We start from the raw sequence: 54,977 nt of genomic DNA on the forward strand, positions 1-54,977 counted from the left end.
CCGGGGAGCCCGCGTCGGTGTAGCTTTTCAGGCGTTTGAAGTCGGTCAGCACCTTGCGGAAGGCGGGCGAGTTGATGGCGGCGGCATCGCGGTCTTTGAAGAACTTCAGGTACAGCTCGGGTCCACCGGCCTGGGCCAGCCAGCTGGAGAAGGTGATGTTTTCCTGCCAGCCCTGGCCACCCAGCGCCAGCGGCACCAGGCCTGCGGCCTTGAGCTTGTCCAGCGCGGCAAACAGTTCGTCGGGGGTCTTGGGTTCGCTGGTGATGCCCGCCTTGGCAAATGCGGGCTTGGAATACCAGAACCAGCTGGGCATGTGGATGTTGACCGGGGCGGCGTAGTAGTGGCCATTCACCTTGATGCTGGTGATGATGGGCGCGGGCAGCATGGTGTCCCATTTTTCCTTGGCAGCCACGGCATCGATGTCGTTGAGCATGCCCTCTTTGATGATGTCCAGGTACTGCTGCGAAGTGTTGAACATGGCCGCCGTGGGCGGGTTGCCGCCGACGATGCGGTTGATGGCCGCTGCACGGGCCTGCTCACCCCCCGCAACGGCCGAGTCCACCCACTGGCCACCCGCTTTGTTGAACGCCGTGGCCAGTTCCTGCACCGCTGCCGATTCGCCCCCCGAGGTCCACCAGTGCATGACTTCCGCTTTGGTCTGCGCCTGTGCGCCGGTAGCGGCCATGAGGCCGATACCGGCCAGCGCTGCAATGGCCAGGGCCACCGAGGTACGAACTTGTGTTTGCATGTTGTCTCCAGTTTTTATTGAAAGAGGGCTCACTGCCCAGGGGAAAAAGGGCAGAACCGGCACACACGGTGCCGATCCTGCCAGGGAAATCTAGCGTGTTAACGCTGAGAGCGTTCCTTACGCTGCTGCAAGAAGGCTTGCACCGCCAGCGAACTGTGTTTGGGCGTGCGTACCTGGGTGGTGTAGTCCACATGGGTGATGCCAAAGCGGCGCTCGTAGCCGTAGGCCCATTCAAAATTGTCCATCAGCGACCAGATGAAGTAGCCGCGCACGTCCACCCCGGCCTTGATGGCGGTGTCCACGGCCATCAAATGCCGCTCCAGGAAGCGGATGCGCTGGGGGTCGGCCACGCCGCCGTCGGCTCCCACACTGTCGTCGTTGGCCATGCCGTTTTCGGTGATGTAGACCGGTGGCATGTCTTTGTAGCGGGCGTTGAAGTCCACCAGCAGGTCGGTCAGGCCCTGGGGATATACCTCCCAGCCCATCTGCGTGCGTTCCACCTGGTTGGATTGGGCGGAGTGGGGGGCTTCCTGGTAGCCACCCTTGCCGTCCGATTCGACCTCGGTGCGGAAGTAGTAGTTGATGCCCAGGAAATCCATCTTGGTGGAGATGATCTCCATATCGCCCGCCAGCACCAGCGGCTCGGTGCCTGGCCACAGGCGGAACAGGTCGGCCGGATAGGTGCCCAGCAGCAGTGGGTCGAACACCCAGTGGTTTTGCTGCACATAGGCCAGATACGAAGCGTCCTGGTCTGCGGCGCTGCCGGTGTGCGGGCCAAACACGCCGGTGTTGCAGACGATGCCGCGCATCGCCTTGGGGTCGTTGGCTTTGATTTTGGCCAGCGCCAGACCGTGGCCCAGCAGCAGGTGGTGCAGGGCCTGCGTGGTCTGGCGCAGGTCGGTCACGCCGGGGGCGTGGCGGCCGATGCCGTAGCCCAGGTAGGCTGAGCACCAGGGTTCGTTCAGCGTGGCCCAGGCGGTGACCTTGCCCGCCAGCTCGCGGCTCATCAGGTCGGCATAGTCGGCAAAAGCGTAGGCGGTTTCGCGGCTGGCCCAGCCGCCCCGGTCTTGCAGGTGCTGGGGCAGATCCCAGTGGTACAGGGTGACGTAGGTTTGCACGCCATTGGCGATGAGCGCGTCCAGCAGTTTTTTGTAGAAGTGGATGCCTTTGGCGTTGGGGTTGCCCTTTTCGTCCATCACGCGCGGCCAGGCGATCGACAAGCGGTAGGCATCTACGCCCAGCCCGGCAATCATGTCTACATCGGCCTCCCAGCGGTGGTAGTGGTCGCAGGCCACGTCGCCGTGGTCGCCGTGCAGCACGCGGCCGGGCTCGTCACAGTAGGTGTCCCAGATGGACTGCAGGCGGCCATCCTCGTCGGCAGCGCCTTCGATCTGGTAGGAGGCCGTGGCCACGCCCATCAGGAATTCAGGCTGGGCAATGGCCGAGGTGGCGGGGATGTTCAGGGCAGGAATATTCAGGGCGGGGACAGCGGGCATGGTGTTCCAGAAAATGCAGCAGGGTGGGTAAGAACGTTTTCGATGTGGCGATGTTAGGGACGACGGGCGCTGCGGTATGTAGGGAAAGTTTGACACCCGTACTATGGGTATCCCTGAGTGCGAGCCGATGCGGCACACTTGCACACCATGCACGACACCCCCCCACTTCTGACCGACCGCCTGGGTGCCGACGGCCTGCCGGGCGTGCCCGGCTACAGCGAGCAAAAGCTGCAAAACGACCCCCGCTTCGGCCAGGGCGCGGTGTGGCGCTGGCTCAGCGAGGCCGACCTGCTGGACCAGCGTGGCGAGGCCCAGGCCGAATCGGTGCTGGTCTCCAACAGCCACCGCGTGTGGCAACTGCTGCGCGAGATGCCGGTGGGCCTGGTGCTGTACGACGCCGACTTCAACGTGGTCTACCAGAACCGCGCCAGCGAGTTGATGACCGGTTTTGGTGCCGACGAAGCCGTGGGCCGCTCCCCGGTAGGCCTGTGGATACTGCCCGACCAGGTGGTCAACCTGAACCACACTCTGCACCGCATGCGCACTGAACGCATATCGCTGCACGGGCGCGGCGTGCAACTGCGCCGCGATGGCCATGTGGCCTGGGTGCAGTGGTACACCACGCCGCTGTTCGAGGGCGACGTATTCATCGGCTACCTGGGCACCCACACCGACATCAGCGAAGAGCTGCGCGCCCACACCGCCGTGCGCGCTGCCAAGCAGCAGGTTGATCTGCTGGTGGACGCGGCGGTAGACATCGCCATGCTGCAGCTCTCGCCACTGGGCCGGGTGCAAAGCTGGAACCGCAATGTGCAGACCCTGTTTGGCTTGCCCGCGCTAGAGGTGCTGGGCCAGGACCTGGCGCAGGTGCTGGACCTGCCCGCGCATTGGCCGGCATTGCTGGACGGTGCGGCGGGCGGTGCGCGCATGGAATTTGAAGGCTGGCTGCCGCGCCAGCCCGAGGGGCGTTTCTGGGGCAACCTGCTGCTGTATCCGCGGACCGATGAAGTCAATACCGTGGTGGCCGTGGTGTTGGTGGCCCGCGACCTGAGCGACCGCCGCCTGGCCGAGCAAAAAATCCGCGACAGCGAAGCCCTGCTGTCGGCCATTGTCTCCACCACCAGCGACGCGATTTTGGGCCTGGACGCGCAAGCCTGCGTGGTCTTCAGCAACCCCGCTGCCCAGCGCATCTTTGGCCGCAGCGCCATTCAGCTGCTGGGCCTGCCGTTGGCGGATGTGCTGCCCCATTCGGACCTGCCCGGCCTGATCGGCGCGGTGCGCACCCTGTCGGGCAAGCGCCACGACGGGGCCGCGCTGCACCTGGAGGCTTCGGCCAGCGAAACCCGCGTCAACGGCGACATCCTCGTCACCCTGACCGCCCGCGACGTAACCGAGCGGGTCGAATCCGAGCAGGCCCTGCGGCACTACCGCGAGCAGCTCTCGGCCCTGTCGCGCCAGCTGATGGAGGCCGAGCAGCAAACCAACCAGCGCCTGGCCCAGTTGCTGCACGACCAGCTCGGACAGACCCTCACCACCCTGCGCATCTCGGTCGATGCCCTGCGCGCCCAGCTGCCGCCCAGCGCCACGCCGGCCATCGACAAAAGCTGGACCCGCGTGTCCGGCATGATCGACCGCGGCATGCGCGAGGTGCGCCAGGTGCTGGTCGAGCTGCGCCCGCCGCTGCTGCAAGAACATGGCCTGGGCGTGGCGCTGGACAACGAAGTCCAGGCCGAAGCCGCCAACCACAGCGCGGTGGCCCTGCGCCTGCACATCCCCCCCGCCATGGCCGACCGCCGCTGGAACCCCGAGGTCGAATACGCCGTCTTCATGGTGGCCCGCGAAGCCATCGGCAACGCCCTGTGCCATGCCCGCTGCCAAAGCCTCACCGTGGGCATCGAACCGCTGGGCACGCTGGGCCTGCGCCTGATGGTGCAAGACGACGGCATCGGCCTGGGCCCCATCGGCCAGGCCCTGAAACCCGGCCACCTGGGCCTGGTGGGCATGCGCGAGCGCTCCCAGGCCATCGGTGCCCATTTGAGTGCCCGCACCGCCGACAACGAGCGCGGCACCGTCATCGAACTGAGCTATTCCCCATGACTGACAGCGTTTACCTGGTCGATGACCACGCCATCCTGCGCGAGGGCCTGCGGGCGCTGCTGGAGCCGTCTGGTTTTAACGTGGTGGGCGAAAGCGGCGACCTGCCCACTGCCTTGCACGACATCGTCCGTGCCCCACCCGACTGCGTGCTGCTGGATCTGTCGCTGGGCGAGCGCTCTGGCCACGAGCTGCTGGCCGAGCTGCAGCGCCGCAAAATCCCCAGCCGCGTCGTCGTGCTGAGCATGATGGCCCAGCCCCGCCAGGTGATGGATGCCGTGCGCATGGGGGCCATGGGCTACGTGCTCAAGGGCGCGTCCGGGGCCGAGGTCATCACCGCCCTGCGCCAGGCTTGCTGCGGCCAGCACTACTGGAGCGTCGCCATCGAGCGCGTGGCCCAGGAAGCCCTGCTGCCCGCCGACCCCGGCGCCCCGCTGGAGCCGCTGCACACCCTGTCGCAGCGCGAGCGCCAGGTGCTGAACCTGGTGGTGCGCGGGCAGGCTAGCAGCAGCATCGCCCACACCTTGAACTTGTCCGCCAAGACGGTGGAGACCTACCGATCGCGCGTGATGGGCAAGCTGGGGGTGAGCGACATCACCGGGCTGGTGCGGCTGGCGGTGAAGGAGGGCTTGTTGGATGGAGAGTGAGGGGGATTTAAATAAAAGTGCCGCTGGCGCACGTGCTGCCTGCGGGAGTAGCTATTTATTTTGTAGTGCGTGAGTTATTTGCTAGCTAGGTTTAGCGACCTTTTAAACCTAACCGTTCAACAAATCCATCGGGGGCTGGTATTTGAGGACGCTTATCAACGTGTGTTAAGTACTGTGACGAGTCTGGCCCCCAATCGAAGTACAAACCAGTTCCTGGCACTTCTAATGCTGCGGCGACTTCATGTTTGATTTCGAGGGATTGGGCGAACAGCAATCTCTTTTCTTGATCGCCAAGGAGATGTGCGAAGACTTTCAATCGATATGTACCTTCTGAAAAATTGAAATTGCTGCCATCTTTCGGCGTTAGAAAGTGGTGGTTTGTCGCGATGCCTGTTTCTCCAATGAATAAGCCACTGCCTCGAACCAACTTTTCATCTCCATAAACCCAAATATTGAAGTTCTGATGGGTCTCGTTGCGAGATAGGGTTGCGTGCATGCTTTCAATGACGCGGCCACGTTTTGATGTGGAGAAAAGCAGACTACGCAAAAAGATCTTTGGCGGAGACGCTTTGCCACCTAAACGGGGTGCGTCGGGTCCAAAAAATATGACTGTTGGCTGCGTCATTTTGACGGTGCCGCGTCGTAACAGAGTAAGCCAAGCTGTTGTGGCTGATATTGCTAATGCAAGGATTGCAACGGAGACTGCGATTGGGTCGGCCATAAGGTTCAAATCAAGATTTACAGACGCCTATGGCTACAAAGACCACACCAAGTCGGGGATGAGTAGTGAAAGTTTGAAAGTCACTATAGCCTAGAGAAACCGTCGTATTGGGTGCCAATGCGGTAGTGAGCGGCGTGTATGCCGCTAGCCGGGTATGCGCCCGGCGGCGCAGTAACTTTTCTTTTGCGCAAAAGAAAAGCGCCCCCATTGTCTGCGCCCTCCGCTTGCGCTACGGGAGCCTGCGGTGCTTCGCTTTGGTCGGGGTCTGGCTAAACTCGCCTTCGGCTCAAACAACGCCAGCCCTGATCCGCCCAAAGCTGCGCTCCTCGGCGCATACAGAGGGGGGCCCCGGGGATCGAGATCGGTGGCGCTGCGCGCCACGTCGCGCCTAGGGCGCGACGTGTGCCCCTCCCCCCCAGTCTTACCCCTGGGGGCGAGGGGCAATGTCAGATCTGGTCAATAAAAGTTGGCAGGGGGGCGGCTGGGGGTGAAGGAGGGGTTGTTGGATGGAGAGTGAGGAGAATTTGAGTAAAAAGTGCCGCTGGCGTAGGTTCTGCCTGGAGGAGTAGCTATTTATTTTGTAGTGTTCGGAGCAATTTTTACCAGCAACAGATGAAGTGCCCAACCTGAAAAGGCAGGGGAGAATGCAGGCATATTCCTTCCAGCCTAGCGCTCCAACCGTTGTGTCCTTATCCAAAATAAATCCTCGCCAGCGGGGTCTTCTCAGGCTCCATGGATGGTTGTTGATGCTTTGGGTTTCGGCCATTGGCTTCCTCACCAGTGCCGCGATTTTGCATATCGGCCATGTGCATTCCATGGCCGTACGTTATGCGGCGGGCGCTGGCGCAGTCTATTTTGTGGGCTTTGTGTTGGGTGGCTGGTGGTATGCGCGCTGGTGGAATATGCGGCGAGGGTCGGCTGCCGAGGTACCTTCACACGCGACAGCCGAAGAACAGGTTCAGTACGACCAGGAAATGGAGAGCGCGAGAAAGAAGCTGGGGCATTTTGACGGGCTGGGTGACTTGATTAGCGTGGGGGATGACCCTTTGAGTGCTCTGCTGTTCGTGATCTGGTTGATTGGAGCGGTATTGTTGGTGGCGCTATTCATGGGCTACCTGCCTTGGCTGACGACGGATTTGCTGGCAGGGTATCTGGCTGAAATTGTTCTTGAATTTGTGATTGGTGGTTTGTTGGTGCGCCGCATTTTGAGGCCCAGGCGGCTCGACCAGTATTGGCGTTTTATGGTTCGCAGAACCTGGGTCTTTGGTCTGCTAATGGTGGTTGCGTTTTTTGCCATTGGTTCTGCCATCCAGTACATAAATCCTTCGGCAAAAACCTTGTTTCAGGCATTTCGGTGATCTGTTGAATCGGGTGTACTGCCGGGCGGGGATGGTAGTGGCACCAACCCATCTTAAAGATTTAAGCTATTTAGGCCTCTAGCCTATATTTCACCTGCACATACAGCTCTTATTTAAATAGCAATAGGGCTGAGCGGGGCTGGCCAGAAAATGTCGGTTTCCACCGACACCGTAAGCCCTTGATTCCATGGACTTCCCCGCAACCAGGCCGTGGACTTGTCGGTGATTCCCGACAGACTGCCATCCCGCGTACCCGCCAGAGCGTTGATTCCATTGGATATTTTTATTGGCACATATCTTGTGAAGTATCTCCGGTCTGTTGCAGACAGTGCTACCCGGTATTTGACTCTCACTACAGGTGTCTTCCATGTCCATTCTTCTCATGCTGGTGCTGGTGCCCTTGGCTTTGATCTTGGTGTTGGTGATCGCGGGGGTGGCATCGGCACCGCCAGCGTCTTCGGACACAGCGGGCACGTCGTACCGCACGCTGAAGCCGTTCACACGGCCACGGCGTGCGTCTGACGCACAGGCACCGTCCGACGGCGACACGTCCTCCGTAGCGGCGGCAGGTTTCCAGTAGACCATGGCGACGCTGTTGGGGCAGCAACTGGCGCAGCAGGTCGCCGAGCGTACGGCCGAGTTGCAAGAGGTGATCACCCAGCTGCGCGCGCGCCAGCAGCAGCTGGAAATTCTGGCCCACCACGACACCCTGACCGGGCTGGCCAACCGCAAGCTGCTGCAAGATCGCTTCCAGGGCGCCGCAGAGCGGGCACAGCGCAGCGGCGTGTACTGCGGGTTGCTGATGCTGGACCTGGATGGCTTCAAGGCCATCAACGACCGCTACGGCCATGCCGCGGGCGACACGGTGCTGGTCGAGGTGGCGCGGCGGCTGGTGGCGGCGATGCGGGCCAGCGACACGGTGGCGCGCCTGGGCGGTGACGAGTTTGTGGTGCTGATCGAGTCGGCGCAGGGCGCGCGCGAGGTGCTGCAGATGTGCCGCAAGCTGCTGTCCACCCTGCGCGAGCCGGTGCATCTGGACTCGGGTACGACGCTGTCGGTAGGCGCCAGCATCGGGCAGGCCATGTACCCGGACGATGGACTGGATTTGCCGCACCTGCTGCACGCTGCCGACCAGGCGATGTACGCCTGCAAGGCGACCGGTATGCTCCAGTGCGGCATGCCGCACAACAGGCCTGCGCAGTTGTTGCCGGTACCCCCACAGGCCGCGTTGCCGCCCATAATGGGTGCCCACCTCGCCCATGAACCCGCCCTTGAGCCTGCCGATGTGCCCCCACACGGCGGCCCATCCCACACCATGGTTTCTGAAGCCGACCTGCACGCCCAGATACAGCAACTGCAACAGCAGTACCAAGCCCTGCAAGCGGACTATCAGAACCTGCAGGCGGAAAAAATCCAGCAGCACATTGCTGCCGATCTGTGGCTGGCGCAGCGCACCCGTGAGCTACAGGCCGAAGCGCTGGAGCAAAAAAAGGCCGAAACCCTGCAGAGGGTGTTCTACCGCATTGCCGAGCGTGCGGCAGCCGATCTGTCGTTCTACGACTTTTTGCAAACCGTGCACGGCCTGCTGGGCGAGCTGCTGTATGCCAAGAATTGCTATGTGTGCCTGTACGACGCGGCCAAGCACGTGCTCAATTTCCCGTATTACGTGGACGAGCGCGATGGCGATGTGATGCAGTGCAACGATGTGCCCTACCGCAAGGGCTTGTCGGAATACGTGCTGCGCACCGGGCGGCCGCAACTCATTGACCATGCGCGGTTTCTGGTACTCCAAGCGGCGGGCGATATCACCGAAGCCAGCGGCGACCTGAGCTTTACCAGCTGGCTGGGCGTACCCATGTACATCCAGGGCGTGGTCAGCGGCCTGCTGGTGGTGCAGGGCTACGCGCCGGGCATCGGCTACAGCGCGTCGGACGTGGATATTTTGTCTTTTGTGGCCAACCACGTCAGCAGTGCCATCGAGCGCCACCAGGCGCTGGACGAGGTGCGCAAATCCGAGACGCGCTACCGTACTGTGATCGAAAACGTGGGCGTGGGCGTGGTGGTGGTGCAAGACCGGCGCATGGTGTTTGCCAACCCCAGCCTGGTGCGCATCGTCGGCCATTCGTTGGAATTTTTGTTGTCCAGCCCCTTTACCGCGACCGTGCACCCGGACGATGTGGCGGTCATGCTGGACCGCCACGAGCGCCGGCTGCGCGGCGAGGACGTCGAGTCGTTCTACAGCCTGCGCATCGTCACGCAGCAGGGCGAAGAGCGTTCGCTGGAGCTGTCGGCCGTGAAGATCGAATGGGGCAAGCGCGATGCCACCTTGCTGTTTGTGGTGGATGCTACCGCCCGTGTGCATGCCGAGCACACCCAGCGGCTGACGCTGCACAAACAGTCGGAGCTCAACGACATGAAGTCGCGCTTCATCTCCATGGCCTCGCACGAGTTCCGTACCCCGCTGGCCATCATTTTGTCGTCGGCCGAGCTGCTCAAATACTACGGCGACCGCCTGCCTGAGGCTGAAAAAGCCGAAGTCATCCACACCATCGAAGGCGGCGTGCAGCGCATGACGCGCATGCTGGACCGGGTGTTGCTGCTGGGCAAGGCCGAGGCGCAGATGCTGGAATTCCAGCCCCAGCCGTTGGACTTGGCGGGGCTGTGCCTCAGCCTGGTGGAAGATGCCCGTATCCAGCAGCCCGAGACCCGCTGTGCATGGCAGACCGACTTTGCCGACATGCCCGCCAGCGGCGTGTTTGACGAGAAACTGCTGCGCCATATTTTTGGCAACCTGCTGTCCAACGCCCTCAAATATTCGCCGCAGGGGGGCACCGTGGGCTTTCGGGTGTTCCCGGTGGACGGGGGCCTGGTGTTTGAAGTATCCGACCAGGGCATCGGCATCCCGGAGGGCGAGCGGGCGCATTTGTTCGAGCCGTTTCACCGCGCGTCCAATGTCGGCGATATCCAGGGCACCGGCCTGGGGCTGTCCATCGTCAAGAACGCGGTGGACCTGCACGGCGGCAGCATCGAGGTGCGCAGCCTGCTGCCGCAGGGCACCTGCTTTTCTGTCCGCATCTAGCGCCGCTTTCTCCCGGCGGCGCACGCTTATAAAATACGTCGACCCAGGCAGTACACGCTTCGTTACGCCACACCTGCCCGGGCAGGCTGGTTTCACGATCCGTTGGCATACCGGGAACAGACATGGCGCGTATTTTGGTGATCGAAGACGAAGCTCCGATCCGTGCAAACCTGCTGCGTTTCATCCGGCTGGAAGGCCATGAGGGCATCGGCGCGGCCAACGGCCAACAGGGCCTGCAAGCGGCGCAAGACAGTCTGCCCGCGCTGATTTTGTGCGATGTGATGATGTCCCCGATGAACGGCATGGAGGTGCTGGCCGCGCTCCAGCACCACACGGGATTGCAACGCGTTCCCTTCATCTTTTTATCGGCTAGCGCAGAACCCGAGCGCCTGGAAGAAGCTCTGCGCTTGGGTGCCAGCGGCTATGTGACCAAGCCGTTCAACTTTGCACAATTGCGCGCGGTGCTGCAGCAATACGTGCCAGCCACCCCCGCCGACTGACCGCATGGCCCGCATCTTGATCGTGGACGACGACCCCGCGCTGCTGCGCCTGCTGGCGCTGCGCCTGCACTACGAAGGCCATACCGCCATCGAAGCCGCCAGCGGAGCCGCCGCGCTGGCCAAGCTGGAGCATGCGCTTCCGCACACCATGATCACCGACCTGCAGATGCCGGGCATGGACGGCCTGCAGCTGTTCGAGGCCGTGCACCGCCGCTACCCGCTGCTGCCGGTGCTGATGCTGACCGCCAACGGCACCATTGCCCATGCCGTCAAGGCCATGCAGCGCGGCGTGTTTGGCTACATCACCAAACCGTTTGAGGGTGCAGATCTGATGCGCGAAGTCGACCGCGCGCTGGCCGTGTCATCTGCCCTGGGGGCCGACATGCCCAGCGAAGACGGCGGCGAAACCTGGCGCGAAGCCATCGTCACCCGCAGCCCGTTGATGGAGAAGCTGCTGGCCGAGGCCCGACTGATGGCCCAAAGCGATGCCTCGGTGCTGATCTACGGCGAAAGCGGTACCGGCAAAGAACTGCTGGCCCGGGCCTTGCACGCCTCCAGCCCCCGCGGTGCCGGGCCGCTGGTGGCGGTGAACTGCGGGGCCATCCCCGAAAACCTGGTCGAATCCGAGCTGTTTGGCCACGTCAAGGGCGCATTTACCGGTGCCGTGCGCGACAGCGTCGGCCTGTTCACCAGCGCCCACCGGGGCACGATTTTTCTCGACGAAATTGCCGACCTGCCCCTGACCATGCAGGTCAAACTGCTGCGCGTGCTGCAAGAGCGCGAGGTGCGGCCGGTGGGGGCCGCCAAGTCGCACAAGGTGGACGTGCGGGTGATTTCGGCCTCTAACCGCCTGCTGTCCGACGAGGTGGCGGCAGGGCGCTTTCGCGAAGACCTGTTTTACCGCCTGAATGTGGTTGGTCTGACCCTGCCGCCCCTGGCCGAGCGCCGCGAAGACGTGGTGCTGCTGGCCAACCACTTTATGCGCAGCCTGGCGCAGCGCTACGCCAAGTCCATCACCGCGTTTGCACCCGGGGGGCTGGAGCAGCTCAGCAAGGCCGCCTGGCCCGGCAATGTGCGGCAGCTGCAGAACGTGGTGGAGAAATGCGTGGTGCTGTGCACCGGCTCCCTCATCGCCGCCAGCCTGGTGCAAAGCGCGTTGAGCAGCCAGGGCAACGAGCTGCTGCCGCTGGACGAGGCGCGCAAAGAATTTGAGCGCGGCTACCTGTCGCAGCTGCTCAAAATCACCAACGGCAGCGTCGCCCAGGCCGCCAAATTGGCCCACCGCAACCGTACCGATTTCTACGCGCTGCTAGCCCGCCACGGCATCGACGCGGCCCACTTCAAGGCCTGATGCGGGTTTCGGCGCAGCCCGGTGGTGTAAAAAATAGAGGTTAAAAATAGTCTTTGGCGCAGATAAAACCTGCGATGGCAGCTATTTATTTTGTAGCAAGAAACAATTTAAAACCTGGAACTGTCTTCTACCTGCCGCACTCCCACGTTGAACATTGAGTTTGATAAATCACAACGAGAGCGCTGCATGCCCCACCCCTTGGTTCCTTTTTCTCGATTTTTGTCCCGTGCCGGTTCTTGCTCCGCGGCGGCCCTGCTGGCACTGGCCTGCGGGTTGGGCGCTGGCGTGGCCCAGGCGCAAGACATGTACATCAACGGCACGGTCGGCGGCGCCATTGCGCCCGGCGTGTATGGCCAGATCAACTTTGGCTCGCGGCCACCGCCGCCGGTTTTGTATGCCCAGCCCATGCTGGTCCAGCGTGGCCCCATCGCCGAGCCGCCGCTGTACCTGTATGTGCCACCGGGCCACTCCAAAAACTGGCGCCGCTACTGCGGGCGCTACAACGCCTGTGGTCGGCCGGTGTACTTTGTGCAGGTCAACGAGCGCAACCGCTGGTGGGCACCGCCACACGGTGGCCCGCGCCCCGAGCACGACCGGCGTGACGGCCCACGCCAAGGCCGTGGCCACGATGACCACGGCCGCGGCAATGACCGTAACGACCATGGTCGCGATGACCGTGGCTCCGGACGCGGTGGTCCGGGCCACCGCCAGTTTGACAACTAAAACAGGCTCTAGCGCAGGTAATACCTGCACGAGTCGCTAGTGATTCTATAGCGTCTGGCTGCCAGGCAAACGAAAACCCCGCCAGCACTACCTTGCCGTGGGCGGTGCCGCTTTTGAGCGGGGCTTCGGGGTGGCTCAAGGGTGAATTGGTGTGGTATCCGATGGTTTTCGTACAGGGTCCGTGTGAAGACGATCCGACTTTAGAGCGACAAGCGTATTGATAAGGTGGCTTTGGACGGAGGCACTTTCAAACGAAAATTGAAAATGTGGCCTACCTGCAGGCGCTCATCTGCACCGCCCGTGGCGGCACCCCGGCGGCTGCCAGCGCCACCCTCAAGCGGCTGGAAATCCAGCTGGGCTCGCGTTTGTTTGGACGCCCAACCCGGGCCCTGGGGCTCACCCCCAGGGCCAGGCCCTATTTCCCTCCTGGGGCACCGAACCCTATCCGCTGCACGCCCTGCTGCCCAGCGGCCGCTTTGTGCCCAGCCGGGTGCGGACGCTGGTGGAGTTTTTGGCGCTCAGGTTCGCGCGCTTGTTAGAGCCTGCGGGCTGATCAGGTCCCGACCTGCACCGACTGTCCGGTGGCATAAAACTGCCCACCGGCCACGTAGTGCAGGGTCCGCAGCGTGTCGGGTGCGGCATCGAAGTGCCAGCGGCCATCGCTGAACACGCGTTCGTCGGCCCAGGCAGCCACCACTTCGGCGATGAACAGGTCGTACTGGCCCTGGTTGTGCGGCTCGGGCAGCACCCGGCACTCCAGCCAGGCTACGCAGCCTTGCACCAGCGGCGCGGCGATCTGGCTGGCGGCAATGGTGGTGATGCCGTGCTGCGCCAGTTTGCCCGGCACGGTACGGGGGCTGTCGGTTCCTACTGCCAGGGTAAGCGCTGCCATGGCCACGCAGGGGATGTTCAGGGCAAACACTCCGCTGGCCTCCACCAGTAGCCGCGTCAGGGTGGCCTTGTCGATTACCACCATCACCTTGGGCGGGTCGAAGTCCAGCGGCATGGCCCAGGCCGCGGCCATCACATTGACATTGCCGCTGTGGGCCGATGACACCAGCACGACGGGGCCGTGGTTCATCAGCCGGTAGGCTTTGGCGAGGGGTACGGGAATGCAATGGGACAGGGCGGGTAAAGTCATGGCGGCACTTTATCCCAGAGGCTTTGAGGCCGCTTGGGCGCGGGCCAGCAGCCGCTGCAGGTTTTGGCGAAAATCTCGTAAATCACCCACCAGGAGCCAATATGCAACGCCAAGAATTTACCGATACTCTGGCCCTGGAAGGCTTCGACACGCCGGTCACCGTGGCCCGCGAACCCAATGGCAACACGGATGTGCACACCCATGCATTCGAGGCCAAGGCCTTGGTGCTCCAGGGTGGGCTGACCATTACCGTGGCCGGTGTGGAGCAGGTTTATTCGGCGGGCCAGGTGTTCCATCTGTCTGCGCTGACGCCGCACTCCGAGCACTACGGGCCTGAGGGGGTAGAGTACCTGGTAGGCCGGAAATAAGCCGGTCTCTTTTTTAAGCTGTTAATCCAAGGAAACCATGAAAAAGTCTGCCACCGCTTCCGCCAAATCTGCACCCAGCATCAACATCGGCATTGGTGACAAAGACCGCGCGGCCATCGCCAAAGGGCTGAGCCGCCTGCTGGCCGACACCTACACGCTGTACCTCACCACCCACAATTTCCACTGGAACGTGACCGGCCCGATGTTCAACACCCTGCACCAGATGTTCATGGTGCAGTACACCGAGCTGTGGGCGGCGGTAGACCCGGTGGCCGAACGCATCCGCTCGCTGGGCCATGCCGCGCCGGGCTCGTATGCGCAGTTCAGCCAGCTGGCCTCGGTGCCCGATGCACCCGCCACTCCGCCCAAGGCACTGGAGATGGTGCGCATCCTGGTGCAGGGCCACGAGGCCGTGGCGCGCACCGCCCGCGAACTGTTCCCGGTGGCCGACAAAGCCAACGACCAGCCCACCGCCGACTTGCTGACCCAGCGCCTTACGGTGCACGAGCAAACCGCGTGGATGCTGCGCTCGCTACTGGAAGAGTAATTTGCTATTAAAAAAAGAGCTACTGGCGCATGTTTTATATGCGCCAGTAGCTCTTTTATGGCTGAAAACTTCAGGCGTAGGTATTGAGTTGGGTGCCCAGGCTACCACTAGTAGCCAGCGCGGGTGCCGCTGCAGGCTGGGGGATGGATTCGATCAGCGCCTGGGCCGCCACGGCCTGTGCGTCCAGGGCTTTTTTCAGCACCCGGATATTCAGGCTGTCGGACGTTGGGGCTTGAGCAGCCGCGGTGGCGGACTGCACGGCGGCGGTGCTGGCGATATTCATGGCGAGTCTCCTGACGATATAAGTATATCGGCAGGGTGGCCTGTGACTTGAGCGGTTTAATGTGAAAGTTAGTGCAACAGCCGCACGGCTGCAATGGCCACCCAGCCCAGCACAAAGTTCAGCACCACCAGGGTGTGGATTTTTCCAGCAGCCTTGGCCGCTAACGGCCATTCGGCTGCCGCCACCGCGCGTTTGAACTGGGCGAATCCGGCAAACTGGATGTGCCCAAACGCCAGCACCATCACCACGCCCAGGCCGGCCATCACCGCCCAGCCCAGCGGCACGCTGCCACCCCCGGATGTGGCCGCTTTCATGCCGCTGCCGAACATATGCCCACCCGTGGCCAGCAGCAGCACGATGGCGCCCAGCACCAGCCGGAAAAACCGCTGCCATACCTGCACCATCAGCCGGGCACGGGGCTGCGCCTCCAGCGCCAGCAAGGCGGCAGGCCGCAGCGCAAACAGCATGCATGTCATGCCACCCATCCAGACGATGGCGGCGGCGAGGTGGAGGAGTTTGAGAATGTCGTACATGAAGCTTTCGGTGGGTTATTTGGTGCGCGCCGGACCGGGCGGCTTGGGGGCTGACAGCAGGGCCTGCAGTGGCTGGTATGCGCCCGATGGCAAGACCACCCGGGTCAGGGGAACGTCGACTTTTTCAGCGGGCACTACGCCGTCTTTTTCTTTCAGCCGGACGAACAGGCCTTTTCTGCTGATATGCACATGGCTTACCGTATGGCGTTCGCCCTGGTATTGCACATCGGTACCCGGTTTGTAGAGCGCAATCCACATCGCTGGTGTGGCATCTTCTTCCGGCGCGGCTTCTGTGGGCGACGCCATCGCGGGCGTGGCGATGCTGGGCAGGGCGGGGGTTACCGCTGTGCTGGCCACGCCTGCGGCAGGCGCAGCCGCCGTGGGGGGTGTGTCGAACAGGGAGTCAAAATCGTCGCTCAACTGCGGCTTTCTTTCACGGGTCGGTACGGTATCGGGCGGGTGGGATGTCGCCAGCAGGCCGGGTGCGTGCGCTATAAAATTAATAGCAAATTACGCAGGCAGCACATGCGCTAGCGTTGAATTTAACACGCAAACGATTTGGCTGCCTGGCGTGCGGGGTTAAACTGCCCACCCCCTTCTTGTCGTCCTGCCCGACGTGCCCCCATGCCATTTGCCTCCCTGGGACTTGCTCCCGCCTTGCTGCGCGCCGTGCGCGAACAGGGCTTTACCGCGCCTACCGCCATCCAGACCTCGGCCATTCCGGCCATCGTGCGCGGGGCGGATGTGTGGGCCGCAGCCCCCACCGGCTCGGGCAAAACCGCCGCCTTCGCCTTGCCCCTGCTGCAGCGCCTGATGGACGCGCCGCGCCAAGACGGCAAGCGCCGCCCCCGCGTGCTGGTGCTGGTGCCCACACGCGAACTGGCGGCCCAGGTGGCCGAGGTGTTCCGTGGCCTGGCCCAGCACCTGCCACAGCCGTTAAAAATTGCGGTGGTCTTTGGTGGCGTGTCCATCAACCCGCAGATGATGGGGCTGCGCGGCGGGGCCGACATCGTGGTCGCCACGCCGGGCCGTTTGCTCGATCTGGTGGGCCACAACGCCCTGCAACTGTCTAACGTGGCGGCGCTGGTGCTGGACGAGGCCGACCGCCTGCTCGACCTGGGCTTTGCCGAAGAGCTGGCCCGCGTGCTCACGCTGCTGCCCGCCCAGCGCCAGAACCTGTTGTTCTCGGCCACCTTCCCGCCCGCCATCGACGCCCTGGCCGTCCAGCTCCTGCGCGACCCGGTGCGCATCGAGATGGCCGCCCTACCCACGATTCACACTACCCACACCGCCGCGCCCGCCATTGCCCAGCGCGCCATCGCCGTGGATGCCAGCCGCCGCACCCAGTTGCTGCGCCACCTGGTGCAGACGAACAGCTGGCAGCGCGTGCTGGTGTTTGTGGCTACCAAGTTCTCCGCCGAGATCGTGGCTGACAAGCTGCGCAAGGCCGACATCTGGGCCGAACCCTTCCACGGCCAGCTCAGCCAGGGCAAACGCACCCAGGTGCTGGACGACTTCAAGGCCGGGCGTGTGCACGTGGTGGTGGCCACCGACCTGGCCGCGCGCGGCATCGACGTGGCCGAATTGCCGGTAGTCGTCAATTACGACCTGCCGCGCTCTGCCGTCGATTACGTGCACCGCATCGGCCGCACCGGCCGCGCCGGGCAAAGCGGCGAGGCGTTTAGCTTCATTACCGCCGACACCGAAGCCCACTTCGCCCTTATCGAAAAGCGCCAGGGCCTGAGCCTGCCGCGCGAAGAAGTGGTGGGATTTGAGCCGGTAGAACTGGCCGTACCGTCCCTGCCCGCGCAGACCAACGGCGGCATCAAAGGCAAACGGCCCAGCAAGAAGGACAAGCTGCGGGCTGCTGCGGCGGGTTGATCTGCTCTAAATTTAGAAAAAATAGGCCTCTAGCGTAGATTCTGCTTGCGCTAGTAGCTATTAAAAGAAGAGCATTTCAACGCTGCTGCGTTTTGTCTTAATCGGCAGCGATTTCTACGCTGTCTTCGTCTTCCATTGTTTCACTGTCCATCACCGCAATCTCGGCGTACTGCACGCCGTTGAGCTGGTGGCGGTAGGCTGTGTAGGCGTGGCGGGCCGCAGCCTCGTCGTCGCCTTCGTCATCGGCCGTGGCGGCCTGCAAATGCAGCTTGGCCGCCGCCGCAAAGTGGTGCGCCGCCATGCGGTGGTGGTCGCCTACGGTTTCAAACTCTTCGTCGAAAATCTCGGTCGGTAGTTCGATGGCGGGCGTGCTGTTGGAAGTCATAAAAGTCTCGCAAAGGTGGCAACGGCGACATGCCGCTGCGCCAGCATCGGTGTACGGCATGAAGACTTGATGACAGAGGGCACTTTTGCCAGCTTGATCTTTGTCGCAGGTGAAACCATAATGGTTCCATTTTGGTTGGATCCGCTATGTCCACGACCTTGACGTTAAAAAACATCCCCGATGCCCTGTATGGCCGCCTCAAACAGGCTGCAGATGCCCACCGCCGGAGCTTGAATAGTGAGGTACTCGTGTGCCTGGAGGCCATTTTGCTGCCACAGAAATCACCCGTGGAAGAGCGCCTGACCCGCGCCCGGCAGTTGCGCCAGGCCTTGCCCACAGGCGCGTTCACCGCCGCAGACATTGCCCAACTGCGCGAAGAGGGCCGTGCGTGATCGTTGTCGATACCAATATTCTGGCCTATCTTTACCTGCCAGGTGACTTTACCGAGCAGGCGGAAGACCTCTTGCGCCAGGATGCCGATTGGGTCGCCCCCGCTCTGTGGCGCAGCGAATTTCGCAACATCCTGGCAGGCTATCTGCGGCGCGGCACGCTGACGTTTGAGCAAGCCTATGCGATCCAGCGTGAGGCCGAGGCCTTGTTGCGCGGACAGGAGTACGAGCTGGATTCGTATGCGGTTTTGGATTTGGTGCGCAGCAGTGAGTGCTCAGCCTATGACTGCGAGTTCGTGGCGCTGGCGGTGCAGCTAGGGGTACGGCTTGCAACTATGGACAAGAAGGTGCTGCGGAATTTTCCGGGGTATACGTTTTCGCTAGGTGCGCACTGAGAAAGAATGGCGAGTGCTCTCCTTTTTTATTCTAAAAAAGAGAGCTTCTCACGCTCTTGGAATAAGCACAGGAGCCTGTTTTAATGCCTGAAAAAATAGGCTAAAACTTCAAATTAAGGCCGGAACGGGTGCGGCGGCTCCCGTTCCGCCCATGCTCAAACAGGCCTCAACATCCACTCATGCGCCGGGTCGTTCTTGAAGACCCAGAAGCGGTTGGGCCCGGCCATCACGTTCAGGTAGTACAGGTCGTAGCCGTGCGGTGCGGTGACCGGGTGGTAGCCGCGCGGGACCATCACCACGTCGTGGTTCTCCACGGCGCAGGCTTCATCCAGGCTGCGGTCGTCGGTGTAGACGCGTTGGAAGGCGAAGCCCTGCGGTGGGTTCAGGCGGTGGTAGTAGGTTTCTTCCAATAGCGTCTCGACCGGCGGCTGCTCGATGTCGTGCTTGTGCGGGGGGTAGCTGCTGGAGTGGCTGGCCGGGGTGAGCACTTCGACCACCAGCAGGTGCGCGGCGGTCGGGTCGTCGTGGGGCAGCACGTCGCAGACGTAGCGGGTGTTGGTGCCTTGGCCGCGCACGCTGCGGCGCATGCTGGCCGGGTCGATGACGCGCACAGCGTGGGGCGTGTCGCCTGCGGGGGCGGTGCACAGGCCCAGCTCGGCATCGGTGTCGGCCCGCACCACCACGGTCTTTCCGCCGGGCACATAGACCGCAGCGGGCGAGACCTCTTCGAACACGCTGGTACGGGTGCCCAGTTTCTCGTAGGTTTGGCCGTCTACCGTGACGGTGACGGTGCCGGTGAGCACCACCAGGCAGAGTTCGCGGGTGCTGGTGTTCACCGTTTCGGTTTCGCCGGCGGCCAGGCGCACGGCGCGGAAGCCCACGTGGGTCCAGCCTGCGCGCTCGGGGGTGACGTTGACGATTTCGCGGCCCGTTGGGGCGGCTTTGGCGAGGAGGGGGCTGACCATCTCAGCCGCCGATCTTGTCTACCAGGCCGCGCAGGGTGTCATAGCCCTTTTTCGCGTACTCGTAGCTGGGGGCGACGGCCGGATCTTGCTCGGCTTCCACCACCAGCCAGCCCTCAAAACCGGCGTTTTTCAGTGTGGTCAGCACGGCTTCGTAGTCCAGGCCGCCATCGCCGGGCACAGTGAAGGTGCCGTTGATCACGCCGTTCAGAAAGCTCCAGCCGTCGTTGCGGGCCTGGGCGATCACCGGGACGCGCACGTCCTTGCAATGCACATGCACCACGCGTTCCACGTGTTTCTTAAGCAGCGCGACAGGGTCGGCGGCACCGCCGAAGTAGGCGTGGCCGGTGTCGAACAGCAGGAAGACCTTGGTCGGGTCGGTCAGCGCCATCAGCTTGTCCACGTCGGCGGGCGACTCCACGTAGGCACCCATGTGGTGGTGGTAGGCCAACTTGATGCCGTAGGTTTTGACCAGGTGCTCGCCAAACGCGTTCAGGCGGTCGGCATAAGCCTTCCACTGGGCTTCGCCAGCGAAGCGGGGGCGCTTGGAGACGGGGGTGTCGATCTGGCCCTGGATGGTGTCGGCGCATTCGCCATAGACCACTACCTTGACTCCGTTGTATTGCAGCTTGGCCATGTGGGCCTTGCAGCGTTCGATTTCGGCTTCCACCGAGTCGTTGCCTAAAAAGCCCGAATACCAGCCGGACACGCAAACCAGGCCGAACTCGTCCAGCTTGGCTTTCAGGCCAGGGCCGTCCTTGGGGAATTTGTTGCCCAGCTCGAAGCCTTCGTAGCCGATTTCCTTGCCTTCGCTCAGGGCCGTTTCCAGCAGGGTTTCGCCGCCCAGCGAGGGCAGGTCGTCGTTCATCCAGGACAGGGGGTTGATGCCGATGCGTACGTTCCAGGTCATGTTGCTTCTCTTTAGTTAAATGCGTTGTTCAAGTTTGGCGGCGGTGTAGCGTGTGTGCGCTTCATTCACTTCTGCGCGCTCGGAGACAGCGGGAATCGCCACTTCCCACCAGCAGCCGCCTTCGGCCGTGGTGCGGTGGTGGGTGGTGTCGATCACCACCACCTGCGTTTTGGTGGCGGCGCGGGCTGCCACCATGGCGGTCTTCAGCTCAGCCAAGTCTTTGACGTGCACGGCATCCGCGCCCATGCTGCGGCCATGCATGGCAAAGTCGATCTGGCTGCTGCTGCCGCCCTCGGGAATGCAGTCATCCAGCATGTTGTTGAAGCTGGGTATGCCGCTGGCGCGCTGCAGGCGGTCGATGCAGCCGTAGCCCCGGTTGTCCAGAATCACCACAATCAGCTTTTTGCCCAGCAGCACCGAAGTGGCTAGCTCAGAGTTCATCATCATGTAAGAGCCGTCGCCCACAATGACGATGACTTCCTGGTCGGGCCGGGCCATCTTGGCACCCAAGGCCCCGGCCACTTCGTAGCCCATGCACGAATAGCCATATTCCACGTGGTAGTTGCCGGGCCGGGTGGCGCGCCAGAGCTTGTGCAGTTCGGCGGGCAGGGTACCTGCGGCGCAGACCACCACGTCGCGCACATCGCTGTTGTCTACCGAATCGCGCACGGTGCCGATGACCTCTGCGTCGTAGGGCAGCACGTCTCTGGGGATGGCGGTGGTGAGTTCAGTGACGCGGGCCACCCAGCCTGCAGCCAGGGTGCGGGCGCGGGTGGTCCAGGCAGGTGCTGCTTTCCAGTCGCCTGCGGCAGCGCTGAGCTGGGCCAGGCCCACGCGGGCATCGGCCACCAGGGCGGCACCATTCCATTTGGTGGCATCAAAGCTTTGCACATTCAGGCAAAGCAGTTTTGCTTTGGCAAACAGGGCGTGCGAGCCGGTGGTGAAGTCTTGCAGGCGGGTGCCCACCGCCAGCACCAAGTCTGCTTCGCGGGCCATTTCGTTGGCGGCGGGGCCGCCGTCTACGCCAATGCCGCCCAGGTTCAGCGGGTGGTCCCAGGGCAGGCTGCTCTTGCCGCCATGCGATTCGACCACCGGGATGCCGTATTTCTCGGCAAAGGCCCGCAGCGCGTCCCAGGCCTGGCTGTACAGCACGCCGCCACCGGCCACGATGAGGGGTTGTTTGGCGGTTTTCAGCAAAGCGGCGGCGGTGTCCAGCTCGCGGGTGTCGGCGGGCGGGCGGCGGAAGTAGAGGGTACCGGGCTGCAGAAAGCTTTCCGGGCAGTCAAAGGCCATGGTCTGCACGTCTTGCGGCAGCGACAGGCACACCGGGCCGCAGCTGGCCGGATCGGTCAGCACCTGGATGGCGCGGGGCAGGGCGGTCAGGATCTGCTCGGGCCGGGTGATGCGGTCAAAGAAGCGGGTGACGGGGCGGAACGCGTCGTTGGCGTTCATGTCGCCGTGCTGAAAGTTCTCGATTTGCTGCAGCACGGGGTCCGGGGCGCGGCTGGCAAAGGTGTCGCCAGGTAGCAGCAGCACCGGCAGGCGGTTCACATGGGCCACAGCGGCGGCTGTTACTAAATTGGTAGCACCAGGCCCAATGCTGGTGCTCACTGCCATGATTTTTTGCCGAAAATTAGCCTTGGCGTAGGCGATGGCCGCGTGGGCCATACCCTGCTCGTTGTGGGCGCGGTAGGTGGGCAATGTGGCGCGCTCGGCGTACAGGGCTTCGCCAATACCGGCCACATTGCCGTGGCCAAAGATGGTGAACACGCCCGCGCAGTAGGGCTGGGTGCTGCCGTCGGCCATCTCGACTTGCAGTGCGGCCAGGTGCTTGACCAGCGCCTGGGACATGGTGAGTTTCTGGGTTTTCATAGGGCGGATGGATTAGACAGATTTACGTTTGCGCCAGGCGTCCACCAGGACGGAGAAGTTCTGGGCTACGGCATTTTTAAACGCCGCGTCGTCGATTTCATTTTTGAGCCACTGCAGCGAGGGCGTAGCCCACAGTGTGCGCCCAACCATAAAGCCCTTGACGATGGGATTGGTAGCTTGGGCAAAGCTGTCGGCCAGCAGTTGCAAGGGCTGGTTCAGGCCCAGGATGACCGCGCCACGGCAGTGCGGGTCGCGCTCGGCCACCAGGGCGGCCAGGTCGGTCCAGCCCTGGGGCTGCATGGGGGCCAGCTTCCACCACTCGGGCTGCACGCCCAGGTTGTAGAAGCGCTTCACGGCGCGCAGCACGGCGGTATCTTCGGTGCCAGCGGGGGTCAGGGCGCGCGGGCAGATGATTTCCAACAGCAGCTCGTTGCCGCTGGCGCGGGTGGCTTCCCAGAGTTCCAGCACTTTTTGCTCTTGCTCTAAACGAAGTGCATATGCGTCGTCCGGGTGGTAGTGCACCAGGCATTTCACCACCTGTTCGGTGGGCCAGTTAATCAGAGCGCTACCCACCGAGCGGGTGCCGTCAAAGCGCAGCGGGCGTGAGCTGGGCAGCTCAATAGGCCTGCCGACCCACCAGCCACGGCCGGTGGCGCTGGCAAGGGCATCGCGGCCGTAGTCGCCACCGTCGATCAGCACGCCCACATGGCCTTGCAGGCTGTGGCTGGCCTCCACCTGTTCGGCGGTTTCGACCAGCAGCTTTTTGAGCGCGGGGATGCGCGATTCGTCGGCACCGGCTTCGCGCACCATGTCAAAGAACTGGCTGCGGTGGTCAAAGGCCAGCACGCACATCTCGTTCCAATCCGGGCGCGCCGCAGTGACGCGGTGCAGATGGGCCAGCTGCTGGTCGGCATCTACCTTGGGGTTGCGGCTGCCGCCAAACCAGTGGGTCAATTCAGCCGGGGTGGGCATGGCGGCGGAGCAGGCGTGGCGCGACACCACGATGGCACCGCAAGCGTTGGCCACCTGGGTGGAGGCAGCCCAATCTTTACCCTGCAGCAGGCTGGCCATCAGGCCGGACAGGAAGGAGTCGCCCGCGCCCAGCACGTTCAGCACCTCGACCCGCTCGCCCTGGAAGGTGGGCGCGTCGTCGATGTGGGCTGGGATGTCACCTTCGATCACGGTGCAGCCATCGGCCCCGCGCTTAACCACCAGGGTGGCGGCGCTGAGTTGGCGTACGGCGCGCAGGCAGGCCATCAGGTCGCCCGCAATGCCCCCGGCGATGAAGAATTCTTCTTCGGTGCCCACCAGCAGATCGAATGCGGGCAGCACTTCCTGGAGTTGCTGGGTCACGTGTGCATCCGCCACATAGCGGTTCTCGCCCGCGCCGCGGCTGGTCAGGCCCCAGAGCACGGGGCGGTAGTCGATGTCCAGCACGCGGGTCACGCCGTGTTTTTTGGCGTAGGTCAAGGCAGCCAAGGACGCGCTGCGGGTACCAGGGGTGCTGAGGTGGGTGCCGGTGATGGCCAGGGCGCGGCACTGGGCGATGAAGTCTTCGCGGATTTCACTGGCATCGACCGCCATGTCGGCGCAGTTTTCACGCATGAACAGCAGGGGGAAGGTGTCGCGGTCTTTCAGGCCCAGCAAAACCATGCCGGTCAGGCGCTCGGGGTCGATCTGCACCTGGCTGGTGTCGCAGCCCTCGGCGGCCAGGGTTTCGGTAAGGAAACGGCCCATTTGCTCGTTGCCCACGCGGGACAGCATGGCGCTTTTGAGCCCCAAGCGGGCCACGCCAAAAGCCAGGTTGGCCGAGCTGCCACCCAGGGTCATGGCCATGCTGCGTGCGTCTTCCAGGCGGCTGCCGAATTGTTGGGCGTACAGATCTACTGCCAGGCGGCCCAGGCAGGCGAGGTCGATACGGCGACCAGTGGGGAAGTTCAGTTGGCTCATCGAGGTACGGTGTTGTGCGGAAAAAGGTTCCCGTGGGTACGGAAAGGCGGCGTGTACAGCACGGAGCTGTGGCAGATGCAACGACTATAAATTGTAGAGAAATATTTTTCTCTAAGTGTAATCACTTAGAAATTTATTTTCTATTTTTGGGTTTTTTGATTACAGTACAGGCCGTGGTTGAGGGTATTTCTTTGTGCCCCAGCCTCACCTAACCCAACGGCACACAACCCCGCCGTTTACCAATAACTCTGGAGACGCATCCCAATGAAAAACCTACAAAAGCTTGTACTTGCCGCAGCCGTGTCAACCACCTTGCTGGCCCCCCTGGCGGCACACGCTCAAAAAGTGGGCTTGGCCATGGCCCAGCTGGATACCTTTTTGACGATTCTGAAAGACGGTGTGGTCGATGCCGGCAAAAAGTCGGGTGCGACGGTGCAAGTGGAAGATGCCCAGGCCGATGTAGGTAAACAGCTGAGCCAGATCCAGAATCTGATCGCCCAGAAGGTTGATGCCATCATCGTCAACCCGGTGGACACCGATGTCACCCCCAAGATCACCAAGATGGTGACCGATGCCAAGATTCCGCTGGTCTATGTGAACCGCAAGCCGGTGGACTTTGCCAAGCTGCCAGCCGGTGTGGCATTTGTGGCCTCTGACGAAGTGGTCTCTGGCACTGTGCAAACCCAGGAAGTCTGCCGTTTGCTCAAGGGCAAGGGCGAAATCGTGGTGCTGATGGGCGAGCTGTCCAACGAAGCGGCCCGCACCCGCACCAAGGACATTGAAGACGTGCTGGCCACCCCGGCTTGCAGCGGCATCAAGATTCTGGACAAGCGCGAAGGCAAGTGGGACCGTACCCAAGGCCAGGACATCACCACCAACTGGCTGTCTACCGGCCTGAAGTTTGACGCGATCATCGCCAACAACGACGAAATGGCCATCGGTGCCATCAACGCCCTGAAAGCCTCCAAGAAGTGGACCCCTGCTTCCATCGTGGCCGGTATCGACGCCACCCCGGACGCGCTGGCCTCCATGAAGGCGGGCGACCTAAAGGTCACCGTGTTCCAGAACGCGGCCGGCCAAGGCAGCGGCGCGATGGACGCGGCTTTGAAGCTGTCCAAGAAGCAAGCCGTTGAGCGCTTTGTAAACGTGCCGTTTGAGTTGGTCACCCCCGCCAACCTGGCCAAGTACACCGGCAAGAACTAAGCCATTGCGGATCTGAGGGGGCCCCCTGCCGGGGCACCCTCAGCCCTCACGCCAGGCCTTTCCCCGCAGGAGAGGCGTTTGGCGTGAGGGCTTGCGACAACAAGCCCACCCTCCACCCTTTCATAAAGCCACCAGGATGTCAGACACCGCCACCCTCGACCGCCCGGCCGCCCAGGCTGCCGCCGCGCCTCCGCTGTTGGAGATCAACGGCATTCTCAAAATCTTTCCGGGCGTGGTTGCGCTCAACAACGTGGGCTTCAAGCTGCGCGCGGGCACGGTGCATGCGCTGATGGGCGAAAACGGCGCGGGCAAGTCCACGCTGATGAAGATCATTGCGGGCATCTACATCCCCGACAAGGGCGATATCCGGCTGCGCGGCAAGCCCATCCACATGAAGTCGCCGCTGGATGCCCTGAACCTGGGCATCGCCATGATCCACCAAGAGCTGAACCTCATGCCCTACATGACGGTGGCCGAGAACGTGTGGATCACCCGCGAGCCCAAGAATGCCTTCGGTTTTGTGGACCACGCTGAGCTGTACCGCAAGACCGCCGCGCTGTTCCAAGAGCTGAACATCAAGATCGAGCCGCGCGAAGAAATCCAGAACCTGTCGGTGGCCAGCCGCCAGATGGTCGAGATTGCCAAGGCCGTGTCCTGGAATTCCGACGTGCTGATCATGGACGAGCCCACCTCGGCGCTCACCGAGACCGAAGTGGCGCATTTGTTTGCCATCATCCGCAGCCTGCGCTCCAAGGGCAAGGGCATCATCTACATCACCCACAAGATGAACGAGCTGTTCGAGATCGCCGACGAGTTCTCGGTGTTCCGCGACGGCCAGTACATCGCCACCCACGCCTCCACCGAGGTCACCCGCGACGACATCATCCGCATGATGGTGGGCCGCGAAATCACCCAGATGTTCCCCAAGATGGAGGTGCCGATTGGCGAGGTGGTGCTGTCGGTGAAAGACCTGTGCGTCGAAGGCATTTTCAAGAACGTGAGCTTTGACATCCGCGCCGGTGAAATCGTCGGCATGGCCGGGCTGGTCGGCTCGGGCCGCTCGAACGTAGCCGAGGCGCTGTTTGGCGTAGTGCCCGCCACCTCGGGCACCATCAGTATCAAGGGCGTGCCCATCACCATCGACTCGCCCACCAAGGCACTGGCGGCAGGCATGGCCTTTTTGACCGAAGACCGCAAGGAAACCGGCTGCTTTTTAAGCCTGAACATCCAGGACAACATGGATTCGGCGGTGCTGAACCAGCGCTACGTGTCCAAGGGCTTTGTGCAGGGCGAGCAACTGGCCAAAGACTGTGCCGAGATGGCCAAGCGCCTGCGCGTCAAAACCCCCAGCATGGGTGAAATCATCCAGAACCTGTCGGGCGGCAACCAGCAAAAAGTGCTGGTAGGCCGCTGGCTGCTAACCAACCCGCGCATTTTGATTCTGGACGAACCCACCCGCGGCATCGACGTGGGGGCCAAGGCCGAAATCCACCGCCTGGTGTCTGAACTGGCCGGTACCGGCGTGGCGATTTTGATGATCTCGTCGGAAATGCCCGAAGTGCTGGGCATGAGCGACCGCGTTGTGGTGATGCACGGCGGCCAAGTCACCGGCATTCTGGACCGCAAAGATGCCAACCAGGTGTCCGTCATGGACCTGGCTGCAAAGTAAAAAATCTATAGGAAACCTGCACCATGAGCACCCCCACCGTCGCCCACGTCGCCCCCGCCGCCATCAAAGCGCCGTTCAAATTCCCACCCGAATTCAGCATCTTTCTGGTGCTGGTAGGCATCAGCGTCTTCTTTGAAGCCATTGGCTGGTACCTGAACGGCCAAAGCTTCATCTTCAACGCCGAGCGCCTGAAGGTCATCATCTTGCAGATGTCGGTCATCGGCATCATCGCCATCGGCGTGAACATGGTCATCATCACCAGCGGCATTGACCTGTCGTCGGGCTCGGTGGTGGCAGCATCCGCCGTAGTCGCCGCCAGCCTGGCCCAGGTGTCGGACTTTCCGCGCGCCGTGTTCCCGCACTTGACCGACCTGAGCCCGTTCTGGCCGGTACTGGCCGGGGTGCTGGTGGGCGCGGTGGTAGGTTTGATCAACGGTTCGCTGATTGCATTCACCGGCATCCCGCCCTTCATCGCCACGCTGGGCATGATGGTGGCTGCCCGTGGCTTTGCAAAGTGGTTTACCGGCGGCATGCCTGTCAGCATGTTGACCCCCGAATTTGCCTGGATCGGCGAGGGCAGCAACCCGGTGGTGATATTTTTGGTGATCACGGTGATCGCCCACATCGTGCTGCGTTACACCCGCTTCGGCAAGTTCACCTACGCCATCGGCGCCAACCGCCAGGCGGCCCGCGTGTCGGGCATCAACGTAAACCGCCATCTGATCTGGATCTACACCATTGCTGGTTTGCTCAGCGGCGTGGCAGGCACCGTCACCGCTGCCCGCGCCATCTCCGGCCAGTCCGGCATGGGCGTGAGCTACGAGCTGGATGCGATTGCGGCAGTCGTCATTGGCGGCACCTCGCTGGTGGGCGGCTTGGGCCGGGTAACGGGCACCGTCATCGGCATTTTGATTCTGGGCGTGATGATGTCGGGCTTCACTTTCATCCGCATCGATGCCTACTACCAAGAGATGGTCAAGGGCGGCATCATCGTCGCCGCCGTGGTCGCCGACCAGTACCGTAACAAGAAACGCAAGAGTTAAGGGTAAAAAGTGGCTCTAGCGCAGGTGCTGTATGCGCTGGTAGCTACATTAAATAGAGCAATTTAAAAACTATCCGTATCCACCGTATCCGCCGTGCCTGCCTGGGAGACTGGGAAGCCTCGGCGGTTTGCTTTTGGGGTCTCAGGCGCGGTTTACATCTGCCCGGAACCCGCGCCAAATCCCCGTCTAAAAGCCAGCGGTGTCATGCCCTTCACCGCCCGGAACTGCCGGGTGAAATAGCCCTGCTGGCGGTAGCCGGTAGCCTCTGCTATCTGGGCGATGGGGCGGTCGCCGTCTAGCAGCAGGGCGCAGGCGTGGCCTATGCGCAGCTGTGCCAGGTAGCTGCTGACGGTGTTGCGGGTGCTGCGCTTGAAGGCGCGTTGTAGCTGGCTTTCGCTCATGGCCGCCAAGTCGGCCAGGGTCTCCAGGCGGATGGGCTCGGCGTAGTGGGCGTGCAGGTGCGCGAGCACCCGGTCCAGCCGGGCCCGGTCGCGGGGTAGTCTGTCTGTCGCAAAGCCTTGCAAGGCCAGCAGTTGGCGCTGGCGGTCTGCGGCCAGCAGCAACAGCACCTCCACCAGGCCCAGCCAGCGCTGCGCCGGGGCCATGTCCACCAGCGCCAGCAGCCGGGGCAGCACCGTGGCCACCGTAGCTGCGCTGAAGGCCACGCCACGTCGCGCATCGGCCAGCAGCGGGGCGATGCTGTCCAGCTCCGGGTAGGGCTGGGTCAGGCCGTAGGCCCATTGCGGCTGGAACCACAGCACCAGGGCGCGGTGCGGCTGGGCCGGGTCCAGGGCCGCGCGCGACTGCCAGGCGTGCGGCAAGTTCGGGCCGACCAGCACCAGGTCCGCATCGCCGTACTGGCCCACGTGGTCGCCCACGAAGCGCTGGCCGCTGCTGTTGAGCGTCAGGGTCAGTTCGAACTCGGGGTGGTAGTGCCAGTTGAACGGAAACGCGGGCAACTGCCGATCAAACAGCGTCCACGACTGGCCGCTGCTGCGGGTGACTTGTTCTAACCAGGGCTGCATGGCCAAATTATGCAATTGGCGCAGTGGAGTGGCTAGAGATGCGGCAATCGTGCCAAAACCTGCGATTTTTCTGCCAGCCTAGGCGCGGCAAATTCCTAAACTGGGCTCCACAACACAAGGAGCACACCATGGCACACCCTTTAGGCTGGGGACTGATCGGCGCGAGCACCATCGCGCACGAATGGATGATCGACGCGATCCGCGCCCAGCCGGGCAACACGGTGGCGGCCGTGCTCAGCAGCAACGCCCAGCGCGGTGCAGACTACGCGGCGGCCCACGGTATTGCCCAGTCGTACACCGCACTCGATGCGTTGCTGGCCGACCCGGCGGTGGGTGCCGTCTACATCAGCACCACCAACGAACTGCACGCCGCGCAGGCGATTGCCGCTGCCGCTGCGGGCAAACATGTGCTGTGCGAAAAGCCTCTGGCCATGCACCTGGCGGACGGCCAGGCCATCGTGGCGGCCTGCAAAAGCGCCGGGGTGGTGCTGGGCACTAACCACCACCTGCGCAACGCGGCCACGCACCAGGCCATGCGCGATCTCATCCGCAGCGGGGCCATCGGCACGCCGCTGTTTGCCCGCGTGTTCCATGCCGTGCAACTGCCCGCGCACCTGCAAGGCTGGCGTGTAAATAAGGCCGACGCGGGCGGCGGAGTGGTGCTGGACATCACCGTGCACGATGCCGACACCCTGCGCTTTCTGCTGGATGCCGAGCCGGTAGAGGCCATCGCCATGACCCCCACGGCAGGCCCGCTGGCCGATGGCGTGATGGCCGTGCTGCGCTTTGACAACGGCGTGCTGGCGCAACTGCACGATGCCTTCAACGTCCCGCATGCGGGCACCGGCATCGAGATCCACGGCAGCCTGGGTTCCCTGGTGGGCCGCGACGTGATGACGCAGCGGCCCGTGGGCGAGGTGCGGCTGCGCACCGCCGACGGCGAGCACGTGGTGGCAGTGGAGCCGCGCAACCTGTACGCCCATTCTCTGGCGGCCTTCAACCGTGCGGTGCAAGGGCAGGGCGCGCCCTCGGCCACTGGCGAGGACGGTCTGCGCTCTCTGGCCGCCGCGCTGGCGGTGCTGGAAGCGGCGCGTACCGGGCATAGCACGCCGGTACAGTGCATTTAAAGGCCATGGACGCAGACATCGTCATCATCGGCTCCGGCGTGGGTGGTGGCGCCATGGCGCTCAGCCTGGCCAGTACCGGGGCCCGCATCCTGATGCTGGAGCGCGGCGAACGCTTGCCGCGCGAGCCGCAAAACACCGATGCAGAAGCGGTATTCGCCCAGCGCCGTTACCGCGCCCCCGAGCGCTGGCTGGACGGTGCTGGCCAGCCCTTTCAGCCCGGCCAGTACTACTTTGTGGGTGGCCATACCAAGTTCTACGGCACCGCCATGTTCCGCCTGCGCGAACGCGACTTTGCGGCCACCGAACACGCCGATGGCACCTCGCCCGCCTGGCCCATCACCTACGCCGACCTGGAGCCTTACTACGCCGAGGCCGAGCGCGTGTTTGGCGTGCACGGCCACGCCGGGCAGGACCCGACTGAGCCGCCGCGCTCCAGCGCCTACCCGCACGCCGCCATTGCGCACGAGCCGCTGATCGGCGCGCTGGCCGACAAGCTGGCCGCGCAGGGCCTGCACCCGTTCCACATGCCGTCTGCGGTAGACCTGCACCCGGGTGGCAGCTGCGTGCGCTGTGGCACCTGCGATGCTTTTCCTTGCGCCGTGGGGGCCAAGGGCGATGCCGAAACCCGGCTCATCGACCCGGCCTTGCGGCACCCTAATGTGACCCTGCAAACCGGCAGCCAGGTGCTGCGTCTGCTGACGGATGCCCAGGGCCAGCGCATCGTGGCAGCGGAGGTGGTGCACCAGGGCCAGGTACAGACGATCCGCGCACCGTTGTTCATCCTCAGCGCCGGGGCCATCAACTCGGCCCTGCTGCTGCAGCGTTCGGCCAACGCCCAGCACCGGCGTGGCCTGGCCAATAGCTCGGACAGCGTGGGCCGCTACTACATGAACCACAACACCACTTGCCTGATGGGCATGCTGCCGGGCGCGGTGAACGCCACGCGCTTCACCAAAACCCTGGCGCTGAATGACTTTTACGATGGCACACCGGCGCACCCCACGCCGCTGGGCCACATCCAGATGTTGGGCAATATCCAGGAGCCCATGGTGCGCTCGGCCATGCCGCTGCTGCCGCGCTGGGCGGGCCGCATGCTGACCCGCCACAGCGTGGACTGGCTGGCCATGTCGGAAGACTTGCCGCACTTTGAGAGCACCATCCGCCCGCTGGCCGACGGCAGTGCGCAACTGCACTGGCAGCGCACCAATATGGCCAGCCACGCCACGCTGGTGGCGCGCACCAAGGCGCTGCTGCGCGGCCTGGGCTTTCCAGTGGTGTTGAGCCGCCCGTTTGGCATCGACACGCCATCGCACCAGTGCGGCACGGTGCGCATGGGCCATGACCCGGCGCAGGCCGCGCTAGACCCGTGGTGCCGGGCCTACGACCACCCGAACCTGTTTGTGGTGGATGCCAGCTTTTTTCCGTCGTCTGCCGCGCTAAACCCAGCGCTGACCGTGGCCGCGCAGGGCCTGCGGGTAGGAGAATATGTGCGCAGCCAACTGCATACTTTTTAAACCCGGAGACCTTGATGCCTGAAGACGAAAAACCCCTGCTGCAAGAGCTGCTGCGCCAGGAAGAGACCCTGCAATTTGGCCGCTTTAACAGCGAGACCGCCCTGAACCTGGGCCTGGGCATCGTGAACGCCGCGCGGCAGTCCGGGCAGTCGGTGTTGGTGGACATACGCGTGGGCGATCTGCAACTGTTCCAGCACGCCATGGAGGGCTGCAACCCCGACAACGTGGACTGGGTGCGCCGCAAAAACAATGTGGTGCGCCGCTTTGCCCGCAGCTCGTTCTACATGGGCACGCTGTACCGCAGCAAAGGCACAGATTTTGATGCCGCCACCGGCCTGGACCCGCGCGAGTACGCCGCCCACGGTGGCGCGTTTCCGATCCGCATCCGGGGCGTGGGCCAAGTGGTGGGTACCGTGACGGTATCGGGCCTGCCGCAGGCCGAGGACCACGCGCTGGCGGTCGCGGTACTGCAAACGATGGTATAGCAGGAATTTATAGAAAAAAGGCCTCTAGCGCAGACACTGCATGCGCTAGTAGCTATTTTTTTTATAGCATGGTATGGGTATCAGTTCATGTTCTCGGGCGTGAATAAGTCCATCGCCAGCAGCTTCTGCTGCGGCCCGGCGAACACCGCGCCGGGCAGGGTGGCGGCCAGCATCTGGGTTACGGCGGTCTGGGCCAGGCGTTCTTGCGGGGTGTGGATCACCAGGTCCACCACGCCGTCGATCAGCGCGGCGCGGGTGGTGGCGTTGAGCTCGTTGCACACCACAACCAGTTCGCGGCCTACGGCCTCTTCGCGCAGCGCCCGGATCACGCCCGCGCCGCCGCCGCCGGTCAGGTGCAGGCCCACCAGCCCGGGGTGGCGGGCCAGCAGCTCCAGTGTGGCTTCATAGGCGAGCTGCGGGTCTTCCAGGTTCACCAGCGTGTCCAGCACCTTGAAGCCGGGCGCATTCTCGCGCAGGTACGAGCGAAAGCTGATCTCGGCCAGCTCGTGCCCCAGGTAGCGGTGGCTGCCCACAAACACGCCCACTTCGCCCGTGGTGTGCCGCTGCAGTCGGCTGATGGCCCAGGCGGCGGTGCGGCCGCGCTGGCGGTTGTCCAGCCCGATGTAGCCCGCCCTGTGCGGCGCGCTGATGTCGCTCAGCAGCGCAAAGCAGGGCGTGCCTTGTTCAAACAGCCCCTCCACCGCCGCGGTGACGTGCGGGTGGTCTACCGCCACCACCGCCAGCGCGTCCACCTTGCTGCCCATCTCCAGCAACTGCGCGGCAATGGCTGCGGGCTCCAGCGCGTCCATAAACGTGATGTGGGCCACGCAGGTTTCGGGCTGGTTCTGGGTGGCGGCCTGCTGCAGCGCGGCGGCCAGGGTTTGGTAGAAATGGTCGTTGCGCTTTTGCAGGCAAAAGCCCAGGTGGCGCACCGGCACGCGTTCTTTCAGCCTTGCCCGCATCAGGCCCACGGCGTGGTAGCCCAGCTTTTCGGCGGCGGCAATGACGCGCAGCGTGGTGCCTTCGCGTACCGGCAGGCGGCTGTTGAGCACGCGGTCTACGGTGGCGGTGCTCACGCCCGCGGCCTCGGCCACGTCATGCAGGGTGATTTTGGCTTTCATGGGGCCACATCATCGCAGCGTCTGCCATAAATGCAAGTTTTCTTCTCTAATATATGATAGTTTTTGCAATGATTTGATGGTTTTTGAGGTTTTGCATCACGCGGCAAACGGCATTGGTTTTAGCATCCGGCATCCGCAGCCCACAACGAGACCGACCCATGCCCACCACCGAATCGACAGCCTTTGCGGGCCCCCATACTGGTCTAGATTGGACCCGCACCCAGGACGATTACCACCTGATCGCCGGCGTAGGCAAGCAGGCCCATGCCGCTGGGCTGGTCAACGCCAGCTGGTACAAATGCGCCGTGCCACGCGCCCGCATGAAGCAGCTGATGCAGCGCGAAGACGCGCAGGCCATCCGCGACACGGTGCTGTGGTACGCGCTGGTCATTGCCGCCGGTGCGGTGCTGGTAGCGACATGGGGCACGGCCTGGGCTTGGCTGGCTTTCTTTGTCTACGCCACGATCTACACCGGCCCAGCCGATTCGCGCTGGCACGAGGCGGGCCACGGCACCGCCTTCAAAACCCGCTGGATGAACGACGTGCTCTACCAGATGGCCTGCTTCCAGGTGCTGCGCCGCCCCAGCGTGTGGAAGTGGAGCCATGCCCGCCACCACACCGATACCCTAGTCACAGGCCGCGACCCCGAAGTCGCTGTGACGCTGCCCACAGACTTTGTCGGCATCTTGCTCAACCTTTTCTCCCTCAAATCCGGCCCGCGCGAGCTGTGGCGCGTGCTGCGCAATGCCTTCGGCATATTGGGCGAAGAAGAAAAAACCTTTGTGCCCGAGATGGAGTGGCCGCAAATGGTCAAGGAAGCCCGCGTCTGGGTGGTGCTGTACGCCGTGCTGATCGCCAGCGCCGTCTACTTTGCCAGCTGGTTGCCCTTGGTCTTGTTTGGCCTGCTACCGGTGATGGGCGGCACCTGGCTGTACACCTTCTTCGGCCTGACCCAGCATGCGGGTCTGCCTGAAAACGTGCTCGACCACCGCAAGAACTGCCGCACGGTGTACATGAACCCGGTGTTCCGCTTTCTTTACTGGAATATGAACTACCACGTCGAACACCACATGTTCCCCATGGTGCCGTTCCACGCGCTGCCCGAGTTGCACGAAACCATCAAAGCCGACTGCCCCCCGCCCTACAGAGGCACCGCAGCCGCCTACCGCGAGATCATTCCCGCGCTGCTCAAACAGGCCAAAGACCCGCACTATTACGTGGTGCGCCAGGTGCCTGTAACCGCCCCATAAATTCAATAACCACGAGGAAACACCCCCATGACCGCTTGGACCGAAGTTTGCGCACTGGACGACATCGACGACGAAGACGTGATGCGCTTTGACCATGACAACCATACCTACGCCGTGTACCGCTACCAGAACAAGGTCTACGCTACCGACGGCCTGTGCACCCACGAGCACGTCCACCTGGCCGACGGTCTGGTGATGGAGCACGTGGTGGAATGCCCCAAACACAACGGCCGCTTCGACATCCGCGATGGGCGGGCGCTGGGGGCTCCGGTGTGTATCAATCTGAAGACCTACCCGGCGAAGGTGGAAGGCGGGCAGGTGTTGGTGCAGTTGGGGTGATAAAGGCACTTGGCCGCGTAGTGCGAAGCCGGGCCCTTGCTAGCCCATGTGCGCGTGGCCGACACCTTCACCTGACCAGCACAACCACCAAAAAAACAGCCAGCTGTGCTACAACGCTACTCCTCCCGGCGCCACCCTGGTCTGCGTGCACCAGCACCTGCACATGGGGCAAGGCCAGATCGCCTGGAACCTGTTCTTTCAGACTTTGGGTAGGTGGGTTTTGACGGCGTGGTGTCGAGCTGCGTGTTTGCGTGGGAAGAGCGGGCGGAGGATCCGAGCCGGTTTATGCGGGGGGAAATGCAACGGTATGTGGAGCGGTATTTCCCGCAGCGGGGTTGAAAACCGTTGTGCTGAAATTATCAATTTGATAGCTGCTAGCGCAGTTAAGGTATGCACTAGTGGACCATTGAGTAAAATTTTTTTCTGACAATGCAGCATCCGTTAACGCCCAAATGCAGGTCCCAGATACAGCGCAGAATGGGCTTTATCAGACGGCTTACCATTTGCATTAAAGTGGGTCAGGCACGGCCAAGGGACGCTTTCCGTCAAAGATGGAGAACGGCCGTTTTCGGCCATAAGCAGTCCTTCACAATGTCTGCTTTGAGTCGAGTATTTGCATCAATGCTTGGTAGAAGAGTACGACCAACGTTTCAGTTGGGTTGTTGGTCTGTGCGTGTTAGGTAGGCCTCGACAACTTGGGCGATCCAATTTAGCAACGCTATAACCCTCGGCGCGATTTGTCTGCGATACGGGTAAAGCAAAGACACCGGCATGGATGGCGCAGTGAAATCGGGCATGACCTCGACAAGCAAGCCTTTATCCATTAGGTGCTGTGAACCACGAATAGGTGCCTGGATAAGACCCAGACCCGCCACGCATGCCGCTTGGTAGGCATCCGTGCCATTGACCACCATCACACTGTGCATAGGGTGGACAGCGATTTCTCTGTCATTTTGATACTCCCAGCCGGCTCCATGCATTCCGAGCCTAGCAGCGTAGTGAATGATCCGATGCTGTAAAAGGTCGGCCAACGTTCTGGGCGTGCCGTGGGTTTCTAGGTATGCCGGGCTGGCCAAATTACACATCTCCATCACACCGAGCGGGCGGGCGATCAAGTCCGTGTCGGGCAATGGCCCAATACGCACCACGCAGTCAAAGCCTTCTTGCACTACGTCTACGCGGCGGTCGCTGGTACTGATGCCTACCTCTAGCAATGGGTGCGCCGAGAGAAATTCAGGCAGCCTCGGGATGATCACATCTCGGGCCAGAGAGTTGGGCATGTCGATGCGCAAACTTCCCCGTAATCCGCTTGCCGCAGGCTGAAACATGCCTTGAAGCTGTTCAGCATCTGCAATCAGTTCCTTGCAACGCTCAAGAAACTGTTCTCCGTCGGAAGTCAACCGTACATGCCGAGTGGTGCGTTGCAGCAGACGTGTCCCCACCTGCATTTCGAGTTGCTGAACCACTGTGGAAACGCGGCTTTTGGTTAGCCCAAGCTGGTCTGCAGCATGGGTAAAGCTTGCCCGCTCTGCAACGCGGGCAAAAATGCGAAGCTCATTTAAATCCATAGGCTAAATGTATTTTTTTAATGAACTATGTGATCATTTTTTGACTGTTTATCTATTAATTATGAACGATTAAAGTTTCTAGCTTCTTCCATTCTCAACGAGACCAACATGAACAAATCATCCCCCCGTATCGCACTTGTTACCGGCGCGAGCCGTGGCTTAGGCCGTAGCGAAGCGCTCAAGCTTGCGGAACAAGGCGTTCACTTGATCATTACCTATAAGGACAACGAGGGCCAGGCGCGTGAAGTTGTAGCTCAAATTGAAGCGCTTGGCAGCCGTGCCGTAGCGCTGCGTCTCGATGTAGCTGACAGCAAGAGCTTTGGCGCGTTCGCTGAAAGCGTGAAGAGTGTCCTGACCGAAACTTGGCAGCGTGAGCAGTTCGACTATCTGGTGAACAATGCTGGCATCGGCATCATGGCTTCGTTTGTTGAGACAACTGAAGAGCAGTTTGATCTGCTCGTCAACATTCACCTCAAGGGCACGTTCTTCCTGACACAGAAGCTGTTGCCGTTGCTCAAAGATGGTGGCCGGATCATCAACACCTCTTCAGGTCTGGCCCGTTTCACATTCCCTGGCTACGCAGCTTATGCCGTGATGAAGGGCGGCATTGAAGTGATGACGCGCTACATGGCCAAGGAGCTGGGTTCACGCGGCATCGCCGTAAATACTATTGCCCCCGGCGCGATAGAAACGGATTTCGGTGACGGCATGGTGCGTGACAACGCACAAGTAAACGCCCATCTCAGCGGCTTAACCGCTTTAGGCCGCGTGGGTCTTCCCGATGACGTGGGGGGTGCGGTTGCAGCGCTGTTGGCAGAGGGTAACAACTGGGTCACGGGCCAGCGCATCGAAGTGTCTGGCGGCATGCTGCTGTAAATACAGCATTCGTTACTGAAAAGACCATCGCAATGCTGGTTTTTACGGCAGCCCGCTTCGGGCCCGAAGTGGACTTTTGCGCACCCATTTAGCAGGTTCGGCAACGAGTGCCCCAAACACAACGGCCGCTTCGACATCCGCGATGGGCGGGCGCTGGGGGCGCCGGTGTGTGTGAATTTGAAGACCTACACGGCCAAGGTAATGGGCGGGCTGGTGCTGGTGCAGTTACGCTGAATGCTATTAAATAAATAGCTGCTAGCGCAGTTACTACCTGCGCTAGCAGCTCTTTTTACTTAAATTTTGCCATTCGTCCTGCAACCAAGCCGCACAAGCCAGGTTGTTGTCCCAGATCGAATACCGCCCGCCGCCGCCGTAGTCGGCAAACGGAATGAACTCGCAGCTGATGCGCTGCGGCGTGGATGCCGGGTTGGCATGCATGGCGGCCAGCAGCTCGCGCACGGCTTGCTTCCAGGGTTCCAGTTTTTGCGCATCCCAATCGCTGTGGAACGTGCCCGCGGGTGGCGCGATGAAGGGGTACTGGATGGCGCGGCCGGGCTGGCCGGGTTGGCGGTCCATGGCTTTGTTACGGGGCACGCCGGGGGCGACGCTGCGGGTGTGGGCGTGGGCCACCCAGTCTTCATTCAGCCACTGGCGGTAGAAGGCGGGTAGTGTTTCGGGGCTACCGTTAGCGGGCAGGCCGCTCAGGGCCAGCTCTTGCGGGTGGTCCATCTTGAACACCAGGTGCGAATGGTCCAACGTGATGCGCAGCTTGACCTGGTGGCGCGCCAGCAGTTCGGCGACGCGCTCTACGCGGGCGAACTGCTCGCTCCACATGTCTACGTGCACTTCCAGGCTGGGCAGGCAGCCTACCGGCGCGCCCACTTGCATGGCATCCAGAAAGAAGTCGGCCACTTGCTGGTCGGTGATGGCTTCGCCGTCGGCCCGCCGGGCGAAGAGTTGCATGTTGAATACCTTGGCACCCAGCTGGCCACCAGTGGCCACGCACCAGCGCATGCGCTCTTCATCGCGCCCCGCGCAGAAGATGCCGCCGAACACATCGATAGGCACGCCGTATTCCTGCACCAAGTCGAAGTAGGGCGCAAAGTCTTCGGCCGGGTTGTAGTTTTTCTCGATGTAGGCAAACGCGCCGCTGTCGCGCACCCAGGCAAAGCGGGTGGCGGCATCGGGTGTGGGCAGGCCGTCGTGGTGCAGCACGCCGTCGAGGTTGATGCCAATCGGTAATTTAGGCTGCATGGCTTAAAAGGCTCTTGAGTTTGGTGGCGGGGTGGGCCAGCACGTCGGCGCTGGCGCTGATGCGTCTTTCCACCAGGGTGCGGGCCAGCTTCAGCTCTTTGGCAACCAAGCTGGTTTGGCCCCAGCCGCAGGCACCGACCAGGCGGCTATCGGCGTCCAGGTAAAAAATCACCATGCCGCCTGCATCGTCCAGCGTGCGGGTGGTGCTGCTGGCGGCCTGCGCGGGCTCGCCCATTACCTGCAACTGGTGGTCGTACTGGTCGGACCAGAACCAGGGCAGGGATGTGTAGGCAGCCAACGCACCGCCCAGCATGTTGTGCGCGGCAATGGCGGCCTGGGTTTCGGCGTTGTGCCAGGTTTCTTGGCGTACCCACTGGCCAGACAGCACGCTGGGGAACTCGGCCACATCGCCCGCCGCAAAAATACCCGGCACGCTGGATTGCAGGTGTGCGTTGACCAGCACGCCGCGGCCCACCGCCAGCCCGGCCGCCTGCGGCAGCGCCAGATCGGGTTCGATGCCAATGCCGGCCAGGATGGTGTCGGCCTCGATGCTGCTGCCGTCGGCCAATTGCATACGCAGACCCATGCGCACGCCGGTCGCGGTACGGGTAATGCTTTGCGGGCTCACGCCCAGCAGCACGCGCACGCCGCGTGCACGGTGCAGGGCCAGGGCGCGCTCGGCCACCGGCTCGGGCACGGCGCGGCCCATCAGGCGCGGCGCGCCTTCGACGACGGTGACCTCGCAGCCCAGCTTGCGGGCCGAGGCCGCCACTTCCAGTCCGATGAAGCCACCACCCACCACCAGCAGGCGCTGGCCCGGGGTGAGGCGCTGGGCCAGCGCAGCGGCATCGCATAAATTGCGCAGCGTCATCACTTCGGGCAGATCGCCGCCGGGGATGGTCAGCGTGCGCACCTTGCCACCCGTGGCCAGCAGCAACGACTGGTAGGCCAGGGTTTGGCCGTCGGACAAGGTAATGCTGCGGGCGTTTGGGTCTATGGCGGTCACCCGCGCGACATGGCGGGTGATGTGGGCAGTGGCCAGGTCGGCATCCGACAGCAGCGCGCAGGCTTCGGCGGTTTTGTCGCCGGTGAGCAGGTCTTTGGACAGGGGCGGGCGCTCGTAGGGGTGGTGCGGTTCGTCTCCCACCAAATGGATGGTGGCCTGCCAGCCCGCTGTGCGCAGCGCCAGCGCCGCACGACCGCCGCAGTGGCCCGCGCCGACGATGACCATGGCCGGGCTGGACGTACTATCGGGGGTTTGCATGGCTGTTTATCTCTTGAGAATGGATAGGACTTATGCGGCGCCCCTGTATCGCCTTTCGGGCTTACAGGGGGAACTTGCGTAAGTCCTGGTAGAAAGTAATTATACAAACGCGGCTCTTAAAATAACAAGAAATTTCTATTTATATTAGTCAATGAAAATTTTTTTACACAAGGGTGCCCATGGCTGTTGACAAGGTCCAGCAACTCAGCGTTGACCAGCTGATCAAGCGCATTACTGGCGAATACGAATCTTTGAGCAAGCAGCTCAAAGTGATCGCCCGCCATGTGGAACTCAACCGCCACCACATCGGGCTGGACGGCATCCAGCAGGTGGCATCGCAGTGCAGCGTGCAGCCTTCGGCCGTGGTGCGCTTTGCTAAGCATTTCGGGTTCTCGGGCTTTTCGGAAATGCAGGCTATTTTTCGCGAAGGTCTGTCGCGCCAGCTGGCCCCGGCACGCAACTACAAAACCCGCATCCGCGACGTGATCGAGTCGGGCGCGGGCAGCTTGTCCAGTGTGGAGATTGCCAATGAATTTTTGTCGGGCAGCATTGCCGGCATGCAAGAGCTGCAAAACAGCCTGCACGGCCCCACCTTTAAGAAGGCCGTGGACCTGCTGGCCGAGGCCGACAGTATCTGGATTGCGGCTTCGCGCCGCTCGTTTCCCGTAGCGGTGTACCTCGACTACGCCTTGCAGCACACCGACAAACGCATCGGCCTGGTGTCGGGTATGGGCAGCATGCACCTGGGGCAGATGCGCTCGGTGCGCAAGGGCGACGTGATGGTGGCCATTTCGTTTCTGCCCTACGCCGACGAGACCATCGCCGTGGCCAAAATGGCCGTGGAGCGCGGTGCCCGCCTGATCGCCATCACCGACAGCCGCATGAGCCCCTTGGCCAAGCTGGCGCAGGTGGTACTGGTGGTGCAAGACAATTCCACCTTCGGATTTCGGTCGCTCAACAGCACCATGGGCCTGGCGCAAAGCCTTTTCATCGCGCTGGCCTACATGCTGGAGCTGCCGTACCAGACCACCACGCCGCAGCGCACGGCGTCTTAGCTAACAGGCTTTAAAAGCGTCTTGGTTTCCCTGCAAGGGCGCTATTTTTGGCGGTAGCGTCCTTTTTGTGGGATGGGACATCCAGTACCGCCTTGTCTGCGGCGCGGCATTCCCGGGTATGCTCAAAATCAGGTTGGCATGGGTATGGGTATTTAAAACGTATCCATCGCACACAGTTTTGAAGACGTTTTTGCCACCTGACCCCTCGACGTATCTGTAGGAACCCTGTGTGCAAACCAAGCGCCCCAGTCTCCGTATTGACCGTAGCTCTGTAAACGATGACCCCGTGGGGCTGCGTGCGCTTTTGTTGGTGTTGGATGGCTTGCCGGTACTGGTAAGCGCCATGGATTTGCGTGGCTGCCGCACCATCACCTACTGGAACCGTGAATGTGCGTCTGTCTCGGGCTACACCAGCGAAGAGTTGGTGGACCAGCCCGAAGCACTGCAGTGGCTGTACCCCGAACCTTTGTACCTGGCGCGCAAGCTGGCCGACTTTCTGGAGTTGGGCGCTAGTTTTCGGGACATGGAATGGACCTTGACCACCAAATCGGGTGACAAGCGGCGTATCGCCTGGTCCAGCATCGACGGTTTGCAGACGGCATCCCAGCCGGACACCGTGTGGTGTGTGGGGCTGGACGTCACTGCCCGTTCGGAGTCCGACCGCCTGCTGCGTGACCGCGACAAACTGTTGGGTTCGGTGTTCCGGCATTTGCCCGACATGGTCTACCTCAAAGATGGCGAAGGGCGCTGGCTGCTGACCAACCCTGCCGCGCGGGCCGTGCTGGGATTGAGCGAACAAGAAGCCTACGGCTACACCAATCTGGAGATTGCCGACCGCGGCCACCCCCAGGACGAGGGCCTGCGCCAGGCGGCCTTGACCGACGAGGCCACCTGGCAGTCGGGCCGGGCTTCGCACATGCAGGAAGTGGCCGACGATGGCCAGGGCAATGTGCGCTGGCTGGATGTGGTGCGGGTGCCGACCTTCGGGCGGCGCGGCCAACGGATGCACCTGCTGATGGTGCGCCGGGACATCACCGACCAGCGCATCGCCGCCACCAAGCTGGAGCTGGCAGGCCGGGTGCTGGAGCAAAGCACCGACGGCATCATGGTCACCGACGAGGCCAACCGCATCATCATGGTGAACGGGGCGTTTACCGAAATTACCGGCTACCAGGCCAACGAAGTAATGGGGCGTGACCCGCAACTGCTGGCCTCCGGGCAGCACGATGCCGCCTTTTTCCAGCAAATGTGGAAGGTTTTGGCCGAGGAAGGGCGCTGGACGGGCGAGATATGGAACCGCCGTAAAAACGGCGAGGTCTATCCCCAATGGTTGAGCCTGTCGGCCCTGCACCAGCGTGCCCATGGCGACGTGACGCACTATGTGGCGGCTTTTTCCGACCTGAGCTCGCGCAAGGCGGCCGAAGAAAAAATCGCTTACTTGTCCAGCCAGGACGTGATTACCGGCCTGCCCAACCGCACCCATGTGGCGTTGCGTTCCACCTTGGTGCTCAAGCACGCCAAGACCACCCACGAACAGGTGGCCATGATCGTCATCGACGTAGACAACTTCAAAACCCTGAACGATTCACTGGGCCATGCGGCGGGCGACCAGATGCTGCGCGAAGTGGGCCTGCGGCTGAGCCAGTTTGCCGACGAGCGCTCGGTGGTGGGGCGTTTGAGTGGAGACGAATTCCTGATTTTGCTGCGCAATGTGCAAGGCACGGCCGATGCCGCCCACATGGTGACGGCGTTGATGGATGCCGTGGGCCAGCCCATGACTTTGGCCGATATGCCGGTGAACGTGTCTATCTCTGCCGGAATCGCCATGTTTCCGGCCGATGGCGACCAGTTCGATGCCTTGTTTGGGCGCGCCGACTCGGCCCTGTACGCGGCCAAGCGCGGCGGACGCGGCACCTACCAGTTCGCCAACGCCACCATGAACGAGGCGGCGCTGGAGCGCCTGCGGCTGGAGTCCGCCCTGCGCCTGGCGTTGGAAAATAACGCCCTGCGCTTGGAATACCAGCCGCTGATCCACCTGCCCAGCGGGCGCGTGGTGGGAGCCGAAGCCCTGTGCCGCTGGGACCACCCGGAGCGCGGCGCGATTCCCCCCGGCCTATTTATCCCGATTGCCGAAGACTGCGGGCTGATTGAAGCCCTGGGCGGCTGGGTGCTGAAAACTGCCGCACTGCAATTGCGCGCCTGGCACGACGCGGGGCAGCCCGAGTTGATCATGGCGGTGAACCTGTCGGCCCGCCAGTTCCAGCGCGGCGTGGTGCTCAAGCAGGTGGAGGCGGCGCTGGAGGTGTCTGGCATCGCCCCCGACCGGCTGGAGCTGGAACTGACCGAAAGCGTACTGCTGCACGATGGCGAGGCCGTGACTGCCGTGTTGCGCCGCCTGCAAGCCCTGGGGGTAAAGCTGTCGATCGACGACTTTGGCACCGGTTATTCCAGCTTCGCCTATCTGCGCCGCATCAAGTTCGACAAGATCAAAATTGACCAGTCGTTTGTGCGCGATTTGATCGACGATCCGGACAACGCCGCCATCGTGCGCGGCATCATTTCCCTGGCCCTCAGCCTGGGCCTGAGTGTGCTGGCCGAGGGCGTGGAAACCGAAGAAATCGCCCAGCGCCTGCGCCATCTGCAGTGCACCTATGCCCAGGGTTACCACTTCGCCCGCCCGCTGCGGCCCGAGGTCTTCGCCCTCCAGCAGGGTTTGGCATGCGTTGCATCCGGAGTGGGAAGCCTGTAACCCGACCCCTACAATCCGGTAACACTCTGGCTTGTTTTATGAAAATTTTGATTTCTAACGACGACGGCTTCCAGGCTCCTGGCATCGTCGCGCTGTATGACGCGCTGAAAGACGTAGCCGAGGTCGAGGTGGTCGCGCCTGAGCACAACAACAGCGCCAAGTCCAACGCACTCACCCTGTACGCGCCGCTGTACGTGCACCGGGCGGCCAACGGTTTTCGGTATGTAAACGGCACCCCGGCTGACTGCGTGCACATCGCGCTGACCGGCCTTCTGGGCTACCGGCCGGACCTGGTGATCTCGGGCATCAACAACGGTGCCAACATGGGCGATGACACGATTTACTCGGGCACCGTGGGCGCGGCCATGGAGGGCTATTTGTTTGGCATTCCGGCGATTGCGTTTTCGCAAACCCAGGGCGGCTGGGCCCACCTGGATGCCGCGGCCCAGACCGCGCGCGATCTGGTGCTGCGCCTGGCCCGGCAGCAGCACGAGGGCGCGCCGCCGTGGCTGCTCAATGTGAATATTCCCAACCTGCCGCTGGACCAGCTCAAGCCCTTGAAGGTCTGCCGCCTGGGTCGCCGCCACACGGCGGAAAAAGTCATCACCATGGACAGCCCGCGCGGCGACACCATGTACTGGATCGGTAGCGCCGGGGCCGCCAAAGACGATGCCGAGGGCACCGACTTCCACGCCAGCCTTCAGGGCCACGTCACCATGACCCCTTTGAAGGTGGACCTGACCGACCACGACAACCTGGGCTACTGGGCACAAACGGCATCCCGCCTGGCGGCGGACTGAATGGCACAGCGGCCCCCGTTTCCGGCCCGGCTGGACTTTTCAAGCGGTACGCCATCGGCCAAGACGGTTGCTATTAAAAATGTAGCTAATAGTGCAGTCGGAATAAGCGCTAGACCCCTAAAAATATTAGAAATAAAAACCACGGCAGGCCATGGCATGGATTCGGATGCCGTGCGCGTCCGCATGGTGCACAAGCTGTCGGCCATGGGCATTGTGTCGGCACCGGTGCTGCGCGCCATGGGCCAGGTGGAGCGGCACCGCTTTGTCGATACCGCCCTGGTCAACCAGGCCTACGAAGACACCAGCCTGCCGATTGGCCTGGGCCAGACCATCTCCAAGCCCAATGTGGTGGCCCGTATGGGCGAGCTGCTGCTGGACTCAGCGCTGGGCAAGGCCGGGCAACTGGGCCGGGTGCTGGAGATCGGCACCGGCTGCGGCTACCAGGCGGCCGTGCTGGCCGTGCTGGCCCGCGAGGTCTACAGCATCGAGCGCCTGCGCGGCCTGCACGACAAGGCCCGGGCCAATTTGCGGCACTTTCGGTTGCCCAATGTGCACCTGCTGTTTGGCGACGGCATGCTGGGCTATGCTAAAGGCGCACCGTACGCGGGCATCATCGCCGCGGCCGGGGGCGACGCGATTCCGCAGGCTTGGCTAGACCAGTTGGCGGTGGGCGGGCGGCTGGTCGCCCCCATGGTGACCAGTGGCGGCAAGCAGGCGCTGGTGGTGGTGGACAAAACCGCCCAGGGCCTGAAACAGCAGTTACTCGAAGCGGTGCATTTTGTCCCTCTAAAATCAGGGATTGCATAACTTGAACGCACGGGGGTGCTGGACACCCCTGCCGGACAAGTTATTTCATTAGGACTTACGCAGCGCCCCCTGTGCGGCCCTCTGGGCGCACAGGGGGCGCTGCGTAAGTCCTGTTCATGTTTACAGGAAAATACACATGCACGCGTTGCGCAGTCCGGGTTGGAATAAGGCCGTTGGGGTCGTTGGTTTGGTGTCGTTGGTGCTGCTGGGCGCTTGCTCTGGTCCCGCAGTGCACAAGGCACCGGTGGAGGACCGTGGCACCAGCCGTCCGCAGCCGACCACCGTCACCCCGGAGGCCGTGCCCGCCAAACCTTTGCCCGGTGCCGAAAATGCAGGCAAGCCCGGCTACTACACCGTCAAGCCTGGCGATACGCTGATCCGCATCGGCCTGGACTCCGGCCAAAGCTGGAAAGACATCGCCCGCTGGAATATGCTGGACAACCCCAATGTGATCGAAGTCGGCCAGGTGCTGCGGGTGATTTCGCCCAATGCTGTGGCCACCGACACGGGTGTGACGACCCGCCCGGTCGCCTCCAGCACCGTCACCCCGGTGCCCGTGCCTGCTCCCGCGGCCTCGGCTGCTTCCAGCCCGGCCAGTACCGCTTCCAAACCGGTAACCCCCACCCCCGTGGCCCCGGCGGCAGCCGCTGCCGAGGACGACATTGCCTTTATCTGGCCCACCAGCGGCGGCCTGCTGGCTGGCTTTGACGAAGCTAAAAACAAGGGCCTGGACCTGGGCGGCAAAACCGGCGATGCCGTGCTGGCCGCCGCCGACGGCCGGGTGGTGTATGCCGGTGCGGGCCTGCGCGGCTACGGCAACCTGCTGATCCTCAAGCACAACAACACCTACCTCACCGCCTACGCCCATAACCAGACCTTGCTGGTCAAAGAGGACCAGTCGGTGCGCAAGGGCCAAAAAATCGCCGAAATGGGCAGCAGCGACACCGACCGTGTCAAACTCCACTTCGAGATTCGCCGACAAGGCAAGCCCGTCGATCCCGCCAAATACCTGCCTAACCGGTAACTGCCATGAAAACCCCCAACGTGCCCGGCCAAACTGTGCTTGAGGACGCGTTGGGCGAAGAGGGCAGCAGCTCGGTTGCCGAGACACACGCAGGCCAGGCACCGTGGCAGGTCACCGGGGCCGAAAGCCACGACACCCTCAGCATGTACCTGCGCGATGTGCGGCGTACCGAGCTGTTCACCCCCACCGAAGAATTCGACACGGCCACCCGCGCCCGCGCCGGTGACTTTGCGGCCCGCCAGGCCATGATCGAGCACAACCCGCGCCTGGTCGTCAGCATCGCCAAGGGTTACCTGGGCCGCGGCGTGCCCATGGGTGACCTGATCGAAGAGGGCAACCTGGGCCTGATGCACTCCATCGACAAGTTCGAACCCGAGCGCGGTTTCCGCTTCTCGACCTACGCCACCTGGTGGATCCGCCAGGCGGTGGAGCGCGCGGTGATGCAGCAAGGCCGCGTCATCCGCCTGCCGGTGCACGTGGTGCGCGAACTACAGCAGGTGCTGCGCGCCCGGCGCACGTTGGAGCACGATGCTGCTTTTGCCGTGCAGCGTCCCGAAGGCGTGCGGGTGGACGACATCGCCGCCCTGATGGGCCGTGATGTGCAAGAGGTGGCCGACCTGCTGGCGTTGGCAGAGTCGCCGCGCTCGCTGGATGCCGCCATGGACCGCAGCGAAGACGGCCAGACCCTGGTCGATACCCTGGCCGACGAAGACACCCCCGACCCTGCCGCTACCACCCAGAGCCACGAAGTCGAACGCCTGCTGGAAGGCTGGATCGCCACTCTGACCCGGCGCGAGCGCGAGGTGCTGGACGGCCGCTTTGGCCTGCACAACCGCGAACCCGAAACCCTGGACACCCTGAGCGACCGCCTGGGCCTGACCCGCGAAAGGGTGCGCCAGATCCAGAACGAAGCGCTGCGCAAACTCCGCATCCAGTTAGGTCGCAGCGGCATGCACAAAGAGGCTTTATTTTGATGCAAAGAACCGTATCTTGGCTGCTGGTTGCTGCACTGGCAGGCTGTGCCGCGCCCGGCCCGCGCACCACCACCATCAGCCAGGACAAGCTGCAAAGCCTGTTGGCCGCCCGCTTCCCCTACACCGGCAAGATCGGCCCATTGTTTGAACTGCAGGCCCAGACCCCGCAACTGCGCCTGCTGCCCGCGCAAAACCGGCTGGGCACCGCCATTCAGGTGCAGGTCACCGAACGCCTGACGCGCGCCGTCTTTACCGGCATGCTGGATGTGGATTACGGCGTGCAGTTCGAGCCCAGCGACCAGACCCTGCGCATGGCCGATGTGCATGTCAACACCCTCAGCTTTAGCGGCGTGCCCGAGCGATACCAGGCCGTGGTGCAAGGCCTGGCCCCGCAGCTGGCAGAGCGCCTGCTGGACGGCATCCCACTGCACCAGATCAGCGCCAAAGACATGGCCGTGGTGAACGGCTGGGGCTATGAACCCGGCAGCATCGACGTGGTAGCCGCAGGCCTGCGCATCACCCTGAACCCGAAAAAGTCACCGTAAGACTTTTACTATCAAAAAAAGAGCTGCGAGCGTAGGTACTATCTACGCTAGCAGCTCTTTTTATACCTAAACCTTGGTTTTAGTGCGCGCCTTGCTCCAGAAAGCGTTGGGCATCCAAAGCCGCCATACATCCCGTACCGGCGCTGGTGATGGCCTGGCGGTAGATGTGGTCTTGCACGTCACCGGCGGCAAACACACCGGGCACGCTGGTCATGGTGGCAAAGCCTTGCAGGCCGGTGCGGGTAATGATGTAGCCGTCTTTCATGTCCAACTGGCCCGCGAAGATGTCAGTATTGGGTTTGTGGCCGATGGCGATGAAGCAGCCTTTGAGGTGGATGTCGGTGGTTTCGTCGCTCTTGGTGCTTTTCAGGCGGATACCGGTCACGCCAGAGGCATCGCCCAGCACTTCTTGCAGCGTGTGGAACAGCTTGAGTTCGATCTTGCCCGCCGCCACTTTTTCCATCAGCTTGTCTACCAAAATGGCCTCGGCCTTGAAGGTGTCGCGACGGTGCACCAGGGTTACCTTGGCGGCGATGTTGGACAAGTACAGCGCTTCTTCCACCGCGGTATTGCCACCACCCACCACGCACACGTCTTGCTCGCGGTAGAAAAAGCCGTCACAGGTAGCGCAGCCCGACACGCCCCGGCCCATGAAGGCGGTTTCCGATTCCAGGCCCAGGTACTGCGCCGAGGCGCCGGTGGCCAGGATCAGCGCGTCGCAGGTGTAAGTGCCGCTGTCGCCGGTGAGGGTGAAGGGGCGCTGGCTGAAATCGACCGTGTGGATGTGGTCGAAGATGATTTCGGTCTTGAAGCGTTCGGCGTGCTCCTGGAAGCGCTGCATTAGCTCGGGGCCTTGCACGCCCATCACGTCGGCCGGCCAGTTGTCGACTTCGGTGGTAGTCATTAGCTGGCCGCCTTGCGCGATGCCGGTGATCAGTACCGGGTTCAGGTTGGCGCGGGCGGCGTAAATGGCGGCGGTGTAGCCCGCAGGGCCGGAGCCTAAAACCAGAACCTTGGCGTGTTTATTGTTCGACATGGATAAAAACCTGTAGTGAAAAAGAGAAAGGGGCGTGTACAGTTTGCTTCTTGTTACAAAATAACAAAAGGCTGCTATTGGCTGGACCACGGTACTTTTTTAAGGTTTACACAGCATCTACACAAAAGGTTTTGCCCGTTTGTGCCGGTGCATGCGTCCACCATCTTGTATGAAATTCTGCCCCAGATTGTAAGAACCCACGGTCTGCAGGGCTCTCACGTGAAAGGAATTCACCATGTCGATGTTGTCCAACATAGAGCTTTTGTTACGCGTGCCCTTGTTCTCGTCCATGAGCTCGGAACAGGCGGATGTGGTGGCCAACGCCGTCACCAAGCAGCGCTTCAAGCGCGCCGAAATCATCGTCGAGCAAGGCCGCAAGTCGAATGCGCTGTTCATCGTGCTCAGCGGCCGGGCCCGTGTGCTCACCACCGATAGCCGGGGCCGCGAGGTCATCCTGGCGACTTTGCAAGTGGGCGACTACGTAGGCGAAATGAGCCTGATTGACAACGAACCGCACTCGGCCACAGTCCAAACCGAGACGCCTACCGACTGCCTGGTGCTGGGCCGTGCCGAGTTCGACCACTGCCTGGAGGGCAATACGCCCATGGCCCGCGCAGTCATGTCTGGCCTGGTCAAGCGCCTGCGCCGGGCCGACCAAAAGATCGAGTCGCTGGCCCTGATGGATGTGTACGGCCGGGTCGCCCATGTGCTGCTCGAAGCCGCCACGCTGGATGGCGAGGGGCAAATGGTCATCCGCGACAAAATCTCGCGCCAGGATGTGGCAAAAATGGTCGGTGCTTCACGCGAAATGGTCAGCCGGGTGATGAAGGACCTGGAAGAACGCGGTTACATCGAAGGCAATGAAAACGGCTCCACCCACATCAAATCGGTGCTGGGTTCGCTGACCTGATCCGGTTCGCTCCCGCTTTAGCCCGCTTGGCGCATGGGGTAAGCTAGGCGCAGATTCTTTCTGCCCATGACTTACTCTCTCAATACCCTCAATTCATCTGGTCCGGTGGTGTCGCCGATGCGCACCGGCATTAACCGCTTCGCGCGCGAAATTGGCCTCATCCTGGGGCTGCTGGCCCTGGTGTTTTGGTGCATGGCCCTGCTGGGGTTTTCTTTGCAGGATGCCGCCTGGTCCACCTCGGGCCAGAGCGCGGTGGTGCACAACTGGGGCGGTCGTCTGGGCGCGTGGATCGCCGACATGAGCTATTTTTGCCTGGGCTTCTCGGTCTGGTGGTGCCTGGCCGCCGGCGTGCGGGCCTGGTTGGCCGGTCTGGCCGACTGGATGCGCGCCCACGCCCCCAATGACAAACCCCGCCCCAGCGGCCATGTGGCGGGCACTGCCTGGGGTTTCTGGCTGGGGCTGGTCTTGCTGCTGTGTGCCAGCAGCGCGCTGGAATGGTCTCGCCTGTACCGGCTGGCGCCCCTGCTGCCGGGCCATGTGGGCGGTGTGCTGGGCTACCTGGTGGGGCCGTTTGGCGTGCAATGGCTGGGCTTTACCGGGTCTGGGCTGGTGTGGATTGCGCTGGGCGTGATTGGCGTATCGGCCGTGTTTCGCTTTTCGTGGAGCCATGTGGCCGAGCGGCTGGGGGCTTGGGCCTATGCCTTGGTGGAAACGCGGCGCGAAAAGCGGGTGGTCGCCGAGGATCTGGCCGTGGGCAAGGTGGCGGCCAAAAAACGCGAGGCTGTGGTGCGTGAAGAGCGGGTAGAAATTGCCGCCCACCACCCCACCCCCGTGATGATCGAGCCCACCCTGGCGGATCCGCCCAAGAGCGCCCGCGTCATTAAAGAGCGCCAAAAGCCGTTATTTAGCGAAATGCCCGACTCCAAGCTGCCGCAGGTTGACTTGCTGGACGGCCCGCAATTGCACCAGGAAACCGTGGCCCACGAGACGCTGGAGATGACCAGCCGCATGATCGAAAAGAAGTTGAAAGACTTCGGTGTGGAGGTGCGGGTGGTGCTGGCATCGCCCGGCCCCGTCATTACGCGGTACGAAATTGAGCCTGCCACCGGCGTCAAAGGCTCACAAATTGTCGGTTTGGCCAAGGATTTGGCGCGCAGTTTGAGCCTGGTGTCGATCCGGGTGGTGGAAACCATCCCCGGCAAAAACTACATGGCGCTGGAGTTGCCCAACGCCAAGCGCCAGTCCATCACCTTGTCGGAGATTTTGGGCTCGCAGGTCTACCACGAGGCCAAATCGCTGCTGACCATGGGCCTGGGCAAGGACATCATCGGCAACCCGGTGGTGGTGGACCTGGCCAAGATGCCGCACGTGCTGGTGGCCGGTACCACCGGCTCCGGCAAGTCGGTGGGTATCAACGCCATGATTTTGAGCCTGCTGTACAAGGCCGAAGCCCGCGATGTGCGCCTGCTGATGATCGACCCGAAGATGCTGGAAATGTCGGTCTACGAAGGCATTCCGCACCTGCTGGCCCCGGTAGTTACCGACATGCGCCAGGCGGCCCACGGCCTGACCTGGTGCGTGGCCGAGATGGAGCGCCGCTACAAGCTGCTGAGCAAGCTGGGCGTGCGTAATCTGGCCGGATACAACGCCAAGATCGACGAAGCCAAAGCGCGCGAAGAGTTCATTTACAACCCGTTCAGCCTCACGCCCGACAGCCCCGAGCCTTTAAAGCGCGAGCCGCACATCGTGGTGGTGATCGACGAATTGGCCGATCTGATGATGGTGGTCGGCAAGAAGATCGAAGAGCTGATTGCCCGCCTGGCGCAAAAAGCCCGGGCTGCTGGTATCCACTTGATTCTGGCCACCCAGCGCCCCAGCGTGGATGTGATTACGGGCCTGATCAAGGCCAATATTCCCACCCGCATCTCCTTCAAGGTCAGCAGCAAGATCGACAGCCGCACCATCCTGGACCAGATGGGCGCAGAAGCCCTGCTGGGCCTGGGCGACATGCTCTACATGCCTGGCAGCGGCATGCCGACGCGGGTGCACGGTGCCTTTGTCAGCGACGAAGAGGTCCACCGCGTTGTAAGTTACTTGAAGAGCCAGGGTGAGCCTGACTACATCGAAGGCGTGCTGGAAGGCGGCACGGTCGATGGCGAAGACGGGGAGGGTGTTGATGGTGTGATGGGGGGTGGCAGCGGTGGTGAAAAAGATCCGATGTACGACATGGCCGTGGAAGTGGTGCTGAAGAACCGCAAAGCCAGTATCTCTCTGGTGCAGCGGCACCTGAAGATCGGCTATAACCGCGCCGCCCGCCTGGTGGAAGACATGGAAAAAGCCGGTTTGGTCAGCGCCATGAGCGGTGCCGGTCAACGCGAAATTCTCGTCCCGGCCCGCGCGGAATAACATTATGAAAAAACTATTTGCTGCGTTATTGATAGCTACTAGTGCAGGTGTTGCCTGCGCAGACGGCCTGGAAAGCTTAGAAAATTTTGTCAAGACGGTAAAGTCTGGTCGGGCCGATTTCACCCAGGTGGTCACCTCGCCACCCAAGGAAGGGCAGGCGGCGCGCGTCAAAACCTCCACCGGCAGCTTCGAATTTCAGCGGCCCAGCAAATTTAGGTTTCTATACAAAAAGCCCTTCGAGCAAAGCATCGTGGCCGACGGCCAGACCCTGTGGCTGTATGACGTGGACCTGAACCAGGTCACTTCGCGTAAACAGTCTGCGGTGCTGGGCTCCACGCCCGCCGCGCTGATTGCGGCAGCGCCCGATCTGCGGGCTCTGCAGGCCGATTTCACGCTACTGGCCGCGCCCGACAAAGACGGCCTGCAATGGGTGTCGGCCACGCCCAAGGCCAAAGACGGCCAGCTACAAACCGTGCGCGTCGGCTTCAAGGCCGATGGCAAAACCACCGAACTGGCCGCGCTGGAAATTCTGGACAGCTTTGGACAGCGCTCGGTCATGACCTTTGCCAAGGTGGAGGTGAACCCGGCACTCGCGTCAGACTCGTTCCAGTTCAAGCCGCCCGCGGGCGCGGATATTGTCAAGCAATAGCTGCACATAATCTCGCAAATTCAAGTTTTATAGTTTCCATAAGACTTTATAAAACATAGAGTTAGGCATGCCACCTATCTCGCAAAAATTCAAGCTGTTTAATGCGCCCCACCAAATGGAGCCGTTGCTACCCGGCGAGGCCCAGCGGGCGGGCTTGCTAGAGCAGGCCCACGACCTGCAACGCGCGGCGCACCAGCTCTCGGCCCTGTGCCAGCCGGTGGCGCTGACGGATCTGCGCGACCTGCTACGGGCCATGAACTCGTACTACTCCAATAAGATTGAAGGCCAGCACACTTTGCCGATGGAGATCGAGCAGGCTTTGCGCCAAGACTATTCCGCCGATGCCGACAAGGCCCGCCGCCAGCGCTTGGCCGTGGCCCATATGCAGACCGAGAGCTGGCTGGAGTCGGCCCCCGCAGACCGTGCGGTGTGGAGCTTGGACGCGGTTACCGGCATCCACAGGCATCTATTTGCCCAACTCCCCGCCGCCGACCGCACCCTACCCGAAGGCGATGTGCTGGTGCCCGGCCTGCTGCGCGACCGCAATGTCAGCGTGGGTGTCCACGCGGCCCCGGCGTTTGAGGCGATTGCCCCGATGCTGCAGTGCTGGGCGGGCTTTTATGCCGATGTGCGCCGTGGCGAATTGCAGTTGCTGGGCGTGGCTGCATCGCACCAGCGTCTGGCCTGGGTGCACCCGTTTCGCGACGGCAATGGCCGCGTGGCCCGGCTGCACACCGATAGCGTGCTGGTGCGCCTGGGTTTGAGCAACGGCCTGTGGTCGGTGTTGCGCGGTTTTGCCCGCAGCCAAGACCGCTACTACGCCCACTTGGCTGCTGCCGACGAGCCCCGTGCGGGCGACCTGGACGGGCGCAGCAACCTGTCTGAAAAAGCCCTGGTCGCCTGGATTGCCTATGTGCTAGAGGTGTGCGCCGACCAGGTGGCCTTCATGACCAGCCTGCTGGACCTGGCGCGCATGCAGGACCGCATTGCCGCCTGCTTGGCGTTTGAGCAGAACGTGGTGAAGCAGGGGGTGCGCACCGAATCACTGCGCGGCCTGCACTACCTGTTTGCTACCCAGGGCGCACTGGAGCGGGCCGATTTCAAGGCCATGCTCGGCCTGGGCGACCGGCTGGCCACGGCGCAGGTGAGTGCCTTGCTCAAGCGCGGGCTGTTGAAAAGCGATACGCCGTATGGCAAATTGCGCTTTGGCGTGCCGCTGCATGCGCTGCGGTTTTATTTTCCGAACCTGTGGCCCGAGGCAGAGGCCTAAAAACCCGTTTAAGTCGCCGGAATCACCTTCATCACAGCCTTCTGCACCCGCTCGTGGCTGATCTTGACGTTATCAGCGGCCACCGGGGACTGGATGGCGAACGGCTTTTCGCGGGTGTCGCGCAGCACGTAAATACCCAGGGGCAGGCCTTGCGCATTGGCAATGCTGACCACCAGCGGGGTGTTGACTGCAGCGCCTTTTTTGACGCTGACGGCTTTTTCACCGTTGGCCAGCATCACGTAAGTACCGGGCGGGTAAAAGCCGATGGCGTTGGTCATGGCCTTGCCGACCCGGGCATCTTCGTCCGGCACGCCCACGATGTTGGACTTGGCCGCGCCCAGCGCCGACAGCCCGGGCCGGGTGGAGCGTTGGGCCATTTTGCCGATCAGCACATCGGCCAGGTGCAGGATGCGGCGGCATTCCCGGTTGCGCTCCAGGCCCTTGGCATCCATCCGGTCATGGTGCAGGCGCACGATGTCCAGCAGGTCCTCGTTGACCACGCCGAAGCCGCGCAAAATAGCCTCGCTTAGCGCTGGGTGGTCGTGGATTAGCTGTTTTTGTCCGGCATCGGGCGGGGTAGGTTGGGTGGCCAGCGTGTCTTGCAGCTTGGCCATACTGGTGTTCATGGTCAGAGCGGCTTGCATCAGGATGGGACGCACAAAAGCATCCAGTTCCAGCTTG

The 54,977-nt window shown here is 62.5% G+C and carries 53 protein-coding genes and 2 pseudogenes (2 of these 55 cut by a window edge); 36 read left to right on the forward strand and 19 right to left on the reverse strand.

What is annotated here, in order from left to right; all coding sequences use genetic code 11:
* Together AC097L_RS09390 and AC097L_RS09395 are read right to left on the reverse strand one after the other, a co-directional pair.
* A protein-coding gene (locus tag AC097L_RS09390) for an ABC transporter substrate-binding protein (protein WP_479586063.1) crosses the window boundary here: on the reverse strand, positions 1-748 show its 5' portion. It extends 503 nt beyond the left edge of the window; only the first 748 of its 1,251 coding nucleotides appear in the window; its start codon is at positions 746-748; its stop codon lies beyond the left edge, outside the window.
* A gap of 98 nt (positions 749-846) precedes the next feature.
* Positions 847-2,244, reverse strand: a complete 1,398-nt coding sequence (locus AC097L_RS09395; RefSeq protein ID WP_479586064.1) for a GH1 family beta-glucosidase — start codon at positions 2,242-2,244, stop codon at positions 847-849.
* Positions 2,245-2,391: 147 nt separating this feature from the next.
* On the opposite strand from AC097L_RS09395, the gene AC097L_RS09400 reads away from it, so the two are divergent.
* Both AC097L_RS09400 and AC097L_RS09405 read left to right on the forward strand, forming a co-directional pair.
* Positions 2,392-4,341 carry a sensor histidine kinase gene (locus tag AC097L_RS09400; protein ID WP_479586065.1) on the forward strand — a complete coding sequence of 650 codons (1,950 nt, stop codon included), beginning with the start codon at positions 2,392-2,394 and terminating at the stop codon, positions 4,339-4,341.
* Positions 4,338-4,985: a response regulator gene (locus AC097L_RS09405; RefSeq protein WP_479586066.1), complete on the forward strand. Its 648-nt coding sequence runs from the start codon at positions 4,338-4,340 to the stop codon at positions 4,983-4,985. The genes AC097L_RS09400 and AC097L_RS09405 overlap by 4 nt, the downstream gene beginning before the upstream one ends.
* Before the next feature lie 91 nt (positions 4,986-5,076).
* Here AC097L_RS09405 and AC097L_RS09410 read toward each other — a convergent pair whose 3' ends face one another.
* Positions 5,077-5,706: a hypothetical protein gene (locus AC097L_RS09410; protein WP_479586067.1), complete on the reverse strand. Its 630-nt coding sequence runs from the start codon at positions 5,704-5,706 to the stop codon at positions 5,077-5,079.
* Between the two features lie 746 nt (positions 5,707-6,452).
* Between AC097L_RS09410 and AC097L_RS09415 the strand changes: the two genes are divergently transcribed.
* From AC097L_RS09415 to AC097L_RS09445, 7 genes are all read left to right on the forward strand, one after another.
* Positions 6,453-7,064, forward strand: coding sequence for a hypothetical protein (locus tag AC097L_RS09415; protein WP_479586068.1), 612 nt, complete (start codon positions 6,453-6,455; stop codon positions 7,062-7,064).
* A 367-nt stretch (positions 7,065-7,431) separates the two neighbouring features.
* Entirely contained in the window at positions 7,432-7,644 is a 213-nt protein-coding gene (locus AC097L_RS09420; RefSeq protein ID WP_479586069.1) for a hypothetical protein, read from the forward strand.
* A 3-nt stretch (positions 7,645-7,647) separates the two neighbouring features.
* Positions 7,648-10,143 (forward strand): GAF domain-containing sensor histidine kinase, encoded by a 2,496-nt coding sequence (locus tag AC097L_RS09425; RefSeq protein WP_479586070.1) that lies wholly within the window; start codon positions 7,648-7,650, stop codon positions 10,141-10,143.
* Between the two features lie 122 nt (positions 10,144-10,265).
* On the forward strand, positions 10,266-10,643 hold the full coding sequence (locus AC097L_RS09430) for a response regulator (RefSeq protein ID WP_479586071.1): 378 nt from the start codon (positions 10,266-10,268) through the stop codon (positions 10,641-10,643).
* Between the two features lie 4 nt (positions 10,644-10,647).
* Positions 10,648-11,994 carry a sigma-54-dependent transcriptional regulator gene (locus tag AC097L_RS09435; RefSeq protein WP_479586072.1) on the forward strand — a complete coding sequence of 449 codons (1,347 nt, stop codon included), beginning with the start codon at positions 10,648-10,650 and terminating at the stop codon, positions 11,992-11,994.
* Positions 11,995-12,180: 186 nt separating this feature from the next.
* A complete protein-coding gene (locus AC097L_RS09440) occupies positions 12,181-12,717 on the forward strand; it encodes a hypothetical protein (protein WP_479586073.1) in 537 nt (178 codons plus the stop codon).
* A gap of 266 nt (positions 12,718-12,983) precedes the next feature.
* The gene (locus tag AC097L_RS09445) at positions 12,984-13,256 is read left to right on the forward strand and encodes a helix-turn-helix domain-containing protein (RefSeq protein WP_479586074.1); all 273 of its coding nucleotides are present in this window, start codon (positions 12,984-12,986) and stop codon (positions 13,254-13,256) included.
* Positions 13,257-13,270: 14 nt separating this feature from the next.
* On the opposite strand, the gene AC097L_RS09450 is transcribed toward AC097L_RS09445, so the two are convergent.
* Complete coding sequence (locus AC097L_RS09450) at positions 13,271-13,858, reverse strand: flavin reductase family protein (protein WP_479586075.1); 588 nt, start codon at positions 13,856-13,858, stop codon at positions 13,271-13,273.
* 101 nt (positions 13,859-13,959) lie between these two features.
* On the opposite strand from AC097L_RS09450, the gene AC097L_RS09455 reads away from it, so the two are divergent.
* Together AC097L_RS09455 and AC097L_RS09460 are read left to right on the forward strand one after the other, a co-directional pair.
* Positions 13,960-14,226 (forward strand): cupin domain-containing protein, encoded by a 267-nt coding sequence (locus AC097L_RS09455; protein WP_479586076.1) that lies wholly within the window; start codon positions 13,960-13,962, stop codon positions 14,224-14,226.
* Positions 14,227-14,263: 37 nt separating this feature from the next.
* Complete coding sequence (locus AC097L_RS09460; RefSeq protein WP_479586077.1) at positions 14,264-14,773, forward strand: Dps family protein; 510 nt, start codon at positions 14,264-14,266, stop codon at positions 14,771-14,773.
* Between the two features lie 70 nt (positions 14,774-14,843).
* Here the strand turns inward: AC097L_RS09460 and AC097L_RS09465 are convergent, their stop codons facing one another.
* The 3 genes from AC097L_RS09465 to AC097L_RS09475 all read right to left on the reverse strand — a co-directional run bounded on the left by AC097L_RS09465 (position 14,844) and on the right by AC097L_RS09475 (position 16,009).
* On the reverse strand, positions 14,844-15,056 hold the full coding sequence (locus AC097L_RS09465) for a putative motility protein (protein WP_479586078.1): 213 nt from the start codon (positions 15,054-15,056) through the stop codon (positions 14,844-14,846).
* Positions 15,057-15,124: 68 nt separating this feature from the next.
* Entirely contained in the window at positions 15,125-15,589 is a 465-nt protein-coding gene (locus AC097L_RS09470; RefSeq protein WP_479586079.1) for a hypothetical protein, read from the reverse strand.
* Between the two features lie 15 nt (positions 15,590-15,604).
* Positions 15,605-16,009 (reverse strand): hypothetical protein, encoded by a 405-nt coding sequence (locus AC097L_RS09475; protein WP_479586080.1) that lies wholly within the window; start codon positions 16,007-16,009, stop codon positions 15,605-15,607.
* Between the two features lie 204 nt (positions 16,010-16,213).
* Here AC097L_RS09475 and AC097L_RS09480 point away from each other — a divergent pair, with 204 nt between their 5' ends.
* A complete protein-coding gene (locus tag AC097L_RS09480; protein ID WP_479586081.1) occupies positions 16,214-17,470 on the forward strand; it encodes a DEAD/DEAH box helicase in 1,257 nt (418 codons plus the stop codon).
* A gap of 97 nt (positions 17,471-17,567) precedes the next feature.
* On the opposite strand, the gene AC097L_RS09485 is transcribed toward AC097L_RS09480, so the two are convergent.
* The gene (locus tag AC097L_RS09485; protein WP_479586082.1) at positions 17,568-17,855 is read right to left on the reverse strand and encodes a hypothetical protein; all 288 of its coding nucleotides are present in this window, start codon (positions 17,853-17,855) and stop codon (positions 17,568-17,570) included.
* Positions 17,856-18,001: 146 nt separating this feature from the next.
* On the opposite strand from AC097L_RS09485, the gene AC097L_RS09490 reads away from it, so the two are divergent.
* Both AC097L_RS09490 and AC097L_RS09495 read left to right on the forward strand, forming a co-directional pair.
* Positions 18,002-18,247, forward strand: a complete 246-nt coding sequence (locus AC097L_RS09490) for a FitA-like ribbon-helix-helix domain-containing protein (RefSeq protein WP_479586083.1) — start codon at positions 18,002-18,004, stop codon at positions 18,245-18,247.
* Positions 18,244-18,639: a type II toxin-antitoxin system VapC family toxin gene (locus AC097L_RS09495; protein WP_479586084.1), complete on the forward strand. Its 396-nt coding sequence runs from the start codon at positions 18,244-18,246 to the stop codon at positions 18,637-18,639. The genes AC097L_RS09490 and AC097L_RS09495 overlap by 4 nt, the downstream gene beginning before the upstream one ends.
* Before the next feature lie 155 nt (positions 18,640-18,794).
* On the opposite strand, the gene iolB is transcribed toward AC097L_RS09495, so the two are convergent.
* Genes iolB through AC097L_RS09515 form a run of 4 tightly spaced genes read right to left on the reverse strand, consistent with a single transcriptional unit; the run spans position 18,795 to position 24,333 of the window.
* Positions 18,795-19,604, reverse strand: coding sequence for a 5-deoxy-glucuronate isomerase (gene iolB / locus AC097L_RS09500; protein WP_479586085.1), 810 nt, complete (start codon positions 19,602-19,604; stop codon positions 18,795-18,797).
* A gap of 1 nt (position 19,605) precedes the next feature.
* Positions 19,606-20,511, reverse strand: a complete 906-nt coding sequence (iolE, locus tag AC097L_RS09505) for a myo-inosose-2 dehydratase (protein WP_479586086.1) — start codon at positions 20,509-20,511, stop codon at positions 19,606-19,608.
* A gap of 15 nt (positions 20,512-20,526) precedes the next feature.
* A complete protein-coding gene (gene iolD, locus AC097L_RS09510; RefSeq protein WP_479586087.1) occupies positions 20,527-22,383 on the reverse strand; it encodes a 3D-(3,5/4)-trihydroxycyclohexane-1,2-dione acylhydrolase (decyclizing) in 1,857 nt (618 codons plus the stop codon).
* 12 nt (positions 22,384-22,395) lie between these two features.
* Positions 22,396-24,333, reverse strand: coding sequence for a bifunctional 5-dehydro-2-deoxygluconokinase/5-dehydro-2-deoxyphosphogluconate aldolase (locus tag AC097L_RS09515; protein ID WP_479586088.1), 1,938 nt, complete (start codon positions 24,331-24,333; stop codon positions 22,396-22,398).
* Positions 24,334-24,597: 264 nt separating this feature from the next.
* Between AC097L_RS09515 and AC097L_RS09520 the strand changes: the two genes are divergently transcribed.
* From AC097L_RS09520 to AC097L_RS09530, 3 genes are all read left to right on the forward strand, one after another.
* Positions 24,598-25,536, forward strand: coding sequence for a sugar ABC transporter substrate-binding protein (locus tag AC097L_RS09520; protein ID WP_479586089.1), 939 nt, complete (start codon positions 24,598-24,600; stop codon positions 25,534-25,536).
* A 136-nt stretch (positions 25,537-25,672) separates the two neighbouring features.
* Positions 25,673-27,205: a sugar ABC transporter ATP-binding protein gene (locus tag AC097L_RS09525; RefSeq protein WP_479586090.1), complete on the forward strand. Its 1,533-nt coding sequence runs from the start codon at positions 25,673-25,675 to the stop codon at positions 27,203-27,205.
* Positions 27,206-27,228: 23 nt separating this feature from the next.
* On the forward strand, positions 27,229-28,248 hold the full coding sequence (locus AC097L_RS09530; protein WP_479586091.1) for an ABC transporter permease: 1,020 nt from the start codon (positions 27,229-27,231) through the stop codon (positions 28,246-28,248).
* 152 nt (positions 28,249-28,400) lie between these two features.
* Here AC097L_RS09530 and AC097L_RS09535 read toward each other — a convergent pair whose 3' ends face one another.
* Positions 28,401-29,273 (reverse strand): helix-turn-helix domain-containing protein, encoded by an 873-nt coding sequence (locus tag AC097L_RS09535; protein WP_479586092.1) that lies wholly within the window; start codon positions 29,271-29,273, stop codon positions 28,401-28,403.
* A gap of 128 nt (positions 29,274-29,401) precedes the next feature.
* Here AC097L_RS09535 and AC097L_RS09540 point away from each other — a divergent pair, with 128 nt between their 5' ends.
* Genes AC097L_RS09540 through AC097L_RS09550 form a run of 3 tightly spaced genes read left to right on the forward strand, consistent with a single transcriptional unit; the run spans position 29,402 to position 32,399 of the window.
* Positions 29,402-30,400, forward strand: coding sequence for a Gfo/Idh/MocA family protein (locus tag AC097L_RS09540; RefSeq protein ID WP_479586093.1), 999 nt, complete (start codon positions 29,402-29,404; stop codon positions 30,398-30,400).
* Positions 30,401-30,405: 5 nt separating this feature from the next.
* On the forward strand, positions 30,406-31,914 hold the full coding sequence (locus AC097L_RS09545; RefSeq protein WP_479586094.1) for a GMC oxidoreductase: 1,509 nt from the start codon (positions 30,406-30,408) through the stop codon (positions 31,912-31,914).
* A gap of 14 nt (positions 31,915-31,928) precedes the next feature.
* The gene (locus tag AC097L_RS09550) at positions 31,929-32,399 is read left to right on the forward strand and encodes a heme-degrading domain-containing protein (protein WP_479586095.1); all 471 of its coding nucleotides are present in this window, start codon (positions 31,929-31,931) and stop codon (positions 32,397-32,399) included.
* An 80-nt stretch (positions 32,400-32,479) separates the two neighbouring features.
* Here the strand turns inward: AC097L_RS09550 and AC097L_RS09555 are convergent, their stop codons facing one another.
* Complete coding sequence (locus tag AC097L_RS09555) at positions 32,480-33,520, reverse strand: substrate-binding domain-containing protein (RefSeq protein ID WP_479586096.1); 1,041 nt, start codon at positions 33,518-33,520, stop codon at positions 32,480-32,482.
* A 158-nt stretch (positions 33,521-33,678) separates the two neighbouring features.
* On the opposite strand from AC097L_RS09555, the gene AC097L_RS09560 reads away from it, so the two are divergent.
* The 3 genes and pseudogenes from AC097L_RS09560 to AC097L_RS09570 form a co-directional block, all read left to right on the forward strand.
* The gene (locus tag AC097L_RS09560; RefSeq protein WP_479586097.1) at positions 33,679-34,770 is read left to right on the forward strand and encodes a fatty acid desaturase family protein; all 1,092 of its coding nucleotides are present in this window, start codon (positions 33,679-33,681) and stop codon (positions 34,768-34,770) included.
* A gap of 27 nt (positions 34,771-34,797) precedes the next feature.
* Positions 34,798-35,109 (forward strand): MocE family 2Fe-2S type ferredoxin, encoded by a 312-nt coding sequence (locus AC097L_RS09565; RefSeq protein ID WP_479586098.1) that lies wholly within the window; start codon positions 34,798-34,800, stop codon positions 35,107-35,109.
* A 24-nt stretch (positions 35,110-35,133) separates the two neighbouring features.
* Positions 35,134-35,448: pseudogene (locus tag AC097L_RS09570) on the forward strand (TIM barrel protein); the annotation flags it as partial.
* Between the two features lie 311 nt (positions 35,449-35,759).
* Here AC097L_RS09570 and AC097L_RS09575 read toward each other — a convergent pair.
* Entirely contained in the window at positions 35,760-36,677 is a 918-nt protein-coding gene (locus AC097L_RS09575; RefSeq protein WP_479586099.1) for a LysR family transcriptional regulator, read from the reverse strand.
* Between the two features lie 108 nt (positions 36,678-36,785).
* On the opposite strand from AC097L_RS09575, the gene AC097L_RS09580 reads away from it, so the two are divergent.
* A complete protein-coding gene (locus tag AC097L_RS09580; protein ID WP_479586100.1) occupies positions 36,786-37,553 on the forward strand; it encodes an SDR family NAD(P)-dependent oxidoreductase in 768 nt (255 codons plus the stop codon).
* 105 nt (positions 37,554-37,658) lie between these two features.
* Positions 37,659-37,787: pseudogene (locus tag AC097L_RS09585) on the forward strand (Rieske (2Fe-2S) protein); the annotation flags it as partial.
* A 42-nt stretch (positions 37,788-37,829) separates the two neighbouring features.
* Here the strand turns inward: AC097L_RS09585 and AC097L_RS09590 are convergent.
* Both AC097L_RS09590 and AC097L_RS09595 read right to left on the reverse strand, forming a co-directional pair.
* Entirely contained in the window at positions 37,830-38,807 is a 978-nt protein-coding gene (locus AC097L_RS09590) for a xylose isomerase (RefSeq protein WP_479586101.1), read from the reverse strand.
* Positions 38,797-40,071 carry an NAD(P)/FAD-dependent oxidoreductase gene (locus tag AC097L_RS09595; protein WP_479586102.1) on the reverse strand — a complete coding sequence of 425 codons (1,275 nt, stop codon included), beginning with the start codon at positions 40,069-40,071 and terminating at the stop codon, positions 38,797-38,799. The genes AC097L_RS09590 and AC097L_RS09595 overlap by 11 nt, the downstream gene beginning before the upstream one ends.
* A gap of 179 nt (positions 40,072-40,250) precedes the next feature.
* Here AC097L_RS09595 and AC097L_RS09600 point away from each other — a divergent pair, with 179 nt between their 5' ends.
* From AC097L_RS09600 to AC097L_RS09630, 7 genes are all read left to right on the forward strand, one after another.
* Positions 40,251-41,126 (forward strand): MurR/RpiR family transcriptional regulator, encoded by an 876-nt coding sequence (locus AC097L_RS09600; RefSeq protein ID WP_479586103.1) that lies wholly within the window; start codon positions 40,251-40,253, stop codon positions 41,124-41,126.
* A 229-nt stretch (positions 41,127-41,355) separates the two neighbouring features.
* A complete protein-coding gene (locus AC097L_RS09605; protein WP_479586104.1) occupies positions 41,356-43,875 on the forward strand; it encodes a sensor domain-containing protein in 2,520 nt (839 codons plus the stop codon).
* Between the two features lie 38 nt (positions 43,876-43,913).
* Positions 43,914-44,675: a 5'/3'-nucleotidase SurE gene (gene surE, locus AC097L_RS09610; RefSeq protein ID WP_479586105.1), complete on the forward strand. Its 762-nt coding sequence runs from the start codon at positions 43,914-43,916 to the stop codon at positions 44,673-44,675.
* Between the two features lie 156 nt (positions 44,676-44,831).
* Entirely contained in the window at positions 44,832-45,482 is a 651-nt protein-coding gene (locus tag AC097L_RS09615) for a protein-L-isoaspartate(D-aspartate) O-methyltransferase (RefSeq protein WP_479586106.1), read from the forward strand.
* 136 nt (positions 45,483-45,618) lie between these two features.
* Positions 45,619-46,506, forward strand: coding sequence for a peptidoglycan DD-metalloendopeptidase family protein (locus AC097L_RS09620; protein WP_479586107.1), 888 nt, complete (start codon positions 45,619-45,621; stop codon positions 46,504-46,506).
* A gap of 5 nt (positions 46,507-46,511) precedes the next feature.
* Complete coding sequence (locus AC097L_RS09625; protein WP_479586108.1) at positions 46,512-47,480, forward strand: sigma-70 family RNA polymerase sigma factor; 969 nt, start codon at positions 46,512-46,514, stop codon at positions 47,478-47,480.
* The gene (locus tag AC097L_RS09630; RefSeq protein ID WP_479586109.1) at positions 47,480-48,025 is read left to right on the forward strand and encodes a YceB family lipoprotein; all 546 of its coding nucleotides are present in this window, start codon (positions 47,480-47,482) and stop codon (positions 48,023-48,025) included. The genes AC097L_RS09625 and AC097L_RS09630 overlap by 1 nt, the downstream gene beginning before the upstream one ends.
* A gap of 79 nt (positions 48,026-48,104) precedes the next feature.
* On the opposite strand, the gene trxB is transcribed toward AC097L_RS09630, so the two are convergent.
* Complete coding sequence (trxB, locus tag AC097L_RS09635) at positions 48,105-49,061, reverse strand: thioredoxin-disulfide reductase (RefSeq protein WP_479586110.1); 957 nt, start codon at positions 49,059-49,061, stop codon at positions 48,105-48,107.
* A gap of 235 nt (positions 49,062-49,296) precedes the next feature.
* Here trxB and AC097L_RS09640 point away from each other — a divergent pair, with 235 nt between their 5' ends.
* From AC097L_RS09640 to AC097L_RS09655, 4 genes are all read left to right on the forward strand, one after another.
* Positions 49,297-49,971 (forward strand): Crp/Fnr family transcriptional regulator, encoded by a 675-nt coding sequence (locus AC097L_RS09640; protein ID WP_479586111.1) that lies wholly within the window; start codon positions 49,297-49,299, stop codon positions 49,969-49,971.
* Positions 49,972-50,037: 66 nt separating this feature from the next.
* Positions 50,038-52,377 carry a DNA translocase FtsK gene (locus tag AC097L_RS09645; RefSeq protein WP_479586112.1) on the forward strand — a complete coding sequence of 780 codons (2,340 nt, stop codon included), beginning with the start codon at positions 50,038-50,040 and terminating at the stop codon, positions 52,375-52,377.
* A 4-nt stretch (positions 52,378-52,381) separates the two neighbouring features.
* Positions 52,382-53,026 (forward strand): outer membrane lipoprotein periplasmic chaperone LolA, encoded by a 645-nt coding sequence (lolA, locus tag AC097L_RS09650; protein WP_479586113.1) that lies wholly within the window; start codon positions 52,382-52,384, stop codon positions 53,024-53,026.
* Positions 53,027-53,093: 67 nt separating this feature from the next.
* On the forward strand, positions 53,094-54,296 hold the full coding sequence (locus tag AC097L_RS09655) for a Fic family protein (protein WP_479586114.1): 1,203 nt from the start codon (positions 53,094-53,096) through the stop codon (positions 54,294-54,296).
* 8 nt (positions 54,297-54,304) lie between these two features.
* Here the strand turns inward: AC097L_RS09655 and AC097L_RS09660 are convergent, their stop codons facing one another.
* A protein-coding gene (locus AC097L_RS09660; RefSeq protein WP_479586115.1) for an HD-GYP domain-containing protein crosses the window boundary here: on the reverse strand, positions 54,305-54,977 show its 3' portion. It continues 536 nt past the right edge of the window; only the last 673 of its 1,209 coding nucleotides appear in the window; its start codon lies off the right edge, out of view — the gene reads right to left on this strand; it ends in the stop codon at positions 54,305-54,307.

This window comes from Rhodoferax sp. RT5P35, assembly GCF_056521385.1.

What these genes read in the sequence shown, in the direction of transcription:
- AC097L_RS09395 (WP_479586064.1), bottom strand. Translation starts at nt 2,244, where the DNA reads ATGCCCGCTGTCCCCGCCCTGAATATTCCTGCCCTGAACATCCCCGCC.
- AC097L_RS09600 (WP_479586103.1), top strand. Translation starts at nt 40,251, where the DNA reads ATGGCTGTTGACAAGGTCCAGCAACTCAGCGTTGACCAGCTGATCAAG.
- AC097L_RS09555 (WP_479586096.1), bottom strand. Translation starts at nt 33,520, where the DNA reads ATGAAAGCCAAAATCACCCTGCATGACGTGGCCGAGGCCGCGGGCGTG.
- AC097L_RS09480 (WP_479586081.1), top strand. Translation starts at nt 16,214, where the DNA reads ATGCCATTTGCCTCCCTGGGACTTGCTCCCGCCTTGCTGCGCGCCGTG.
- AC097L_RS09620 (WP_479586107.1), top strand. Translation starts at nt 45,619, where the DNA reads ATGCACGCGTTGCGCAGTCCGGGTTGGAATAAGGCCGTTGGGGTCGTT.
- AC097L_RS09580 (WP_479586100.1), top strand. Translation starts at nt 36,786, where the DNA reads ATGAACAAATCATCCCCCCGTATCGCACTTGTTACCGGCGCGAGCCGT.
- AC097L_RS09490 (WP_479586083.1), top strand. Translation starts at nt 18,002, where the DNA reads ATGTCCACGACCTTGACGTTAAAAAACATCCCCGATGCCCTGTATGGC.
- AC097L_RS09655 (WP_479586114.1), top strand. Translation starts at nt 53,094, where the DNA reads ATGCCACCTATCTCGCAAAAATTCAAGCTGTTTAATGCGCCCCACCAA.
- AC097L_RS09595 (WP_479586102.1), bottom strand. Translation starts at nt 40,071, where the DNA reads ATGCAAACCCCCGATAGTACGTCCAGCCCGGCCATGGTCATCGTCGGC.
- AC097L_RS09450 (WP_479586075.1), bottom strand. Translation starts at nt 13,858, where the DNA reads ATGACTTTACCCGCCCTGTCCCATTGCATTCCCGTACCCCTCGCCAAA.
- iolD (WP_479586087.1), bottom strand. Translation starts at nt 22,383, where the DNA reads ATGAAAACCCAGAAACTCACCATGTCCCAGGCGCTGGTCAAGCACCTG.
- AC097L_RS09625 (WP_479586108.1), top strand. Translation starts at nt 46,512, where the DNA reads ATGAAAACCCCCAACGTGCCCGGCCAAACTGTGCTTGAGGACGCGTTG.
- AC097L_RS09435 (WP_479586072.1), top strand. Translation starts at nt 10,648, where the DNA reads ATGGCCCGCATCTTGATCGTGGACGACGACCCCGCGCTGCTGCGCCTG.
- AC097L_RS09630 (WP_479586109.1), top strand. Translation starts at nt 47,480, where the DNA reads ATGCAAAGAACCGTATCTTGGCTGCTGGTTGCTGCACTGGCAGGCTGT.
- AC097L_RS09460 (WP_479586077.1), top strand. Translation starts at nt 14,264, where the DNA reads ATGAAAAAGTCTGCCACCGCTTCCGCCAAATCTGCACCCAGCATCAAC.
- AC097L_RS09410 (WP_479586067.1), bottom strand. Translation starts at nt 5,706, where the DNA reads ATGGCCGACCCAATCGCAGTCTCCGTTGCAATCCTTGCATTAGCAATA.
- AC097L_RS09420 (WP_479586069.1), top strand. Translation starts at nt 7,432, where the DNA reads ATGTCCATTCTTCTCATGCTGGTGCTGGTGCCCTTGGCTTTGATCTTG.
- AC097L_RS09640 (WP_479586111.1), top strand. Translation starts at nt 49,297, where the DNA reads ATGTCGATGTTGTCCAACATAGAGCTTTTGTTACGCGTGCCCTTGTTC.
- AC097L_RS09645 (WP_479586112.1), top strand. Translation starts at nt 50,038, where the DNA reads ATGACTTACTCTCTCAATACCCTCAATTCATCTGGTCCGGTGGTGTCG.
- AC097L_RS09455 (WP_479586076.1), top strand. Translation starts at nt 13,960, where the DNA reads ATGCAACGCCAAGAATTTACCGATACTCTGGCCCTGGAAGGCTTCGAC.
- AC097L_RS09565 (WP_479586098.1), top strand. Translation starts at nt 34,798, where the DNA reads ATGACCGCTTGGACCGAAGTTTGCGCACTGGACGACATCGACGACGAA.
- AC097L_RS09590 (WP_479586101.1), bottom strand. Translation starts at nt 38,807, where the DNA reads ATGCAGCCTAAATTACCGATTGGCATCAACCTCGACGGCGTGCTGCAC.
- iolE (WP_479586086.1), bottom strand. Translation starts at nt 20,511, where the DNA reads ATGACCTGGAACGTACGCATCGGCATCAACCCCCTGTCCTGGATGAAC.
- AC097L_RS09560 (WP_479586097.1), top strand. Translation starts at nt 33,679, where the DNA reads ATGCCCACCACCGAATCGACAGCCTTTGCGGGCCCCCATACTGGTCTA.
- AC097L_RS09430 (WP_479586071.1), top strand. Translation starts at nt 10,266, where the DNA reads ATGGCGCGTATTTTGGTGATCGAAGACGAAGCTCCGATCCGTGCAAAC.
- trxB (WP_479586110.1), bottom strand. Translation starts at nt 49,061, where the DNA reads ATGTCGAACAATAAACACGCCAAGGTTCTGGTTTTAGGCTCCGGCCCT.
- AC097L_RS09575 (WP_479586099.1), bottom strand. Translation starts at nt 36,677, where the DNA reads ATGGATTTAAATGAGCTTCGCATTTTTGCCCGCGTTGCAGAGCGGGCA.
- AC097L_RS09485 (WP_479586082.1), bottom strand. Translation starts at nt 17,855, where the DNA reads ATGACTTCCAACAGCACGCCCGCCATCGAACTACCGACCGAGATTTTC.
- AC097L_RS09525 (WP_479586090.1), top strand. Translation starts at nt 25,673, where the DNA reads ATGTCAGACACCGCCACCCTCGACCGCCCGGCCGCCCAGGCTGCCGCC.
- AC097L_RS09530 (WP_479586091.1), top strand. Translation starts at nt 27,229, where the DNA reads ATGAGCACCCCCACCGTCGCCCACGTCGCCCCCGCCGCCATCAAAGCG.
- AC097L_RS09415 (WP_479586068.1), top strand. Translation starts at nt 6,453, where the DNA reads ATGCTTTGGGTTTCGGCCATTGGCTTCCTCACCAGTGCCGCGATTTTG.
- AC097L_RS09515 (WP_479586088.1), bottom strand. Translation starts at nt 24,333, where the DNA reads ATGAGCCAACTGAACTTCCCCACTGGTCGCCGTATCGACCTCGCCTGC.
- iolB (WP_479586085.1), bottom strand. Translation starts at nt 19,604, where the DNA reads ATGGTCAGCCCCCTCCTCGCCAAAGCCGCCCCAACGGGCCGCGAAATC.
- AC097L_RS09440 (WP_479586073.1), top strand. Translation starts at nt 12,181, where the DNA reads ATGCCCCACCCCTTGGTTCCTTTTTCTCGATTTTTGTCCCGTGCCGGT.
- AC097L_RS09520 (WP_479586089.1), top strand. Translation starts at nt 24,598, where the DNA reads ATGAAAAACCTACAAAAGCTTGTACTTGCCGCAGCCGTGTCAACCACC.
- AC097L_RS09465 (WP_479586078.1), bottom strand. Translation starts at nt 15,056, where the DNA reads ATGAATATCGCCAGCACCGCCGCCGTGCAGTCCGCCACCGCGGCTGCT.
- AC097L_RS09615 (WP_479586106.1), top strand. Translation starts at nt 44,832, where the DNA reads ATGGATTCGGATGCCGTGCGCGTCCGCATGGTGCACAAGCTGTCGGCC.
- AC097L_RS09535 (WP_479586092.1), bottom strand. Translation starts at nt 29,273, where the DNA reads ATGCAGCCCTGGTTAGAACAAGTCACCCGCAGCAGCGGCCAGTCGTGG.
- lolA (WP_479586113.1), top strand. Translation starts at nt 52,382, where the DNA reads ATGAAAAAACTATTTGCTGCGTTATTGATAGCTACTAGTGCAGGTGTT.
- AC097L_RS09405 (WP_479586066.1), top strand. Translation starts at nt 4,338, where the DNA reads ATGACTGACAGCGTTTACCTGGTCGATGACCACGCCATCCTGCGCGAG.
- AC097L_RS09550 (WP_479586095.1), top strand. Translation starts at nt 31,929, where the DNA reads ATGCCTGAAGACGAAAAACCCCTGCTGCAAGAGCTGCTGCGCCAGGAA.
- AC097L_RS09425 (WP_479586070.1), top strand. Translation starts at nt 7,648, where the DNA reads ATGGCGACGCTGTTGGGGCAGCAACTGGCGCAGCAGGTCGCCGAGCGT.
- AC097L_RS09545 (WP_479586094.1), top strand. Translation starts at nt 30,406, where the DNA reads ATGGACGCAGACATCGTCATCATCGGCTCCGGCGTGGGTGGTGGCGCC.
- AC097L_RS09540 (WP_479586093.1), top strand. Translation starts at nt 29,402, where the DNA reads ATGGCACACCCTTTAGGCTGGGGACTGATCGGCGCGAGCACCATCGCG.
- AC097L_RS09470 (WP_479586079.1), bottom strand. Translation starts at nt 15,589, where the DNA reads ATGTACGACATTCTCAAACTCCTCCACCTCGCCGCCGCCATCGTCTGG.
- surE (WP_479586105.1), top strand. Translation starts at nt 43,914, where the DNA reads ATGAAAATTTTGATTTCTAACGACGACGGCTTCCAGGCTCCTGGCATC.
- AC097L_RS09400 (WP_479586065.1), top strand. Translation starts at nt 2,392, where the DNA reads ATGCACGACACCCCCCCACTTCTGACCGACCGCCTGGGTGCCGACGGC.